Raw genomic sequence first — 55,302 nt, 5'->3', positions numbered from 1 at the left:
TGGCTGCGCGCAGCCAAAGTGCCTGCGGCCCGTTCGCCTCCGGCGGCACGCGCCGAGGCGACACGCGTGTCGCATGACGGCAAAAAGAAAACGGCCCGCGAGCGCTTTACCAATGCCCGCCGATCTTCGCTCGGCTTGCCGGCGGGACGGGGACACCCGATCAACTGACAGAATCTGTCAGTTGGCCAAAGGTGGGGTTACCTGTGAGCGGTGGCCGTCACGCGACCGACGCCGAACTGGTCGCCCGTGGCCACCGGTTTGCCGTCGCGGAAGTCGATTTCCATCATCTTCTCGCTGTGGACCTGGCGGCCTTGCTCATCGGCCAGGGCCGTCAGAATTCGCTTGCTCGCCGTATCGATCACCTCGCCCGTCGAGGGATAGGCAAACTTGCCGTCGAGACTGAACGTGACCCAGCCCGGTTGTTCGCGCAGGGCCACGCTGACGGTTTGCTTGGGCGGCTCGACCGTGTTGTCGAAAACGTGGACCCGTTGGTTGAAGGCATCGACCACCCAGACCTCTTTCTCATCGGGCGTGAGGCCGATGCCGTGGCTGGGGCAGCCGTGCCGCTTGACCGGCCCCGTCGCAAAGCCGGCCACCTCGACGCGGTGCAGCTTGTTGCCCGAAGTCAGGTCTCCGATTTCGAAACCGAGCAGGCCGTTGACGCAGATGTACGCCCTGCTGCGGTTGCCGTTGACGGTGAACGGCCGAATGGCGCCGGCGAACGGACCGACCTGCTGGACGATGCTGTGCGTCGCCGTGTCGGCCACGAACAAAATCGGCGACTTCAGGCCGCCAAGATACATCCGCTGGCCGTCGCGGCTGACCACCGTGTTGTGGGCACCGCTGCGGGTTTCCACCGCTGCGATCGGCTTGCCGGCGGCGGCATCGATCACGTTCCAGGTGTCTTTCTCGAACGACGGCACGTAAAGCGTTTTTCCGTCGGGTGTGATCGACATGCGGTCGGTGCCATTGGGCGGCGCGGTTTCCCAGAGCGTCGCTTCACTGGTCAGATCGAGGCAGTAGAGCTTCGAGCGCGTGGTGAAGTAGAGCTTGCCGGTGGCCGCGCTGGCGCAAACGCCCTTGATGTTGTCGGGCTTGGGTTCGCGGCTGGCGGGCGTTTCGGTCCGCTTGACGAACTTGTGGCCGTGGTCGATATCGAAAACGAGAATGCCCGCCCCGCCGAACTGCGGGTCGTCGCGGATGCCGGGGCAGACCACATACAGGTAGCGATGCAGGCCCGAAGGCGGCTCATCGGCCCAAGCCCTGCCGGAGAAGAGAAAAAGGCAGGTCAGAGCGAGCAGTAGCCGGCGGCGATGGATGGGATGCATTGTGTGTTTGCGCGAAGTCGGACGTTAGGCGATAGGCGTTGGGCAATTTGCAATTTGCAATTTCCTGAACCCTGAACCCTGAACCCTGAACCCTGAACCCTGAACCCTGAACCCTGAACCCTGAACCCTGAACCCCGAACCCCGAACCCTCCGCACATTGTAATCTCCTCCACCCGGCCCGCCATCCTGCCGCTCGCCAAGCGCCGCCACAAACGATACATTTCTAGCGGAGGTGACCACATGAATCGTGAAGCTGCCTGGGCGTTGGTTTGTGAATATACGGCGAGCGACAGCCTGCGAAAGCACATGCTGGCGGTGGAAGCGGCGGTGCGGGCCTACGCGCGGCGCTTCGGCGAAGACGAGGAAAAATGGGGCCTGGTCGGCCTGTTGCACGATTTCGACTACGAGCGCTGGCCCAATCCGCCCGATCATCCGCTGAAAGGGGCCGCGATTCTGGCGGAACGGGGCTATCCGGCCGACGTGATTTACGCCATCAAGTCGCACGCCGATTATTTGACCGATTGCCCGCGAGTGTCGCGGCTCGACAAGACGCTCTACGCCTGCGACGAGTTGGCGGGCTTCGTCACCGCGGTGGCGCGGTTGCGGCCCGAAAAGCTGGCCGGCATGCAGGCCTCGAGCGTGAAGAAAAAACTGAAGCAGAAGAGTTTTGCCGCCGCCGTCAGTCGCGACGACATCGTCCGCGGCGCCGAAGACCTCGGCGTGCCACTCGACGAGCACATCCAATTCGTGATCGACGCCATGCAGACCGTCGCCGGCGAGTTGGGACTGAACAATTCACCGGGCTATTGACAACCTACCCGATCGAAGGGCGGCGCATCTCAAACAGATCGCTGGTGCGCGCGTACCAGTCGCCTCCCAGCCGAGCGATCGTCCGCAGCTTCGCGGGATCGACGCGACCGTCGGGCGCGAACAGGCCGTCGTCGACGTGCAGCAACAGCACCTCGCCGATCACCAGATTGCCCGACATCGGCCCTTGTCCAACCGGCACGATCTGCAAGACGCGACACTCAAGTTGTACCGGCGATTCGGCGACGCGCGGAGGTTTGACTTTAACCGCGGGAACGAGTGTCAGCTTGGCCAGCTCGGCCTCGCTTTCGCCGTGGGGCAGTTCCGCCGACGTCTGATTGACCTTCTCCGCCAGTGCCTCCACGGCGGCGTTGATCACGAACTCTCCTGTGGCCTCGACGTTGAGCAGCGTGTCCTTCTTCGAGCCGTCGCGCCGCAAGGTCGGCGAAAAGACGACCACCGGCGGGTTGGCCCCGAAGGCGTTAAAGAAGCTGAACGGCGCCAAGTTGACGCGGCCGTCCGCATCGACCGTCGTTGCCCAGGCGATCGGCCGAGGAGTGACGACATCGGTCAGCAGGCGATAGACCTCGATCTGCGGAGTTGTGGCGACGTCAATCAGCATGGTAAGCCTGCTGTCAGCCATTCTGTGCGGGCGCTGCCATTATGCGCATTACGGCGCGGCCATTTCAATGGCACCCGTCAGCCGCCGCCAATCGCCGGTAGGAAGTGGATTTCGCTGTCGGGCCCCACCTTGGCCAACAGGCCGCGGTTGGTAAAGGCGCCGTCGATCGACACCGCCAGTCCCGGCGAAATGCCGTCGTCGCCGCACAGACGAGCTCCTAAACCGGGATGCGCCGCGTCGAGCGCGGCGATGACCTGCCGAAGGTTCGTGCCCGGAACTACCACGCATTCGATGCCGCCGGTGAGCGGGCGCAGTTGCGTCGGGATGTACACGATGGCCATGGCACGTCACAGTCGTTTACGGTGGGCCGGCGCTCGCGAGCTCGCTGGTCCCACCCTACACGTTTTTCTTGACCAGCGCCGCCCAGACCTTTGGCGGCGACATCGGCAGCTCGAACATCCGCACGCCGGTGGCGTGATAGATGGCGTTGGCGACGGCGGCGGGCGGAGCCACGATCGGCGTCTCACCCACGCCCCGCACGCCATAAGGATGCGCCGGATTGGGCACCTCCACGATCACCGTGTCGATCATCGGCAGATCAAGTGCCGTCGGCATGCGATAGTCGAGATAGCTGGCGTTGCGCATCCGCCCCCGGTCGTCGAAGAAATACTCCTCGTTCAAGGCCCAGCCGATGCCCTGCACCGTGCCGCCTTGCATCTGACCCTCCACGTAGCTGGGGTGAATCGCCTTGCCGGCGTCTTGCAACACCGTGTACCGCAGCACCGTCGTTTTGCCGGTGTCGGGATCGACCTCGACGTCCACGATGCTCACGCCGAAGCCGTTGGTCGGACCTTCCGGATCGACGGCGGCGCGGCCCTGCACCGGGCCGCCGGTCTCGTTCAACCGGCCGGCCAACTGCTTGAAGGTGATCGACTCGCCGTTGTGGCGGAACGTGCCGTCCTCGAAGTTCACTTCCTGGGCTTCGCATTCCCAAAGAGTCGCCGCACGCTCACGCATTTGCCGGCGGATGTCGAGACCACACTGATAGGCCGCCATCCCGGTGGCGAAGGTCACGCGGCTGCCGCCGGTGACGTCGGTATAGCCCACGCTGTCGGTGTCGGCCACTTGCGGCTTGACGTCCTCGGCCGCAATGCCCAGCGTCTCGGCCAACTGCATGGCCACGCTGGTGCGCGTGCCGCCGATGTCGGTCGAGCCTTCGACCAGCGTCACCGTGCCGTCGGGATTGACGCTGGCCGAGGCGCTGCTCTTCAGCCCGATGTTGAACCAAAAGCCGGCCGCGATGCCGCGGCCGCGGTTCTTGCCCGAAATCGGCGTCTTGTAGTGCGGCTGGTTCTTGGCCGTCTGCAAGGTCTCGATGAAGCCGATCTTGGGATACGCCGGCCAACCCACCCGCTTGGTTCCTTCGCAGGCGGCATTTTTCAGACGCAAGTCGATGGGATCCATCCCCAGTTTTTCGGCCAGCTCATCGACGACCTGCTCTGCGGCGAAGGCGGCCTGTGTGGCGCCCGGTGCCCGATACGCCGCGGTCTTGGGCTTGTTGAGCACGACATCGAAACCTTCCACGCGGTAATTCGGAACGCTGTAACAGGCGAACACGCACATGCAGCCGGGGCCGATCATGCCGCCGGGGAACGCGCCGGCGTCATACGCCAGCCAGGCCTGAGCGGCCACGATGCGGCCGTCTTTCTGGGCGCCCAGCTTCACGCGCACGAACGAGCCGGGCGTGGGACCGGTGCCCTCGAACACTTCCGCCCGTGTCATCACCATCTTCACCGGCCGGCCCGACTTGCGGCTCAACAGCGCGGCCACCGGCTCGAGATAAACGGGAATCTTCCCTCCGAAGCCGCCGCCGATTTCGCACGGCACCACCTTGACCCGCGAGATCGGCACCTGCAGCAACTCGGCCGTCTGCTGGCGGGCCGTGAAGGCGCCCTGCGTCGAAGTCCAGATCGTAAGTTGGCCATCGACGTTCCACAGGGCCGTCGAAACGTGCGGCTCGATATACCCTTGGTGAACACTGGCGGTCTTGAACTCGCGTTCGACCACCACGTCGGCCGAGGCAAAGCCTTGCTCGATGTTGCCCTCTTCGAACAATAGGTGCTTCGACGTGTTGCTCGGCTGGTCGCTGGTGCGGTGGCCGGTCATGTCTTCGGTGTAGACGTCGGCGTGCAAGAGCGGCGCGTCGGGTTTCATGGCGTCGAGCACCCAGGTGACCGCGGGCAGCGGTTCGTATTCGATCTGGATCAGCCTGGCCGCTTCTTCGGCCACGTGCGGACTGACGGCCGCCACCGCCGCCACCGCGTGCCCTCGATAGAGCACCTTTTGATGGGCCAGCACATTGGCGCCCAGGTGCGCCAGGTTCACGCGGCCTTCGCCCAGGTCGGCCATCTTGTCGCGCAGGTCGGGCAAGTCGGCCGCCGTCACCACGGCATGCACGCCCGGCAGCTTTTCGGCCGCCGAGGTGTCGATCCGCTTGATGCGGGCATGGGCGTGCGGGCTGCGCACCACTTTGCCGTGCAGCATGCCGGCAAGCTGCAAATCGTTGCCGTAGACCGCGCGGCCCGTCACCTTGTCGGCGCCGTCGTGCCGGATGGGCCGCGTGCCGATGACTTTGTAGGCGGGCGCGGCGGCGCCGCGTCCGCGCGGCAGCCGTCCTTCATCCACAATGGTTTCGCGAGTGTCGATGGGCATGAGCGTTGTAACCTCCTGAAGTTTTCGTGGGACGGCTTCTGGCCCGTCGCTGCGATGGTTCGTCCCGTGACCACGGCCTAGGAAGGCTGCCCCACGAGCCGCCGGGCGGCGTGCTGCACGGCCCGCACGATTTTGTCGTAGCCCGTGCAGCGGCAAAGATTGTTCGCCAGCTCGAAGCGGATTTCATGTTCCGTCGGATTGGGGTTCTTGTCGAGCAGGGCCTTGGCGGCCATGATAAAACCGGGCGTGCAGATGCCGCATTGCAAGGCGGCGTCTTCCAAAAAGCACTGTTGAATCGGGTGCAGGTGGTTCTCTTCGGCGATGCCTTCGATGGTGGTGATGCTGGCGCCTTCGCACTCCACGCCCAGCACCAGGCAGCTATTCACCGGCACGCCATCCATGATCACGGTGCAGGCGCCGCAGTTGCCGTTGTTGCAACCTTCTTTGGTGCCGGTGAGGTGCAACTCGTCGCGCAGCGCTTCCAACAGGCTCTGCCGGTTTTCGCAGAGGAATTCGGTCGGTTCGCCGTTGATCGTGGCTTGGATATGGGCTTTTTTGGGCACGCTTGGTATCTCTCGGTTGCTCGTCGGCTGGAAACAGCAATTTGACGCCGGACGATGCGGACTGTCAAGCAAGAGGTTGGACTTAGGCCGTCATGGAGCATGCTGGAACTCATTGGACGAGGCGTTCGCCTGGGGCGATAATAGTTCGCGTCAATCACGGCACGTTGGGAGCAACGTCCTCGCGCCGCAGACCGCGCTGTTTTCTTAGCCGGCGCAGCGACGCACCGAAGGACCGCTCTGTTTGCCCTCGCCGGCTTTTGTCAATCTAGGACATTATGGGTTGGCACACAACCGAGTCATTCGCCATCTTTACGCAAACCCTGAAGAGTCGTGAGACGACCAACTGCGGCGCCCGCGAACCGATTGACGTTGGCGCGTCTCAACGTAGGCAGAGGATCTCATGGCCGACTATGAACAGCAACTGCTCGCGATCGCCCAACAGATCGACGACCGCTGGTGGCTCTCGGAAATCGCCCTGTTTGCCGAGCACTCACTGCTGGCCGCCGATCGAGAGAAGGCCCGCGCGCTGCTGGAGCGGCGGGCGAAGGAGACGCTCGGATCGCTGCCCGCCGCCGAGTTGCACCGCCGGCGCTGGGGATGGCCCTATCAGCTCCGGCAGGCCGAAATCGCCGTTCCCGCGCCGCCGCGCGACGCCTTCTGGCAGAGTGAAGTGATCTTAAAGTTCGATTACCTCAACTGGAGCCCGTCGCCCGACGCCCATCTGGCCTATGTGCCGGCGCTCGACATCGAAGTGCTGCAACCGCGGGCCGGCAGGCTCGAAGCGGCGGTGGCCACGGAAATCCGCTCGGCACTCGAACGGTTCGGGGCCACCGCCTCGCTCGAAAAGCTGGTGCGGCTAGCGCGGCGCTCCAAACTCGAGCTGGCGGAAACGAGCGTGACGGTGCGATTGCCGACGCCCAAAGAGCGCGCACTTCGCGAACTGGAACAGGACGACGAAGAGTCGTCGGTGCTCAAGCAGGCGGCGGTCGAACTATCGAGCGAGCCGCTGGCGGAAGCGTTCGAAGCAGACGCCGCGGTGTCGCAACTTGCCGAGTTGCTCGCCGGACCGTCGCCGCGGAGCGTGCTGCTGGTTGGGCCGGCCGGCGTGGGAAAGACGGCCGCGGTCTATCAGTTGGTGCGCGAGCGCCGCCGCCGCGGGTTGGCCGGCGCGGCGTTCTGGGCGACCAGCGGGGCACGGCTTGTGGCCGGCATGTCGGGATTCGGTATGTGGCAGGAGCGGTGTCGCGATCTCTGCCGCGAGGCCGCCAAGAAGAAGGCCGTCGTATACCTGGGCAATCTCATTGAGCTCGCACAGGTGGGCCAGTGCATTTCGCAAAGCGAGAGCATCGCCTCGTTCCTACGGCCATACCTGGTGCGCGGCGATCTGACGGCCGTCACGGAATGCACGCCCGAACAACTCGCCTTGCTGGAGCGCGATGCACCGCAGTTGCTCCAGGCCTTCGTCACGATACGGGTTGAAGAGCCGACGCGCGAACGAGGGCGGTTGATCCTCGAACGGCAAGCGGCCGCCAGCGCGGCGCGGCTCGATGCGGCGGCCATCGATGTGCTCGACCGCCTGCACCGCCGCTATGCCGGCTACTCCGCCTATCCCGGCCGTCCGTTGCGGCTGCTGAAAAACCTTTGCCACGATGCGCCGCCGGGTTCGGTCGTCTCGGTCGCCGACGTCACACGGGCGTTCTCGCGCGTTACCGGCCTGCCGCGGCGGAATATGCGGGGCTCCGGCCTGCCGCTGCTGTCGGCCGCCAGCACGTGCCACCGCTGAATTGAGCTGCGCCCGCCCTCCCGCTGGATCCAGCTATACATGCCTTTTTACGTGCCTGCCTCTATATGACCGAGGTACTTGACAAGTGTTTTGACGGATCCTAAGACTAAGGCGTTGGGTTCGGCCAAACGAACTGCAGTCGCCCGATCACGGTGAACGACCCTCGCCCCGTGATCGTGCAAGCGGCAACTGTCCCGTGACGGCCAATCCCGGAAAGGAGCTGCAAGATGTGCCGTGGCTGTCGGCGAATGGCTGTAGCGCCCTCGCGCGCTCGGGTGGTCTTCTGCGCCCTGACGGCGTGCTCGGCATGTGATGAGAGGGCGATCTTCGTTGCACTCGATCGCCCGAGCCCGCACAGCACCTTCGGACTGCGCGTGGTCCGTGAGTCCGGAGACCTGGCTCGCGAAATTGCTAGCAATGCGGCCACTCTGGCTGCGGTTCGTCCGGCAAGCCCGAGGGGTATAAGTACCGCGTGGCGGGGCGTACCGCTGTGCGCGGCGGTGGTGAACCGAGTCGTCCTTTGCATGTTGGCCCTTCTCGCTGGAACGCCCGGATGTTCTGCTCGCAAACCGCCGGTGCCCGCAGCCGCGACCGCAACACCGGAGGATGCCACAGTCGCCCCGCGCTCGCCGGCTGCCTACTTAGCATCGCTACAACTCGGGGCCATCGTCCCCCGGCACGCGCCAGATTGGAGAGGCAGACCACCAACTAAGTGTCCCGGCGATCAATGGGACTCCCAATGTCCGCGGCTGATGGGAGTCGACTTCATGGCGTACCTAGAAACTGCAGGGCTTCGCGCGGCCGTTCTTGAGTTAGCGCCTGAGGATTTCCAGGTAGTGTTTGGCTTGGTCACCCTCGGCAACCATCGGTACATCCAGGCACTCTCGCGCGAAGCCTTGCCCGAACTAGTCCCGCTTCGGCGCTTCGAGACGCTGAAGCCGCGACGAGTTTGGGTCCAACGATCCTCAGAAAATGGGGTCATGATCGCGGTCGGTGAGGCACGCATCAAGATCGATCGGCTCTGGCACAGCTTTGGCGTCACTGAGCCGTTCTCGGAGGCCGAGACGGAGTTCACTCTCACAAATCAAAGTGCCCCACGGATCCGTGTGGCCTATCTTTCAAGCAGCTGCACATGTACGACCGCTGAGCTGGCCAATGGCAAACCGCTAAGCAAAAATGAGTCTGACTCGCTCGTCGTGCGAACAAAGACCGCAGATAACACTAATTACCGACAGACGGTCACGTTGCGGCTGATGGAGATGGCTGGGGGCAACCATCGTGAGGTCGTGTTCACTATCTTTGGAAACCAAGTTCGTACCGTGTACGCGATCCCAGCGGAGATCGACTTCGGGCGAGTGCCGCGCGGTGAACTTCCCAGTCGGTCTCTGCGACTTAAAAGCGGCCCCGAGGATCCATTTCAGCTAACGTCCGTTTCGTGCGCGGATCTCCCGGTCATCGCAACTGTCCAAATGGGAAGTGCGGCGCCGCAGGACAGCGAGACCCGCCTGGAATTTGCGGTTGACGCTGGCGAACTTGAGCCCGGCGAATACAAGTCTGTAGTGGGCATCTCGACCACCAGCCGTTACCGTCCGCTTATCGAGGTGCCGGTGTCGTTCGTGATCCCGCATCGCGTGGAAGTCGTCCCTAGCGTTGTCGCATTTGGCCGGTGCCGCCCAGACGATGCACAACGTCGGATCGTTGACCTGGTGGCTGCCGATGGCACCTCGTTTGCTGCCGAGGTAATAAAGGTGCCCGACGGATGTGCTGTTGAAAAGATAACCTCCGCCAAGCGCGGACTGTCAATGTGCGTTCATGCATGCTTCCAGAAAAACGGTCCTGTCGACGCCCCAATCGTGTTACGGGCCTACGCGGAGGGCTGGGAGGAACGAGTCGAGTTGCCCGTAGTCGCCATTGTTGGCGATGATCACTAAATTTTCAGTTCGCAAATGCAAAGGAGTCCCTCATGTTCGTAGAAATGGTAGGCTCGCGGGCGCTTCGGTGTTTGCTCCTATTGGCGTGGCTATTAACGAACCTCTTCGGTCTCCGTGACGGAATTGTTCCGCCGGCGGTCGCTGCCGACTGCAACTACGCCCTTCTGCCAAATACAACGGACTGCGCTACGAGCAACAGTCAACCGTGCCCAGGCGGCTGTGTAACGTGCGGGACCACCAACTTCGGGAGAACCTACACAGGCAATTCGCACGAGGTGCTCGCGACTCCAGGCAGCGCGCAGCAAGGACTGACGACGTTCGTCGCATGCTTTAACTCCTATTCTTGCCTAACTTCTCTGTATCTTGGTTACGGATGCTACCAGCCGCCGAGCGTCTACGGCTATTGCCAAAACGGTAACCCGCAATCAAAATGCACTCAATGTGAGCCTGGCACGCCGAGCACGACCTACATCGCGAATGATAGTGTGCTCGATTGCACCGAAGAGTAATAAATGAAGGCAACTTTCAGCTTTCTTTGTATGGCATCCCAAGTTGCGCAATGTCGCTTCGTCTCCCGATATCGCAAAAATGGCAAGCGGCGGCAATTCATGTGTTTGATTCCACCGAGCCGATCGTGGTCCATCATCTCTCTGGTAATTTTTGCATGCATGGCTCTTTTTCGTACCGCATGCGCATATCCCGACCAAACGGTAGCAGAAAACGCCGAGATGGACCGGCGCCTTGGCATTATCCGCATGATCGAAGGGGAAATAAGGGCTAACTACGAACGGCTCGCCAGCTGGTCAGGTTCATACGCCTTAGAGGACGGGGCATACCGAACCGAAATGCGCCAGATCCAACCGCGCGTAGGCGATGACGCCGCGCGCGGAGAGTTGCTCGGAACTACGAGGAAAGGGCGCTGGTGGGAGGTCCGCCATGTTGTTGTGCAGTTTGACCTCGATATGCGTAAGAACAATCTGGCGACCACGTATGAGGTTGTCGGAGACGCGGCGGTGACCGACCTTGCGAGTGGTGTGACCGAAATTTGGGGACAGGTCCCGCTTCGGCAGCGTCACCTGATTACGGTGGATGAGTGGATCGAGTGCATCCCGGCCGAACCGCCGGGCGCGGCACCGCGATTCCAGATTGCGAGGGGCAAAGGGATTAACTCTGCCGTGCGTCGCGGCGCAGCGGAGAGCAAGCGCTTCGCCAGGTATTCAAGTGTTATCGACCCGCGGGCGTTTTTCGCTTACAGTGGCAGCATGAGCTTTGCCGATGCATTAAAGAGCAGCGCCGACTGGCTCAAAGCTGGCAAATCGCTCGCGCTTCGAATTGAGGAGGTCAGATCGACGTCTCACGCGGGCTACAGGCTTGTGCAGGAATATCGGGTCCGTCCCGACGATCTGTCGGAGCAGCCGACGGTGGTCGAGACGACGTTCAACGTCGACGCAGGCTACAACCCCTCAAGGCTCGTCGAACGAAGCCCCAGTGGAATTGCGACTCTCGACCGAACGTGGCGATACACGCACGTTTCCGGTGTGTACATACCGAGCCACTACCGGTTAGATAAATACTTTGACGATGATACGCAGCAACGTGAGCTGTCTCGCGACTTTACGCTTAACAACTGTGAAGTGAATGGGCAGATCGGCGCTGCAAGCTTTTCGTTGGATCGCCTCGGGCTGGTCCAGGGGGACCAGCTTCGCGACGACCTAGCTGGATCGGTTATGCGCTATGACAATGGTGAGGTAGTGCCAGTCAGCCAATACGCCGGCGACGATAACACGGCCGTGACGACCCCATCGGCGCGACGGCCGAGAGGTGTCGCGCTTCTAATAATAAACATAGGTTTTCTCGCGTTGGCCGCTGTGCTCTGGGCCGTGGGCCGCAAGCGAAGATCGAAACGCGTATAGACGGAGAGGTTCCCGAGTCCGTGTGCGCGTGTAGGGATGCAATCGGACGGTTTGCCGGCGCCTCGGGATCCCATCGGCATGTCTCGGCCGCACGTGCCGTGCTGCTTGCGGCCAACGACAAGCGTGCAAATCGCGAAAACCGTAGTAGTACAGCGAGCTTGCTCGCAGCCGCGGCAATCCTGGTCCATTGTGTTCTGGTCGCCTGGATCTCCTCAAGAAACGCGCCGGTCTCCGATGAGGCCGCGCATCTTGCGGCCGGCCTGCATACGCTGGCGTCCGGGGATTTTGACCTATACGCGGTTAACCCGCCACTTGTGCGGCTCGTCGCGTCGGCACCTGCCTATTTTTTGGGAGCGAAGGCGGGCGTGAACCCACCGCCCCGTGGCCACGGCGACCGGCGGCGACGAGAGTGGAGCGCCGGCGTTGGTCTGGTGCGTGACAATGCTTCCGACGCGCAGCTTTTTTTCGCCCTGGGGCGGCTCGTCTGTCTGCCGTTCAGCGTGCTCGGTGCCGTTTGCTGCTACCACTGGGCAAGCGAAATGTACGCGAGCCGTGCGGGCTTGGTTTCCGTTATCCTTTGGTGTTTTTCGCCGAACATAATGGCCTGGTCCGCAACAATCTGCCCCGATGCCGCTGCTGCTAGCGCAGGTGTCGCTGCGGCTTACGCCTTTTGGCGATGGCTTGCGCGTCCCGATTGCTGTCGTGCGCTGCTCGCAGGGGTTGCGCTGGGCCTCGCGCTGCTGACAAAGATGACCTGGGTTGTCCTCCTGGCCATCTTGCCTGCGATGTGGGCGGGCTTGGCCATTCGCGAAGGACGGTCGGGCCTGAGCGGAGCTCGCCGCGCGGCGCTGCAACTTATTCTGGTGCTTGGCGCCGGTCTCGCCGCCTTAAACGCCGGTTACGCTTTCGACGGGTCCTTTACTCGCCTGGGTCAGTTTACATTCGTCTCGCGCGTATTGGCCGGGGCCGATTCTCCGGCTGACGGCGGCGCCGGCGGCAACCGCTTTTGCGGCAGTTGGCTCGGCCTGCTGCCAGTTCCGGTTCCGCGCGACTACTTACTCGGCATGGACATCCAGAAGCTCGACTTCGAGGCGGGCTTGGAGTCCTATCTCTGCGGCAAATGGTCTCAGCGCGGCTGGTGGTATTATTACCTCGTTTGCGCATCTCTGAAGATCCCCCTCGGAACATGCATTTTGTTGCTCCTAGCGCTTTGCTCGCGCCTCCGCAGTTGCTTCCGGCGGTCAGGATGGCGCTGTCGGCGGAATATGGCCAAGAAGGAAGACTATGCGCCTCGGCGCTACCGGCGTGTGGGTGAAGCACTCATCTTGGTCACAGTCGTGGCGATTTTGGCATTGGTGAGCTCGCAAACGGGCGTAAATCGCCACTTTCGCTACATGTTGCCCGCGATGCCTTTCCTCTTCATCGCGATTGGCGGCTCAGCGCCACCTCGTCGCGCCCCGCACGAGATGAGGCACCGAATCTTTATTTCCCTGCTGCTTTTGTCATTGGTGAGCGGCCTGGGCGTCTGGCCGCACTCGATGTCATATTTCAACGAGCTTGCGGGCGGACCTCTGCGTGGGCACCGTTATCTAGTCGACTCGAACATTGACTGGGGGCAGGATATCCTTTATCTTGAGCGGTGGTGCTCCCGAAACCCGAGTATCGACGTGCTTTATACGCTGTTTCGCAACTCCTACGCTTCGGAGCTTTTCCACGATGCGCATATTAAGAGGCTCGGGGGCTCGGGCGCCGACATCCGGCTCGTCAGCCTCGATCTGGGTCATGACCTCCTCACGCGCGAGGGGCCGCTCGTCGGTTGGTATGCGGCTAGCATACATCGGCTCTGCGAGCCCGCCTGCCGCCACGCTTACCTTTTGGACCTTGAACCGTATGCGAGGGTTGGATACTCCGTTTGGATTTGGCACGTAACGAGCGCGGATGCAGATAAAATAAAGAGTCTCCTTGCGCGGCGTGCCGCCTCCTTTTGACGCCAATGCGACCCAATAGTAAATTTACAAACGACGCTTCGGGCCGAATTTCGCTCTGCATGCGCAACGGGTGGGAGGCAGCGGCCCTCGTCTCCGTTGCCCTCGCTCTAGTCGGCGTCTCACTCTCCCAATTTGTTTGGTCGGGCGGCGCTCGGCAATCCGTGCCGCAGGGGTTCGCCGCGTGCCTAAACGCACGCGGCGCGGCTTTTTCCAAATCGGCTGCCGCGAGCGCAGGTGTTCTAGTCGCAGACTCTAGTCAACCGGAACCCGCGAAGCGTATCTGCGGCATCCTTAACGCGGACTGCGGAATTACATGCCGTTTGGTAACCCCAGCGCAAATCGATGCGGGGATCCTCTCTTCACTCGCCGTTCTCGTTGTTCCAGGCGGAAGTGGCAAACAACAGGCCGCTGCTCTTGGTTCCAGGGGCCGGACGGCCATACGCCAGTTTGTAGGAGGCGGCGGCGGCTACGTCGGAATCTGCGGCGGCGCGTTTCTCGCAACGTCCGGCTACGACTGGAGCCTCGCGCTGGTTAATGCGCGGACACTTACGGGCACCAGAAATGTGCATGGGTCAGAGATCCCGTTGGCAGCGCGAGGAACAGGAATGGTTGGCATAGAACTCACCGACATAGGCGCGGAGCTCTTTCCAGAAGTGCGGAAAACCGTGAACGTCCGCTACAGCAGCGGACCCATATTTCTGAGTGGCCACAGAGCAGACTTGCCAGATTTTGCGTCGATTGCCTTATTCAGGACGGAAATCTCCGCGCACGAATGCCAGCGAGGGACAATGATCAACACGCCAGCAATAATCGCGAGCATGTATGGGCGTGGACGCGTCCTGCTCTTCAGTCCGCACCCGGAGGCGACGAGCGCGCTACAGCCGTTTCTGGTGGCCGCGATTTGGTCGGTCGGACGGAGGCAGGCCGACGAACCGGATGGTAAACGAAGCGAATGTACCGCGCCCTCAGCTTTCCACTGCCGAGCCGCCCGTGGTCCGCCGCCGGTCATTCCACGTTGTCCGGTCGTCAGCACGTTCCCGTAACCAAGCGCGCGGGAAAACTACGGCGCCTTTCGGCTGGCCGTCAAGGCCCGAAGCAAAGCGCCCGCTGCTACCGCCCCAAGAACGATCGCCCAGCGCCCGCAAGCCTGATCCAGGGATACAGATGGTCCTTGCAAAGAGAATTCGACAGCCGCCAGCGTCGCGGTGAACCAGCACCACCGCTCTGCGCGGTAGAAAGCACCTTTGGTCGCTCTGGCGGCTGCGGCGCGCTCAGAGGCGCGCGCGAAGCCGATCCGCTCGACGCGGCAGGCTCCGCCATCGAGGTGGTTGGCGCCTTCAATTCCTCCGCTCGCCGTGGGTAACGCCTCACTCGTCATCGATTGGCCTCAAGCACACAAGCACAAAGACACTGCCTAGAACGACTTACCGTTGCCATTGGCGTCGTGACCCGCCCACGCAGCGCGACCGAACCGAACCCCGCGTAGGCAGAGTCTGGGCCGTCTGCGCGGAGGCGCGCTGTGAAACAGTATAGTAGGCTCGACCGCTCGTCGCGAGGGTAGCCACCCAATCTGTGCGCGGGCTGCGACCGGCGATGCGAAAAAAGCAGGGTCGCCTTGGCGACCGCCGGTTCTGCCGAGCAGTTCCGCTATTTCCTGGTCAAGGAGCAGTGCGACAAGCTGCGGCGTGATGCGGACCAGCTCGCCGAGCGGCTTGAGCGGTCGCCGCGACCGGGTTGGTTGCCGCCGTCGGTCGGTTCGCCGCGCCGTCGCGGGCTGGCCAAGTGGGGCTTGGGCGGACGGCGACTGTTACGCGAGTTGGCCATTGTCGACGACATCCATAGCTATTTGAAGGACTTGGCCGGCGGATCGTCACGGTTCGGGCAGCAACTCGATCATCAGGTCCAGCAACTCTCGCACGAGGCCGCGCTGGTCGAGGCGATGGCCCAGTTCGGCGAATCGACTTGCGACGAGGCGGTTGTGATTGTTTCGCCTCGCGGCGCGGGCGCAGACCAGGCCACGGCGTTGGCGAGTTGGTACGCCCACATGTTCATCAGCGAGCTGTCGCTCGACTGTCAACCATTGTCGGCCCAGGGCACTTTGCGTGCGCTGACCGTCGGCGGGCCGCACGCCCTGGCCGTCGCAAGGGCGGAAGAAGGAACGCACCTGTTTTGCCCGAAAGCGCAGAACCTTGTTCCTCTGCAGGTGTCCGTAGTGCCGGTAATCGATAACGACGCTGAAGCAGCGCGTGCTTCGTTCGTCGAGCGGCGGCGCCGGTGGTTGGCGGCCTTGGCCGAAGGCAGCGCGACAGTCGATGACGATCCTCAGCCGCTGTTGCCAGTAGTGCGGGTTTACAGCGAGGGCGGGGCGACGTTCGATTTGCGCAGCGGTCTTTCGGTGGCCGGTTCCCCGACCCCGCACGACCTGCGGAGCTTTGTCTTAGCCGCGCTCGAACCACCGCCGGAGTTCGTCAGTCATTTGCCAATTTGAAATTTGCAATTCGCAACTTGCAATTCCCATCCCCCATGCCGCTCCATCGTTTCCCCATCGTCGTCTGGCAAGACGCTCAGAACTTTTTTACCGCCCTGACGGTCGACAGCGTGTTCGACGACGCGCCGGCGGCGACGGCGCCGACCGCCAACCGCGCCTGCGACGAGTTGAAAGACTATTTGGCCTGGCTCTATCAACGTGAGCCCTGGCGCGGATCGTCCAACCTGGTCGACGTTGAACTGCGGGAGTTCATCGCCGCCGTGCGGCCCGAATACCAATCGGACGGGCGCGTTTATGCCGGCAACGAGCCATTTCCGTTGCGCGTTCCGTGCGTGACCGCACATCACGCCGGCGGTCCCCATTTCGCGGCGTTGCCGACGCTTGGCTTCCACTTTTACTATCACGACGCCTCGGCCCTGGCAGAACTTGTGGGTGAATACGCTCAGCAGCAGCTTAAAGGATCGTCGCCGCGCGAGCTGGCGCGCGTCTTGCCGCCGGGCCGGATCACGCTCGACGAGATCGTGATCCGCGTGAAGGACCGGTCGCGGCGGCTGAAGCCCGATGCCGATTTGCCGGGGCTGGGCGCGGTCGCCGAGCCGCTTGACGACCGCGCTGCGCGGCGGCGGTTCGCGCGCGCCTGGCTCCGTGAAAGTGAAGCCGCCGCGCTTGCCCGGCAGCTTACCGCTTCGCGGGTCAATCTACTCCTGGTCGGTCCCACCGGCGTCGGCAAGACAATGCTGTTGGCCGAGGCCGCCCGCCAGCTCGATCGCAACGCTTCGCAGCCCGCCGCTGCTACAGGCGATGCGGGCGACGAACGCGACAACGAGCGGCTGACGTTTTGGCTAAGCAGCGCAGGCCGATTAATCGCGGGCATGCAATATCTGGGACAATGGGAAGCACGCTGCCAGCAGATCGTCGAAGAGCTGAGCGGGGCCAGCGGCGTGCTATGTGTCGAAAACCTGCTTGATCTGGCGCTGGCCGGTGGTGATGGGCCGGGCGACGGCATCGCCATGTTTTTCCTGCCGTACCTCGAACGCGGCGAGCTGCGGCTGGTCGGCGAGGCCACCGCCGGCGAACTGACGGCGCTACGGCGGTTGTTGCCCGGCTTGATCGACCTGTTCCAGATCGTGTCGGTCGAACCGCTCGACCGGCCCCGCGCGCTGGCCGTGCTCGACCGGCAGGCCGTCGCCCGTCGGCAGCAGTCGGGCGTGACGGTGGCCGACGGCGCTGCGGCCGTGGTCTATGATCTTTTCCGGCGGTTCGCGCCCTACGAGACCTTTCCCGGACAGACGGTCCGGTTCTTCGACGACTTGCTCGACCAAACCCAGCGAAAGCATCGCCCGCAAGCGAGCGCCGCCGACGCGATTGCCGCCTTCGTCCGCCGCACTGGCTTGCCGGAGCCGTTGCTGCGCGACGACCTGCCGCTGGCCTTCGACGACGTGCTGAGCGGTTTTCGGCGCGAGATCGTTGGCCAAGACGCGGCCTGCCGGGCAGCAGCCCAATTGGTCGTGGCTTTCAAGGCCGGACTGAACGATCCGCACCGGCCGCTGGGCGTGCTCTTGTTCTCCGGACCCACCGGCGTGGGCAAGACGCAGCTTGCCAAAACGCTTTGCCGTTATCTCTTCGAGCATGGCGAAAAGCAGGACCGGCTGGTGCGGCTCGACATGAGCGAGTACGGCGGTTTCGATGCGGCCCAACGGCTGCTCGGCCGGCCGAACGGCCCGCCCAGCGAACTGGTGAAGCGCGTGCGTCAGCAGCCGTTCGTGGTGGTGCTGCTCGACGAGATCGAAAAGGCGTCGCCGGAAGTGTTCGACGTATTGCTCGGCCTGTTCGACGAAGGCCGCCTGACCGACGCCTACGGCCGCACGACGAACTTCCGCAGCACGATCATCATCATGACGTCGAACTTGGGCGGCGAGTCGTAGCGGCCGCCCGGCTTCGACGTGTCGGCCGAACCGAATTACGAGGGCGCGGTGACGTCGTTCTTTCGGCCGGAGTTTTTTAATCGCATCGACGCCGTGGTGCGGTTCGAGCCTCTCACGCGCGAGCAGGTATTGGCGATCACGCGCAAAGAGCTGAACGAGATTGCCCGGCGTGAAGGGTTGGTCAAAGCGGCGATTGAACTTGCGCCCAGCGAGCGGCTGATCGAACATCTTGCCGCGCCGGGCTACGACCCGCGTTACGGCGTCCGTCCGTTGCAACGGATTTTGGAGCGGCATGTGGTGACGCCTTTGGCCCGCTGGCTGATCGAGCATCCCGGGCTTTCGCATTGCCGGCTGGGGCTGGATGTTGACGTGACCGGCGACCTGCGCGTGATTGTGTTGCCGTGAACCAAAGCCCTTCGCCGATGGTCGGACGACGCGGGCTAATCGCGGCCTAGACATCGATGATCTGGTTCAGGCCATCGATGATCCGGGCAAGCTCTTCCGGCGAAACGGAGCCGGCTTTGCCACGGAGTCTCTCGACCGATGTGTCGGACCGCCGGTTAAAGACATGGCGAGCAAGACACCCAGCCATTTGCGTCGGCGGGCGAGCAGCGGCCCTTTGATCGGCTTGCACGTAACGCGGAACAGGTCATGCACTTAGGTCGATCATGCTGGGCCACGTGGCGCCCCAGTGCGCCGCGGCGCTCAAGCAGATGCGCCGCGCGGCGCTTTTGATGAGCGTGCCAGCCGATCTGTACGGCGAGCGCTGGCGGAACGGTATCCCGGCGCGCCGGGATTCCCCACAGAGATGTCAACGCCTACTTCGGCGGAACGGCACCCCGGCGTGCCGGGATTCGGCATCATCGCTTGCGAGCAACTCTCGCGGCGTTTTATCATCGAATCGTTCGAATCTGGCCTCTGCCGCTGCAACGTCAGGCCGTCCGGACAGAAGCGTCAGTAAGTCCCGATCTCGTCCGGTTCCACCCGAAGCCTTGCGGCGATGGCCTGGACCGTTTTTGTCTGAACGCGCCGCACCTTGCCCTGTTCGATGCGGGCGATCGTCTTAGCGGCAACGTTGGGGGCAAAGTCCTCGCGCCGCAGACCTCGCTGTTTTCTTAGCCGGCGCAGCGACGCACCGAAGGATCGCTCTGTTTCCCATCGCCGCTTCGAAAGCCGTCGGCGATATTCGGAATCGTATTCATACAAGATCGCCTCGGTCGCCGCCTCGTAGTCGCCGAGCCGAACGGTTTGTCCGCAGTCCACAACGGAAAAACGGTCGAAATCCGGCTCGATTCCGTCTCCCGATATTTCAAACGCCGCGCAGGGCACCGTCAACGGCTCCAGGTTTCCACGCCAGAGGGTGAGAGTTTGGCTCGTCATGTCGACAGTGCCTCCAAGGAAGAGATCGGGAGAATTCTCCGCTTGCAACGCCGCCGCAAGCTCGTCGGGAGGCAAGAACGTGCCGTCCGCGCCGTAAGCCAGCCGCTTAAAGCAATTGGCCAGAGCCGGCAGTGTCGCGGGGCTGACGGCGTGGTTGAGCAGGGCCGCGCCAAGGCTGCGCGCCGGCCACTGCACATTTTGCAGCAAGGCCGCCGTCAAGTCGTGTTCATAGCTGATCCAAAGTGAATCTTTTGTTGCATGTGCCAGCGAATTACGCAGTCCTGCTTTGGATGAAATCACCGTGGGGCGGAGTGTGGCGAACTCTTTCGAGCGGCGTCGGGCTTTGTCGAGCAAAAACGTGGCGCCGACAGTGTGTGCCCCCTCAGATTTGACCATTCTGTTACTCCTTTTCCGGCGAATTCTCGCCGACCGGATTCGATGGATACTTGCGGTCCCATTGCTCGCAAAGCAGTTGCCAGTTCGCCGGCTGCTTGATGTGGTCAACGAGTTCCTGAGGAACTTCCGTGGGATCAGGTAACCGATCCATGAATTGGCCGGTCCGCAAGTCAAGTCGCCAAGCCTGGGTATCATGCAAGACGGTCACGTGGGGCGGCTCGCGGCTCTCCTTCTCACGGATTTTGACCTTCCATCGGGCCTTGCGGAAAACGGCGGGTAAAGGAAGATTGAACGGCACGAATTGACCGCTACGTTCGACTGTCGAATTCCACGAGCCAATGATATGTCCCATTGCGAGCTTTGTCAATTCGGGGCGTTTCTAGGTGGCACGTCGGCGATCCTGTCCCGCGCGCTGGCCGTGCTCGACCGGCAGGCCGTCGCCCGTCGGCAGCAGTCGGGCGTGACGGTGGCCGACGGCGCTGCGGCCGTGGTCTACGATCTTTTCCGGCGGTTCGCGCCCTACGAGACCTTTCCCGGACAGACCGTCCGCTTCTTTGACGACTTGCTCGACCGCACCAAGCGAGAGCATCGCCAGGAAGCGAGCGCCGCGGACGCGATTGCCGCCTTCGTCCGCCGCACCGGCTTGCCCGAATCGCTGCTGCGCGACGATCTGCCACTGGCCTTCGATGAGGTACTGGCCGGTTTTCGGCGCGAGATCGTGGGCCAGGACGCAGCTTGCCGGGCAGCGGCCCAATTGGTCGTGGCCTTCAAGGCCGGACTGAACGATCCGCACCGGCCGCTGGGCGTGCTGTTGTTCTCCGGCCTCACAGGCGTGGAGGGTGCGGTGACGTCGTTCTTTCGGCCGGAGTTTTACAATCGCATTGACGCCGTGGTCCGGTTCGAACCTCTCACGCGCGAGCAGGTGACGGCGATCACGCGCAAGGAACTGAACGAGATTGCCCGGCGTGAAGGGTTGGCCAAAGCCGCGATTGAACTTGCGCCCAGCGAGCGGCTGATCGAACATCTTGCCGCGCCGGGCTACGACCCGCGTTACGGCGTCCGTCCGTTGCAACGGATTTTGGAGCGGCATGTGGTTACGCCTTTGGCCCGCTGGCTGCTCCAGCATCCCGGACTTTCGCATTGCCGGCTGGGGCTGGACGCCGACGTCACCGGCGACCTGCAAGTGATTGTGTTGCCGTGACACCACAGCCCTTCGCCGATGGTCGGACGACGCGACTGATCGCGGCCTAGACATCGATGATCTGGTTCAGGCCATCGATGATCCTGGCAAGCTCTTCCGGCGAAACGGAGCCGGCTTTGCCACGGAGTCTCTCGACCGATAAGGTACGAATCTGGCTGATTTTTACCCACGACCGCTTGGGGAGCCCCGACTGCGTCAGTTCGAGCGTCAAAGGGAAGCCTGCCGCAGGCGATTGGCTTGTGATGGCAACCGCGATCACCGTGTCGGACCGCCGGTTAAAGACATCGTGACTGAGCACAAGAACGGGACGAAGGCCCGCTTGTTCTCGTCCGCGAACGGGGTCCAGATCGGCCCACCAAATCTCGCCTCTCAGTACGCGGGCCACCGCTCAAGCTCCGCTTCCAACCCTAATTCCGCCAAGCGCTTTTCTTCCGCCGGGTCCAACTTTGCACACTCGATCGCGAGTTGGGTGCGATTGAGTCGCTGGAGCTTTTCTTCGACTGCCGCTTGAATCGCCTTGCTGCGGTTAGGGAAGACGCGCCGAGCGATCAACTCGTCGAGACGACTGAGGAGTGACGAGTCGATACTGATTGCGACCTTGCTGCTCGCCATTATCGGGAAACTCCCTCTTGGTATGACAATTTATCATACCGTTCGATCGTCGTTTCTCCAAGGTCGGTGTGTCGGAGTTTCGGAGGCAGGGTAGGCAGGGGCCTTTCCAGGAAAAACCGTAACGAATGAAGTTTATCGTCGAGTCTTGCAACCCAATGCCTCCCAGAGAATGATAGACAGTCCTATGCCATCGCGACGAAGCAGGGGGAATCGGCCCAGAATGCAACCCACACGACGCACATTCCTGAAATCGGTCGCCGGAGCTGTCGGCGCCGCGAATCTGGCATCCACGACAGCGCCCGCGGCGGCGGACGAATTTTCGGGCGAGTGGGCCGGCGATGGGGAGCGGGTTTGGATCGGCCCTCAGTTCTGGGCCAATCGCTTGCAAGATTGGCGGCTGGGCGCCGGACGGCTGGAGTGCGTCCGCGGCGATGCCGGCTCGCCCATGCGCACCCTGCACCTGCTCACGAGGCGGCTCGGCCCGACGCCCGACGAATTCGAAATGACAGCGCATGCCGGCGCCATCTGCGATGGTCCGCCCGCTCACGATGCCGCAGTCGGCTTTTTGGTCGGCGCCGGCGGTGACACGATGGATTATCGTGCCGCGGCCCTCATTCATCACAATCCCGGCCCAGGCGGCGGCTGGTTCGCGGGCATCGACGGCGCCGGCCGGGCCTTCATTCGCAGCTTCGAAAAGCCCGTCGAAGCGGCAAACGAGGCCGGCACTCAGCACGATCTGCCCAACGAAATAGTCATCCGGCTGGCGGGACGCCGGCACGAGGGCCAATATCGCCTCGCGCTCACCATCAGCGACGCCGACGGACGCACGGTGGCGGAAACCTCGCTGGAAGTTCCACCAGATCGGCTGACCGGCAACGTCGCGCTCGTCGCGCATCCGGGCAGCGGCAAACCGGCCACGCGATGGTGGTTCCGCGACTGGCGACTGGCCGGCGCAAAAGTCGAAGCCCACGACGACCGCGCGTGCGGGCCGATCCTCTCCACGCAGTACACCGTCCACCGCGGTGTGCTCAAACTCACGGCCCAGCTCATGCCCATCGGACAGAGCGATCCGCAAACGGTCGAATTGCAGTTTCAGCAGGACGAAAATTGGCGGACGGCGGCCACGGCCGACGTGACCGTGCCCGGTTACACGGCCACTTTTCGCCTGACCGACTGGGACGCCGGCCGCGATGTGCCCTATCGCACGGTCTATCGCCTGCGCGACGCGACGGGCGAACGGGCCTGGCACTGGCCGGGCACCATCCGCCGCGACCCGGCCGACAAAGAAACACTCGTGCTGGCGACGCTGAGCTGCGTGCAGCAGGTCGACGGCCGCGTCGATGCGGGCAAGCAGTATGGCTGGTCGAAGACCGTCTGGTTCCCGCACGCCGACATGTTGCCGAACGTTGCCCGGCACGATCCCGACCTGCTCTTCTTCGCGGGCGACCAGATTTATGAAGGCAATCCCACCCGCGTGGTGCGGCAGCCGGCAGAAGAGTCGCTGCTCGACTATCTCTACAAGTGGTATCTTTGGTGCTGGACCTATCGCGACCTGACGCGCGACCGGCCGACGATCACCATCCCCGACGACCACGACGTGTATCAGGGCAACGTGTGGGGCGCGTGGGGCAAGCCGGCCCGCGAGGGCGACCCCGGCGGCCTGCTGGGCGGCTACGGCATGCCGCCCGAATGGCTCAACGCCATGCAGCGGACGCAGACCAGCCATTTGCCCGACCCCTATGACTCGACGCCGGTCGAACAAGGGATCGGCGTTTACTACACATCGCTGGTGTGGGGCGGCATCGGCTTCGCGATCCTGGAAGACCGCAAGTTCAAATCGCCGCCCAGCGTCATCAAGGCCAAGATGACGCCCGACAGCCATATCACCGAAAAGGGCTACGACACGCGGCAGGCCGACCTGCCGGGCGCCACGCTGTTGGGCGACCGCCAGCTTGCGTTTTTGAGGGCCTTCGCCGAAGACTGGGTCGGACAAGAGATGAAGGCGGCTCTGAGCCAGACGATCTTTTGCAACTTGCAGATCAGTTCGCGCGGCGAGACGGCCGGCCAGCTTGACAAGGACCTCGATTCCAACGGCTGGCCGCAGACCGGCCGGCGGAAGGCGCTGGAGGAACTGCGGCGCGCTTTTATGCTGCACATTGCCGGCGACCAGCACCTGGCGAGCGTGGTGCGTCAAGGCGTCGACGAGTTCGACGATGCGGTTTGGTCGCTCTGTGCGCCCGCCGTGGCCAATCTTTACGAACGGTTCTGGAACCCCGACTGTCCGCCCTCGAACGCCGACGCGGACCTGCCCGCCTACATGGGCCGCTACGAAGACGGCTTTCACAACAAGATTACCGTGCATGCGGTTGCCAACCCGGTGCCCAATCCGCAGCCGGGCCAGTTCCCCGACCCTGTGGCCCTATATCGCAAGGCGAGCGGCTACGCCATCGTGCGGTTCAACAAACCCGCTCGCACGGCAACGCTGGAAGTCTGGCCGCGCTACGTCGATCCCACCGACCCATCGACCGGCGGGCAGTACGCCGGCTGGCCCATTATCGTCAAGCAGACCGACAACTATGCCCGCCGCCCCGCCGCCTTCCTGCCGACGCTGGACGTGAAAGGGGTGTCGCAACCGGTGGTGATCGTTCGCGACGCATCGGGCGAGCTGGTTTACGCCTTGCGGACCGCCGGCAGCGAGTTTCGTCCCGGCGTATTCGCGTTGGGCGAGTACCAAGTCAGCATCGGCGAGCCGGGCACGAAGCGATGGAAGACACTAGCGCTTGCAACGCTCGACGACGATCAACCCAAGAGGCTCATGGTGGATCTTACCGCAGGGTCTTGAGAACGTTTTGCGTTTGGCAACGAGCGTAGGGTGGGACCAGCGAGCTTGCGAGCGCCGGCCCACCATCGTTAGGCGTCAGGTTTCAGGCATCAGGCGTCAGCTTGTTCTGCCTGACGCCTGAAACCTGACGCCTCAGATTCTCAACGCTAATCTACAAACTTCTCGCCCGACCGCGTATGATGGAGTATCGCTGATCGCCCTTCGAGCAGGCAGCTCGTTGCGATCGGGACACTTCGTGCCGCGAGCGGCGTGAGAAATGGACGACCAACTTGAATCCGATCGTTGTGCCCGTGTGCTGCGGGCCATGGCCGACCGCGAACGGCTCAAAATCGTGCAGTGCTTGCGCGACGGCCCGAAGAACGTGAGCGATATCGCCGAGACGCTGGGGGCGGAGGTCGTCAACGTCTCGCACCATCTCGGCGTGCTGCGGCAGGCCGGAGTCGTGCTCGACCGGCGGCAGGGGCGATTTATCGTCTATCAACTGCACCCCGACGTGTTCCATCCTGCCCGCAAGCCCGGCCAGCCGGAGCATCTCGACTTCGGATGCTGCCGGCTGGAAATCCCGTAGCGTGTTGGGAAAGGGACTTGGCTGGCTCGTTTCGAGCATAGCATGCAGGTGCGCCTGATACCGCGGTCGATCATGGGCGGGACCTGATGTTTGCCTTTCGCGTCGTCTTTCCCAACACGCCCTCCTTGGCCTGGCCGGGGCTCGTCGGCCAGCCCGTGCGGGGCCGCGCGTCACCGGGCGCCGCGGCCGCACGCTTCGGGGCCCTCCACCGACCCGGGCGGTGAAAAGGGCTCCAACTCCTCACGCAACACCACCACATCGGCCGGGGCTTCGATTCCCAGGCGCACCTTGTCGCCCGACAACCGCACGACCGTCACCACGATCGACTCGCCCAGCCGAATGCGCTGGTTTTCTCTTCGGGATAAAACCAACATGAACTCAACCCTCCGTGCTTGGGATAATGGTGCATCTATGAACACTGTGTATGAACCGATGTCAAGCCGAGGTGCGTTGCTTCGCCGTCCGGGCAGGCCCGGCCGGCCGTGCCCGCCGTCAGGCCGCGGCCAGTTCGTGCTCGGCCGCCGAAACGAGCTGGGTCTTTTGGAACCGTTCGCCGCTGGAATCGTAGAACAGCACCGTGTTGTTCTGGGTCTCCCAGATGGCGGAACAGGTGACGGCCCGCGGTCCGTGCAGGCAGAAGTAAAGCCCACAAGGCTTTCCCCCCCGCAACAGGACACGCTCGGTCATCAAAAAGGCGCCACATTCGAGTTGCTCAAGCTCGCACAAGGTTTCGTTGACATAATCTCGTAAGTCGTCCAGCGATTGAATCGTTCGTTCACTGGTCAGCATGTTACGGGGAATCTCCTGGGCCAAAGATTGCGTTGCGGCGCGACCGACGAAGGTCCCGGCAGTTTCGCCGACCGTCTTTGGGCGCTCGCAATCGAGAGCCACCTGTCGGGCGAAGCTGTCTTCCGCGGGTCCCTAGGTCGCGCGGGGTCGGCACGGCAGTGCCGGATGCGGGCACTGGTAACTATCGGCAAGATAGCGAAGCGGATTGCGTTTTTCTGCCGGCGGCGCCCCAAGCATTGGCGAGCAAGGGGGGAGGAGCTAAAAACACTTGTGAAAAATACAAGTGTCGCGGCTTGTGAAAAACAAAAATCACGCGCGCCGCCTGGGCCGTCTAAGCTGGTTTGGGCCTGCGCTTTGCGGCGATGCGAGGAAGCATCGAGGCCGAGTTGTACAAGCGCGGAACCCTCTGGCGGCCCGGTACGCAACGCCCTCTCCCGGCGCGCCGCGATTTCCGTGATCGTGCGAGCTTGGCGCCGACCCCCCCTACGCGGAACGCCACGGAGGGCGTTTGCTACCGAGCGCCGCTCGTTCGTGCAAATTTGCACAAACGAGAAAAACCCGAGGGATTTCATCATCTCGTAGTTCCGAAGAGGGATAAGCGATGAGGGAGAGGGCGTCGCGAATCGTCGATTCGACTCCTGCGTCTACCGTTTGCTGTCTACCGTCTGCTGTCTACCGTCTGCCGTCTACCGTCTGCTGTCTACCGTCTGCTGTCTACCGTCTGCTGTCTACCGTCTGCCGTCTACCGTCTACCTCTTTGTTCTACCGGCCAACTGGCTTGCATCGCTCTCGCGACTAACCACTAACCACTGGCCACTGACCACTGGCCACGACTGCTCAACATTTAGGCACTATTTTAGCTTCATGCGTACAGATTAGGCAGCCAGCCCGACAACGTACCTTTTGGGTGGTTGCTGGCAAAAAACGCCGTGTTTCGACGGCTATTGCAAATTTGCAAAAGCCGTGCGCCGCCGCACGGGTCGCGACGGCCGCCCGACGCCGCTGCTCAATTTTTAGGCACGCCCGGCTGCCGCGGACCGGCCTCGTTCCCTGTCTACCGTCGATGGTCTGCGCGACCTTGTACCGCGCGGCGATCTTGGTGCTTTCCGGCGGCCGCGCGGCAGGAACAACGAGGGAGCCACGGATGACATGGATGGGCACGGATCAACACTCGGCCGGCATCCTACCACGCCGCTGGCTTGGCCGACCCCCGGCCCGCTCTTTTCCCGTATACCAGCAAAACGCTTGGCGACCGGCAAAACTCCACCCCGCCGAAAAAGGGATGAGGCAAGTGGAAAATGAACCGTGAGGCACGGAGAGTTGTGGTTTTCGGCGTGATTCGCCACGATCGGGGCTTGCCCCCGTCGAGCGCTGACTGTCGGCCTAGCCCGGATTATTCGTGGCCCCACGAATTCCACCACAGACTGCGCGCACACCAACCCGAAGCGCAAGCGAGGTAAGTTCGTTGCTCGGCCTCGCTTGCGCTTCGGGTTAGTGTGGGGCCATGAATAATCCGGGCTAGCGTCCGATCGCGCCCCACAACCGTTTTCCGTTTCGCGATGCGTCCGCCGCCTGCGGCGGCGGACGCAACGCGAAAACCTCAGTGGCGACTGCTTGCAATTATCGCGCGATCGGTTATATACACGGCAAGCGCCGCCGAGCGGGCGGTGCGGCCACATCAAGAAATGGGGGCAGCGATGCTCCGAGTCAAATTCGTTCTCGTTCGTCGACGATTTCCGCGGCTTTGTTCCGCCACGATCGGGGCTTGCCCCCGTCGAGCGCTGACTGACCGGCTAGAGGCGAACTCACCGCAGCCCTTGCGCGCCTCCGCCGCGCTTGCCGTCTTGCGAAAAAGGAGGATGGCCTTCCCAGGCCGTCTCGTCGTGCCGCGCCAGTTCCGTGGGGCGGCCTTCCCAGGCCGTCTCGTCTCGAACACTCGGCAACCGACCGCGTTAGAACAGCAGGTCATCGCGCGTCACCTCGAACTCGTCGTCATCGTCGGCCCGCTCCGCCGACCCGACTTCAAGCCCGGTGGCGAAGAATTCATCCCAGGTCCTGGTCGCAGCCGCACGGACAAGAATGCCGTCGCTGGTTTGTTCCAGGCTCACCGACCCGCACAGGCCGAGCGACTGGACCCATTCCGCGGGAAGTTGAACGCGGTTGCGCGGCTCCAAAGCGGCGATTTCAGTAGTGGCCATGGTGTCTCGTCGGTCCTAAACAGCGATCCCTTCCACAAACCCGCCTTCGGGCAACGGCTCGTCGCCCGGCTCAAGATACAACTCGATGGCCTCGCGAACGTTTTTCCGCGTCTCCTCGAGCGTATCGCCCGCGGAGATGCAGCCCGGCGGTGCCGGCACGAAGGCCGTGAAACCACCTTCGTCGGAGACTTTGAACACGACTTTCAGGACCATCGCCTAGCTCGGTTGCAGTTCCCGCGTATCAACCACAACGTCGTCGTATTGGCGGAACGCGGCTTCGAACCGCTCCAGACCGGGCTGGCCGTCGTCCGGCGGCGCGACGAGGGCGAATTCCAAGAAAATCGTGAGGCGGATTCCTTGGTGGCGTTCGTCGATCACGAATTTGTCCATGCCCAAACGCTCCATCCGCGCCAGGATGCGCTGCACGCCTTCGATCTTGAAGCCGACGAGGCTTTCGTCGTCGTTCGCCAGGAAGACGCTCAGCAGCGGGTTCACCCGCCGCGCAAACGACGGCACGTCGCGCCCATAGAAATAGAGCGTGTCGCCCTCATGGTCGTAAAAGGGCTTCGGTACAAATGGGCCGGTTTGGGCCAAACCCTCTTTGAGAAAGTCGAAAAACTCAGTCAGTCCCGACTCCATAGTTGGTTCTCATGCTTACGGCAGAAAGACGCACTTCACCCCATGATACTGTGCAAACGCCTGATCGAAAGTGACCATCTGGAGACTTGCCGACAGGGCGAAGGCCGCCAGATAGGCGTCGTTCCAGACGTGTGGGGAGAACGACTGCTGCCGAGTCCAATTGCGCCAATGCGTTTCGAGATTCGCCGGCTCGTCGGCGTACGAGACCCGCGGGTCGCTTTGAAAGGCGTCGTATTCATGCCACGCTTGGCGGAGCGTCAGGGCGTGCTGCCCGAAGGCTCTTGGGTTGGTGGACAATCGCAGGAATCCTTGCTGCGTCATCCGGCAGAACACGCAAATGTCGTCGGACAAGCCGTCGAACCAGTTTTTCGCGTCGGGATGGTGGACGTGAGAATCGAACGTCAGCGCCAGCCAAAGATTAACGTCGGGGAGAAACATCGTCTTCGTCGAGAATCTCCGCGATCCGCTGCGCGGTCAGCTTCACGGTGCCGGGTTGACCGGTTCGAACGAGCGGCACTTCGATCCGCTGCTTCTTCGTTTCCGGCCGTGACGCGATCGATTCGTGAAAACAAACGGTTACGTGCGCCCCCTCCGGCAGCGTGGGGGCACCTTCCAAAACCACGACGCCGTTCTGCACTCGACCGGGAATCTCCATGCCTTCATTTTCGCCCGCGTCGGCGAGCAAAGCAAGTTCAGCTTAGAGATGCCGGGAAAGCCCGCAGTAACGAGTCGGTTTCTTCTAGCGCCGTGCGGCATCGACGAACAGACCACGCTCAACGGTTGTCAGTCACCAACCAAAAGAACAAGTGCTCAACGCCTTTCCGGCATCCGAGGAGATCATGCGAACCAGTTGCGAACGATCGTGTCAAACAGTACGATGCGGGAGTCGTACCAAGCAAAATAACAACATCACACAATCTACCCTTTCGCGCCCCGGTTAGCAAGAGGTTCCATCGATGATCGACCTTTCCTTTATTCTCACCGGCACTTGCGACATTCCCGCCGATCACGGCTATCACCTCTACGCCGCGGTTTCGCGGTTGCTGTCGTCAATGCATGAACCAAACGGCATCGGTGTTCATCCGATTCGCGGGCGGTTGATCGGCGATCGGCGAATGCAGATCTGCGACTTCAGTCGGCTGACGATACGGGTCGCGCCCGAGCGAATCGCCGATCTTCTGCCGCTGGCCGGCAAACAGCTCAACATCGGTCGGCAGCCGGTGCGCGTCGGCGTGCCGCAGGTTTATGCGCTTAGCGCTGCCACGGCGCTTCGCAGTCGCCTTGTTACGATCAAGGTTTCCGGTGATCGAGCGGCGCCTCACCCGCCCGATGAGACCGAATTCCTCGCTGCGGCTCGGCGTCAACTCGATGCTCTGAATGTCTCGCCCGAGGCCCAGCTCACCGTGGGTAAACGTCGCACGTTGCGCGTTAAGGACAAGGAGGTCGTAGGCTACGAAGTGCTCGCCTCTGAGTTGACCGCACACGAGTCGATCTCGCTTCAGGAGAGCGGCCTCGGCGGTCGCCGTCACATGGGCTGTGGCATTTTCGTGCGGTTCAACCCTCGCGCTCAGGAAGCGAACGATGGCTGACAAACTTTTGGCGAAATCGCCGCGCAACGGTGTTGAGAAGTCCTTGGTGCGACACACGCGCGACGTAATCGACGCGGCGGTGGCGCTGTTCGGCAGTGCAGATGGACCAACGAGGCTGGGCCACTGTTGGCTTCGGTTCTTCAAACTGCCCGACGAAGCGTGGCCGACATTCTACATCAATCTTCTCGCTTCGTGCGCGTTGCACGACTGGGGGAAAGCCAACGACGGTTTTCAAGACGACGTGCGAGGCAAGCGCGGCTCCCAAGGAATTCGGCACGAGCACCTGAGCGCCCTCCTCATGTCACGACCCGTCGTCTGGGAATGGCTGGCGGGCAATGTGGCGCTCGACCGGCCACTCGTTCTCTCGGCCGTGATGACGCACCATCTTAAAGCGGCGTACGATCCGCACAGGGAGTTTGGGTTTGCGCGGCGCATGAACGATAGGGCGAGGATTGGCTTGCTACACCGCACGGACCAGTTTGAGGAGTTGGCCGGCGCGACGGGTGACTTACTCGGATTGGGGCAGGTCAATTTACGCGAGATTCCAGAGGCTTGGTCGTTCGAGAAGCCGCCGGCAAACATCCGGGAGATGCGGAAGCACGTGATAAAGGAGGTTTTCAACCCCTTCCGCAATGAGCTTGATGCGAACCTGACACGCAAGCGAATGCTCTTGGCGGTCCGCGGCGGGCTGATCGCCGCGGATGCCGCCGGTTCAGGGCTAGCGCGGGTCGACAAGACAATACCGGGGTGGATTCGCCAACAGTTCGATGCAGGCATACTATGGGACGGAGAGCGCGTTCGGACCGAGATCATCAATCGGCGCGTTGACGACCTGAACGCTCAATTCAGGAAGCACGGCAAGGGCAAGTTTGAGTGGAACGATTTCCAAGTCGCGTGCGACGATTTGCCGGACCGCGCGCTGCTCTTGGCTCCCTGCGGTAGCGGCAAGACGCTAGCCGCGTGGCGCTGGATTGCCGCACAGGCCGCAAAGAATCCTGCGGGCCACGTCCTGTTTCTCTACCCGACGCGAGCGACGGCCAAGGAAGGGTTCAAGGATTACGTTTCCTGGGCGCCCGAAGCCGATGCTGCGTTGATGCACGGCACGGCGGAATTCGACCTCAGGGACATGTTCGACAACGAGCAGGATTCGCGCCACGGGCTGAGCTATGAGGCCGACCGCCGGTTGTATGCTCTTGGCTTTTGGGAAAAGCGGGCGTTCTCGGCGACCGTCGACCAATTTCTGGCCTTCCTCCAATACGGCTACGGGCCGGTGTGCATGCTCCCGGTGCTTGCGGATTCGATCATCGTCATCGACGAAGTGCATAGCTTTGACCAGAAGATGTTTTCCGCGCTCAAGGCGTTCTTGAACAACTTCAACGTCCCAGTCTTGTGCATGACCGCGACGCTGCCGCCCGATCGCCGCGACCAATTGGAAAAGAGCCAAGAGGCAGGAGGTTGCGGGCTGACGGTGTTCGCCGAAAAGCGTGGCGAGCTGGAAACGATCGCGGGGATGCCGCGCTACCGGTTGACGCGCGCCGCGTCACGCAACGCAGCCGAAGAACGCGCCCGCGAAGCGCTCCGCAGCGGCCGTCGCGTTCTTTGGGTCGTGAACACTGTGGCTCGCTGTCACGAGATTGTCGAGCGTTTTGCCGCCAACTTCGACCCGGCGTCGAAGAATACGCACCTGACGATGGCAGACGGGACACCGGTCTACTGCTACCACAGCCGCTTTAAGCTTTCGGACCGCGTGAAGCGGCACAACAACGTCGTGGACAACTTGAAGGCGACGGGAGGGGCCGGCATCGGCATTACGACGCAGGTTTGCGAAATGAGCCTCGATTTGGACGTCGACCTGCTCATCACGGAGGAGTGTCCAGTCACATCGTTGATCCAGAGAATGGGCCGCGCGAACCGGGAACGGGACGCACGACCGCTGTCCAAATCCGGTGAAGTGATCGTCTACAAGCCGGCGGACCAAAACCCGTACTCCCGCGAAGACCTGACCGGCTTGGAAGAATTCCTTGCCCTGGTCGCCGACACGGAGTTGTCGCAAGCGGCACTCGAGGAGGCCCTTAGTAAGGTGCCAAGTCCACCTTGGGGTGGCGACAAACTGAGCATGTTTCTCGAAAGCGGCCCGTTCGCCGTTGCTGGCGACGAAGATTTCCGCGATTCTGAGGAGCACAACCGCCAGTGTGTGCTGCCGGACGACGTGCATGATTACCTTTCCGCAAGGGCGAAGGACAAACCGGGCTTCATCTTGCCAGTTCCGATACGGCTGGCCCGTTGCCGCGATAACGAAATGCATCCTGAACACAAGCAGTTGCCGCCGTACTTAGGGATCGCCGAGGCTGGGCACTACCATCCGGCCATCGGCTTCTACGGTTCGACGCTCGATCAATGGGGGCAGTGCTGATGGCAAAGTCGACCAAGACCGCAGCAAAACCAACTGCCGTAACCGTCACCTACGATTTGATGAGCTTGCCGACGGCGCAGCACAAGGCCGGTCTCGCTGGGTTACTCTTGGAGATTGAGTCTCTTCGGAATCGAGGGAAGCCATCGCCCAGCTATCGTTGGGACGACCAATGCCCTCGAACCATCGTGCATGTCGAGTTCACGCGTGAAACGACTGCTGCATTGTTTGATGACATTTACGACGCCGAACTCATCGAAGGACCGCCGCGTGAAAAGCCGTTTACGAAAGGGAAAGGCGCTCAAAAGCGGCTGGTTCCTCCGCTACGACGCGCGGCGTTCATCAAGACGGATAAAAAAGGGAATCAGACGACCGTAGAGGGGTACGTCTATCTTGAGCTCACGCCATCGCTCGCTACTCTTCGCCATTACCTTCCCAGCGCGGATTGGGTAAGGCTCTGGCGCGACTTGATCTGGCAGGTTATTCGTGACAGCAAGAAGAAGGCGCCGTTTATCAAGCGCGCTGCCGCAAAACATGCACTGGCCGACGTCATTGCAGTCGCCGATGGCGACACCGACGATGAAGCTGAAGCGGCCGAGTCCGGAAGGGGTGACGGGAGCTCGTGGGACGACTTGCTGAAGTATGCAGCCGCCAATGCACGAGGAACCCACGCGGTCGGCAAGCTTTCAGGGGCACTGCTGCTCGGCGCAATGGAGCGAAACGCGGAGGCGATCCCCCTCATTGGCCAGATCGAGCAGAATCTCCTCCTTCACTTTTGGCCTCTAAGTATCCTTATATTCGTTCCGCGATTTGTCGATCGCGATGGCGGCACCTACCTTGGCAGGCGTGGAAAAAAAGACCGATCGCCCCATTTTGCGGTTGCGTTGCCAGAAGTCGCCGACTTGCGAGAGTTTCTTCGCGACTACCCGCGATTACTCGCGGGCCTGAGCACAAAGCTCGCGGGAATGAGGCCGACAGAGAGCATCGTTGACCTTCCCGCTGAGGGCGGATTGTCATTCATCGAGCATCTTGCACGCCTAATTCCGCCGCACATCGTGGAAAGCGAAGTTGGACCGGCTATAAGCGCTGTTGATTACTTCCACGTCGCGAAGGAAGGCAACAACGTTAAGTTCCTTGCGACGGGTAGAGTCGAGCCACGCCCACACCTCGCCGAAGACTACTGCGAGATTGCCGGGCGGCCGGATGGAAAGCCTCGTTTTGCGAATCCGTTCTTTCGTCGCGCCTTGCTGGCCGCTTTGCTCGATGATCGGCCATGGTTTGACCCTTTCGCTGATGTTTTCGACGAATGGCCGCACCCTTTTTTCATCCCGACCAAAAGTTCCCCAACATTTTCGTGGTTCTGGGTAGACGCCCGGAAAAAGATCCTGGAGGTGATCCAAGCTATGCCGACTGAAAACGACGTGACTGATCCGCCAAGCGATGATGATGTACTCGCTTCGGCAATAAACCGGTTTACCCGCCGCTATCTTGATGAGCGTTTGAAGAGAGACATCGGCTTTGACTTCCACAAATTTCGCAAGGAGCGACGGTCTCCTGCAAACCCTGTGGAAGCGAAGAACCTCGCCGATGCGGTAGACGCGCGTCAGAAACTCGCCGAGCGGCTGTTTTTGGAGTTTCGTTCCAGGCACGACCAAGCGTTCGTCGAGCACTTCAGCGGCACATTCTTCCGCGTTGGGCACTACATGGGCGGTAAGCTGTTCGAGCGAATCGCGGCGGCGCTGTTCAACGGTACCGACAAAGTCAAAACTCTAACTCTCATGGCGCTCTCCGCCAATTCTTGGACTCCCCTGCAACCTCGTGAGGCTAAGCAATGAATTTATTCGCCACCGTACTAACATACCCGGCCCCTTCGGCCAATTACCGCGGGGAATCGGAACTTAACCGGACTGTCATCCAAAAGGTGACCGATGGCCGCTTTGACTACCCTATCTTTTCGCCGGAGAGCATGCGGAATGCGCTTCGCGAAACGCTTGCCAAGTATGGGCTACCGTGCAATCGCCAACGCTTGCACGACGAGGAGCAACTCGCGGTCAAATTCGCTGACCTACCCGACCCCGGCAAGTACGCCGACGATTTTTTCTTTGGCTACCTTGTTGCGGCAGGCAGTGCCGACCGCAAGAAATACCTAAAGGAGATCGAAGAAAGCCGAGGCAAGAAAGCCGCTGAGGATTTCACGTTCAAACGGGATTCGGTCCTCCGCATGAATCTCGCCAAGGCGCTCGAGCCCTACCGGCATAACGCCGTGTTCACGCAATCACCGCTCGCAGCAGAAGGAAGCGCTTACAAAAACGCGGCGACGTCTGCATTGCTCCACCGTGAGACCGTGGTCTCGGCGTTCCAGTATCCTTTCGCGCTCAATCTCCTGGACTGCAAATCGAAGTCGGACTGGACTCGCAACCTCCTTCAAGCAATCGGCGAACTGAACGGCGTTGCCGGGAATCACGCGCGAAGCTACTTCGAGATGGCCCCCGCCAGCATCGTCGTGCGGCTCACGAAACAACTCGTCGCCGGCTATCAGACTTACGGATTCAATTCGAAGGGAGAGTTTCCCGAGGTGATTGATGGCATCCTCCGCGATCCGCCCGATTATCCTGGCAACGAATTCTTCATCGGCGGAAAGGTCATTAAGGACATGGAGACCGTTGACGAACAGATGAAAAAAGAGCAAGCGAAAAAGCAGCGGCCAGAAAATCAAGCAGAAGAAGACGGCGCTGCAGTAAAGGGGCACATCGAGCGCTTAACTGAACGGGGAGTAACCGTCGACCGCGATCCGCGCCGCTTGCTGGCAACGGTAGCCGACCGATTCTTGGGAGGAGCGTGATGCTTGTCCTGTACGTCGAGGCGCCATTCGCGGTCTTCCGCACGTTCACCGCGGGCTGGTACCGGCCGACAGCGACCTTTATTACGCCATCGGCCGCCTATGGCCTCGTTTTGAACTTGGCGGGAATCGACTCGCGTTTGCGCGAGGACGAGCCGGGCCACGGCGGCAAAGTGCCAGCAAGTCTCACGCGACCAGGGTTGCCGGCGATGGAAATCGCGGTTGGCGTGCCTGAATACATGTTGCGAGGTCGCACGAAAGTGCCTATCGCCGTGGACGTCCTCTTTCCGCGCGTGCAGACCGTCTTTCAGCAGTTGCACAACTATCCGGTCGGCACGTCTGGCGCTGCGAGGGCTGAATCTACAAAGGGGAATAAATACAACATCGCGCCCGTCCGTCGCGAGTATCTTTCTGGGTTTCGCGCGGTGATCGCCTTACGCGCCGACGACGATCTGACGCACCGCGTGGTTCGCGGGATCGCCGGTGATTTTTCTGAACGACGCTATGGCGTTCCATTCATCGGTGATAATGCCTTCCTCATTGACCGCATTGAAACGCTGCCCGAACCTGGCCCAGTGCGATGGTACGAGCGTGTCATCGCGGATCCGGGTTCTGGCCCGCGCGGCCGCACGACTCGGCTTACCACGCTGATCGATCGCGCCGACTTGTCACGCACGGCTTCGGCATTGTATGCCCCGCAGTCAGAAGCTTGCATTGGTGAGCCGCCGCAATTAGCATGGACGACTATTACGCCGCCAGCGATGGAAACTCCGGCCACACCCGCACGGAAGCCCAGCCGTCGTGGAAAGAACTAATGTCGGTCGATCTTGAGGCGCCGCTACGCGTCATTTCGCTGCACGATCTGCTCTATTGCGAGCGACTTTTCTATTTCACCGAGGTCGAGGGTATCCAAAATCCAACCGCCCTGGTCTACGCCGGCCGGCGGCTGCACGATGACGTCGTGCCGCTCGACGACGAAGCGCCGGAACACCGCAGCTTGGAGGTCGCGAGCGAAACGTGGGGCCTGGTGGGCAAGGTCGATGCCGTCCGCCGACGTGATGGCCGCTGGGTGGCCTACGAACATAAACGCGGCCGCTGCCATCGCGGACCGGCCAAGGAAGTGCTGGCCTGGCCCAGCGATCGCATTCAGGCCGTCGCCTACGCCGTGCTCTTGGAAGAAGCGCTCGGCGAAACGGTGACGCAGGCGCGGGTCCGCTACCATGCCGACAATGTGACCGCCTTCATCGAAATCGACGACGCGGCCAAGGACGATCTGCGCCGCGCGATTGAGCGTGCCCGCGAGCTGCGTCAGACGGTTGCCCGGCCGCCGGTCGCCGAAAATGAAAACCTCTGCGTCCGCTGCTCGTTGGCGCCGGTCTGTCTGCCCGAAGAGGAAAGGCTGGCGGCTCACGAGCACCTCGGCGATGAGGAGGCCGAACCAGACGCGAACCGCCCTCACCCCGGCCCTCTCCCGGAGGGAGAGGGAGCGAGGCATGTTCCGACGCTGTTCCCGTCGAACCGCGAGCGGCAGACGCTGCACGTGGTGTCACCCAAGGCCCGCGTCGGCCGTAGCGGCGAAACGCTCGTCGTGACCAGCGAGAACGAAGCCCGTGAAAAGGTGACGCAGCGCGTGCCGATCGAGGAGATCGACGCCTTGGTGATTCACGGTTTCGGGCAGGTGACCACGCAGGCGATCCATCTCTGCGCCAGCCGCGGCGTGGCCGTGCAGTGGATGACGATGGGCGGGAAGTTCGCCGCCGGCACCACCGGGCAGCCCGGCCGAGTGCAGCAGCGCATTCGCCAATATGCCGGCCTGACCGACGGCGCCACGCGGCTGCGTCTTGCCCGGCGGCTGGTCCACGCCAAGGTCGAAACGCAGCTTCGCTACCTGCTGCGAGCATCGCGGGGCGACGGGCCGGTGCGCGGCGCCTGCCTGCCGCATTTGGAGCGCATTCGCGAGTCGCTGCGCAAGGTCAACACGGCCGGCTCTGAAGAATCGCTGCTGGGGATGGCGGCCAAAGCCTACTTTGCGGCCCTTCCCTCGCTGCTGTCGCCGCAGGTTCCGGCGGAAATGCGGCCGGCGGGCAGATCGAAGCATCCGCCGCGCGACCGCTTCAACGCGCTGCTGAGTTTTGGCTATGCCATGCTGCAAACGGCGGTGCATCGCTCGGCCGTGGCGGTGGGGCTGGAGCCGGCGCTGAGCTTCTATCATCGGCCGCGGACCGCGGCGCCGCCGCTGGTGCTCGACGTGATGGAACTGTTCCGCACGATCCTCTGGGAGATACCGCTGATCGGCAGCGTCAACCGGCTGCAATGGAGCGTGGACCGCGACTTCGCGATTTCGCCCGGCCAGGTCTGGCTCTCGGACGAGGGGCGAAAGACCGCGATCAAGCTCTTCGAGGAGCGACTTGAAGAATCTCACAAGCATCCCCACACCGGGCAAGCGCTGACATACGCGCGGATGATCGAGTTGGAGCTGCGGCTGTTGGAAAAAGAGTGGAGCGGATGTCCGGGGCTGTTTGCTCGGATGCGGGTCCGCTAAGTAGCAGCGACACTCCGTGGCGGAGACGAAGACAAACGGTCGACCAAAAGAGTCACGTGCATGGCCCAAAAACACTGGCACCTGGTGAGTTACGACGTTCGCGACCCGAAGCGGCTGCGCCGCGTGGCGAAAAAGCTGGAGGGCTATGGGGGCCGCGTTCAATACAGCGTTTTCCGCTGCCGGCTCGACCGCGAGACGCTGGAGAAGCTGCACTGGGAGTTGAACAAAATCATGGGCGAGGAAGATGACCTGCTGATCATTCCTTTGTGCGATGGCTGTGCGGCGAAGGTGCCGGAGCATTCGACGGGCGATCAGGCGAGTTGGGCGGAGCCGCCGCCCAGTTTTCGGCTCGCGTAGACGGAAAAGGAGAATCACGCATGTGCCGGTGGTTGAACGAAGAACTGGTGTTTTCGTCGCAAAGTGAATGTACGGCAGCTCGTTTCGGAGATGCGCGGGTCCGACTGGTGCATGAGCCTATGTCAAAACAATTGGCAAGTTGTGTTATGGTAAGGAGAAACGCGGTAGCGAGGCCTCGCCAATACGATGCAATGGTGCGCATTGGGTACACAGCGAAGTCGGCTGTGGGCCGGGTGCATGAAAACGCATTGGTTAACATGTTGGGCACCATCGCTTTGCGATGGCTGCCGTCGTTCGTTCGTTGATGCCGAAAGGCGTTGAGCACAACATCTTTCGGCCGACGCGCCGGAGGGCTGGGGCGAAGTCGTTCGTTCGTTGATGCCGAAAGGCGTTGAGCACGCGATCTTGTACCAAAATGCGATCAATACCGACTCGTCGTTCGTTCGTTGATGCCGAAAGGCGTTGAGCACTACACGCCCCACGCCTACGCTTGCGCGCGAAAAATTTTCGACGGCGACTGCCAATTTGGCAGGCGACTTTACGGAAACGCACCGCGCCGACCTTGGCCCTTACTCATTTCATTTGCTACGATCAGCCTGACCCAAGCGGCGCCATAACCACGGTTATCCGACCGTGGACCCATTGAAGCGACAAGGCGCCAAGCTGGGCGATCGCGCTGGAAAACCGGACGGTTCAAGTCGAGCGAACGCCGGCAAGCGAAGATCGCGAGTTTCCGCAATCACTCAAGGACTATTGGGGCAAGGCACCGAGCGGAACCCTGCGCCAAGTTCAAGAAAACGGCGCGGTGAAACCACTCGTGACAGCGAAAGCCATCGTGTGGGAGATCCCAAAAAAAGGTGATGCACAGTCTGCCGACGGCGTCGCGGCGACGCAACCAACATAGGTGCGGCCGTGGACCAAGACGACTATCAGCCGATCCTGGCCCTGAACGACCTGCTGTTCTGCGAGCGGCGGTGCGCGATGCACCGCGTGGAACAGGTTTGGGTCGAAAACCGCTTCACGCTGGAAGGAACGACCGCCCACAAGAAAGTGCATGCCGGCCCGTCGGAGGAAGAACTCGGCGGCCGCGGGCGCGTCATCCGCGGACTGTGGGTCCGCAGCGAACGACTGCGGCTGGTCGGCATCGCCGATCTCGTCGAGTTTCGCGCGGCGGCCGATTCACGCCCCCCTCACCCCAGCCCTCTCCCGGAGGGAGAGGGAGTACCGTACCCGGTCGAATACAAGCGCGGCAAGCGGCGGCGCTGGGATAACGACGACGTGCAGCTCTGCGCCCAGGCGCTGTGCCTGGAAGAGATGCTGGGCGTGAGCGTGCCGGCCGGCGCGGTTTTTCACGTCAAGTCGCGACGGCGACGCGAGATCCTGTTCGACGAGCGCCTGCGTGCCCGCACCGAAGCCGCCGCGCGGCGGCTGCACGAGCTGTTTGCTTCCGGCGAAACGCCCCCGCCCGTACACAAGCCCCGCTGCCGCGGCTGCTCGCTCCACGAGTTGTGCATGCCCGAAATGCTCGGCGAGCGAGTGCGCGCGGCCCGATACCAGCGCGGGCTGTTTGCGATCGGAACGAAAGATGAGGGATGAGCGTTGAATGGTCAGTGGCGAATGGATAGTGCGTAGCGGGTAGTGCGTGGTGGGAATCGAATATGCCCCCGGGACGGAGTACAATACGAGAAATGCATTCCAGAAAGGACCAGTATTCGTGAAAACAGAGCTAACGGCTACCATTGAAGGCGGAGTCTTGAAACCGGACGTCGTCCTTCCATTCCCCGATCAAACACGGGTGAAGCTGACGATCGAGCCCGTCGAGTCGCCTAATCGGAGTCTGGCGGCGTGGGAGCGGCTGCAGCGGCTAATCGATGAAAAACCACTCGTCGGTCTCGCCGGCAAGTTCTCGCGAGACGAATTGTATGAACGCGATTGACACCAATATTTTCGCCTATGCCTTCGATCCAGCGGACCCAGGTAAACAGGCCAAGGCGCGACAGCTATTGTTCGACTTAGTCGCAAAGCCACCTGAATCTGTCCTGTTGTGGCAGGTGGCCGTCGAGTTTCTTGCCTTCTTGCGTAAGGCGGAAGGACGAGGAAGACTAACCGCCGAAGAAGTCAAAACCAGGTTTCAAGAAGTGCTGCAATTGTTCTCAGTGCAGTTGCCCACCGTTCGCATTTTTGAGCGCGGTTTCAATCTGTACGAACGCTACTCCCTATCTCACTGGGACAGCCTGCTGATCGCCGCCTGTCACGAGGCCGGCGTCACGCGCCTCTACAGCGAAGACATGCAGCACGGCGCCGATTACGACGGTGTGACCATCGTCAATCCCTTCACCTGAGAATGTCACCTCATCCGCGATCCCTCATCCAGAACCCCCGAACCCTGAACCCTGAACCCTCTCACCATGCGAGCCCACGCCAACACCCTCTTCATCACCACGCAAGGGGCTTACCTGACCCGCGACCATCAGACGCTGCGGGTCAAGATCGACGGCAAGGTGCGGCTCACGGTGCCGCTGCACCACCTGGAAGGCGTCGTCTGCTTTGGTCGCGTCATGGTCAGTCCGGCCGTGCTGGCGACGTGCGGCGAGCATCGGCTGGGGTTCTCGTTCTTGTCGGAACAGGGCCGGTTTCTGGCGCGGGTCGAGCCGCCGATTCACGGCAACGTGCTGTTGCGTCGGCGGCAGTATCGGTTGGCCGACGATCCACTTGCCCGGCTGCGACTGGCGCGGCCGATGATCGCCGCCAAGATCCAGAACGCGCGGAATACGCTCCTCCGGGCAGCGCGTGACGACGCCGGCGAAGACGACGCGGCGGCATTGCGGACCGCGGCGGCGCACCTGGCCGCCGTGCTGGCGGGTCTGCCGGCCGTGGCCGATCTTGACGCGGCGCGCGGTATCGAGGGGGAGACGGCGCGGACCTACTTCGGGGCCTTCTCGCGAATGGTGCGGCACGAGCGCGAGACGTTTGCGCTCACCAGTCGCAGCCGCCGGCCGCCGCGCGATCCGATCAACGCTCTGCTGTCGTTTGTGTACGCCTTGGTGCGGCACGACTGTCATTCGGCGTTGGAGTGCGTCGGCCTCGACCCGGCGGTCGGCTATCTGCACGTCGACCGGCCGGGCCGCCCGTCGTTGGCCTTGGACCTGATGGAAGAGTTTCGCACGCTGGTGGCCGACCGGTTGGTGCTGACGCTCGTCAATCGGCGGCAGGTGCAAGCGGGCGGCTTTTCGACCGACGCGGCCGGCGGCGTCCAGATGGACGACAAGACCCGCCGGGCCCTGTTGGTGGCCTATCAGGAACGGAAGCGCGAAGAGGTGATGCATCCGTTGTTGGGTGAGGTGGTGCCCGTGGGTCTGCTGCCGCACTTGCAGGCCCGGCTGTTGGCCCGCACGCTGCGTGGCGACCTGGACGATTATCCCGCGTTGGTACTGAAATAGTGGAAAGGACATTTCCGTCGCCTCATGACGCAGTGGCGGGTTGAAACGAAATGAACGTGTTGGTGACTTACGACGTGCAAACGACCACCCCGGAGGGCCGCCGTCGGCTGCGGCGAGTGGCCCGCGTCTGTCTCGACTTCGGGCAGCGGGTACAATACTCGGTCTTCGAGTGCAGCGTCGGCGACACCGAGTTCGTGCGGTTGCGCAGCCGGTTGCTGGACGAGATCGACCCGGCGGAAGACAGTTTGCGATTGTATCGCCTGGTCGGCAACTTTCACGAGGTGGTGGAGAGTCATGGCAAGGACCGGCGCATCGACTACGACGGCCCGCTGGTGGTTTAGGGGCTTCCGCGAACCGGCAGCGCGTGCGGGAACGCCGGGATGTTCGCGGGCAGCACAACCTGTTGGCGACAAAGCGTTTATCATGTATGGATGGTATTTGGATGGCGTCGTAATGGCGGTCGGGTGGGTGGTTCGCGGAAACGCGCGCGTCCGCCGTTGCGACGTCGAGAGTTAGTGGGGCAGAGTTTCCGCCGCGTCACGGCGCGGCGGCGGATTGAAACTCCGGGCATGCGGACAGCGGGAATTTGAACCGGGCGTTTCCGCCGCGTCACGGCGCGGCGGCGGATTGAAACGTAAGAATAGTACGCTGGTCGTCCAGATAGCTCTGTTTCCGCCGCGTCATGGCGCGGCGGCGGATTGAAACATCGAGAGATTCGACCACGATGCGGCGGCGGCATCGTTTCCGCCGCGTCACGACGGACTCGTCGGCTGGTGGGCGAGTCGTTCGTTCGTTGATGCCGAAAGGCGTTGGGCACACGACGCCGTACGCCTTGGCTATGGCGTGTGGCTGGCACGAGCGAACGACCACGCCAACGCTTGCGCGCGAGAAATTTTCGACGGTGACTGCCAATTTGGCAGGCGATTTTACGGAGACGCGCCGCGCTGACCTTCCCCCTGACTCATTTCCTTGCTAGATCGTGCTACTGTTTCTTGTTCTTTTCCGCGTCCGTTTCCAGATGCTCGAAGTTCGGATAGTTGGCCACTTGTGAACACAAGCGCTTTAGATCGCGATTGCCCGCAACAGGCTCAGGCAGGCGTCGATCTGGTCGTCGCTGCCCACGCTGATCCGCAAGCCGTCTCCCCAGCCGGCGTAATCCATGTAACGCACCAGCACGCGGTTGGCTTTGAGCTGCTCGTACAGCGGTTTCACGGCGACCGCCGGATGCGGACACCAGACAAAGTTGGCCTGCGAGGCCACCGGCTCAAAGCCCAGCTCGCGCATGTCGGCGGTCAAGCGCTCGCGCGTGGCCAGCACCTTGGCCCGGTTGCCGGCCAGCCAGGACTGATCGTCGATGGCCGCCGTCGCCGCGGCAATGCTCAAGGCGTCGCAGTTGTACGAATCTTTCACCTTGATCAGCCCCTCGATGATCCGCGGCTGCGCCACCAGAAAGCCGAACCGCAGCCCGGCCAAAGCGTACGATTTGCTCAACGATCGCGACACCAGGATCTTGTCGCTCTGTTTCACCAGCGACAGGCAATTCGTGTCGGCGAAATCGACGTAGGCCTCGTCGACCAAGAGCGGGCAAGGGAGCCGTTCTGCGATTTCCAGCACGCGTTGCGGCGGCACCAGCGTGCCCGACGGGCTGTTCGGGTTGGGCAAGAAGGCCAGCCGCAAGTCGTCGGCCGGGGCCGCGAAGTCGTCGGTCAGCGACCAATCGGCGGCAAACACGATTTCCTCGCTACGGGCACCCTGAATCTGCGCCAGCGACTTATAAAGTACATAACTGGGATACGGCAGGCGCAGAAGCTGTCCCTCGCCGACGAAGGCCCGCGTGACGATGGTCAGAATCTCGTCGCTGCCGTTGCCGCACAAGATCCAATCGGGGCCGACATCGAACAGTTCGGCTGCCCGACGCCGAAAGGCGGTGGCCAGGGGGTCGGGATAGCGATGGAGTCCGCGCTCCAGCACGGCCTCGACGGCGCGTTTCACGGCCGGCGAGGCGGGATAGGGATTCTCGTTGGTGTTGAGCTTGATGAACTTGCCGGCTTGCGGCTGTTCGCCCGGCACATAGCCGGTCATGGCGTCGATGGCGGGACGGAAGTAAGACATGAGAGAGGGTTCGGGGTTCGGGGTTCGGGAGACGGGATTCAGATCCGGGCGGAGCCTTGTTCGGGTTTGGGCCACGTTTATGGACAACCAGCCATTGCCATCGAGGACTCCTTATCCTGAACCCTGAACCCTGAACCCTGAACCCTCTGCCTGAACCCTGAACCCTGAACCCTCCGTCTGTACTCTGATTTCGACGCTGGCCGCATGCGCTGTCAGACCTTCGGCGTTGGCCAAGGTCCGCACGTCGGGAGCCAAGGCGGCCAGCCCGGCGGCCGTCGAGTGAATCACGCTCGTCCGGCGGAGGAAGTCGTTGGCCGACAGTCCGCTGGCCCAGCGCGCGGTGCCGCCCGTGGGCAACACGTGCGACGGCCCCGCCACGTAGTCGCCCACGGCCACCGGGCTGTAGTTGCCCAGGAAGGCCGCCCCGGCATGAGCGATTCTCGGCAGCAAATCTTCGGCCCGATCCGTGGCCAGATGAAGGTGTTCGGGAGCAATCTCGTCGGCCAAGGCGCAGGCTTCATCGGCATCGCGGCAGAGAATCAGGGCGCCGAAGTCGTCGAGACACTGCCGCGCCAAGCCGCCTCGTTCCAGGCCGGCAAGCTGCCGCGTCAATTCGGCGGCCGTCGCTTCCAGCACCTCGCTGCTCCAAGTGATGAGAATGCTGGCACCAGGCGCGTGCTCGGCCTGGGCGATCAAATCGGCGGCGGTATAGTCGGCGCGGGTCGTCTCGTCGGCAATCACCACGACCTCGCTCGGCCCCGCGATGGAGTCGATGTCGACCTCGCCGTAGACGAGCTTCTTCGCCAGGGCGACGAACAGGTTGCCCGGCCCCACGATCTTGTCGACCCGCGGCAGGCCCGCGACGCCGTACGCCAGGGCCGCGATCGCCTGCGCGCCGCCCAGCCGGTAGACCTCGTGGATGCCAAGCTCATGGCAGGTAGCCAGCAGTTCGCGGTTATAAGAGCCAAACCGCGTGGGCGGCGCCACGATGGCGATCTCCGGCACGCCCGCCGCTTGAGCCGGCACCGCCGTCATCAGCACGGTCGAAGGATAGGCCGCGGCGCCGCCGGGCACGCAAATACCCACACGCCGAAGCGGCATGTACCGCTGGCACAGATAGCCACCGTGCGGGCGTTCGAGCCGAACGTCGCGGTGCAGGATGGCGCACTGAAAATCGAGAACGTTCCGCCGAATTCGCCGCACCGCCGCGAGGAATTCGGCATCGGCAGCCGCGTGGGCCGCCCGAAGCTCGGCCTCCGGCACGCGGACTGTTTCGACGGTCAGCTCGGCGTTGTCGATGAGGGCGGAATAGTGGAGCACGGCCGCCAGCCCGTCGCGACGCACGTCGGCGCAAATCCGCTCCACCACCTGCGACGGCGAGAGCGGCTGGCCAAACACCTCGACGGTTTTCCGCCGGCTGGCCTCGCTGACCACGTCGCCGCGCGGGCTGAGCCGCTCGCGCAGGCCGGCCAGTGCCGCGCGAAAGTCGTCGCGCGCGGTGTCGATGCGGAGCATTTTAAGAGTGTCGGCGGGCATGAAACGAAAACGTCGGTTCTGACGGCGAGCGTTTATTTTAACGGCTGACACGGCGCATGACAGCGGGAGAACGGGGCGAACGCGGTTTGCTGGACGGTTTTCGAACCGCTGCTTAGCTAGCTCACCATCTTATTCACTCCCGGCGCGCCGAGACGCAAGGCGGATGGGGTCAATAAGCGCCACATCAAAACTTGCGCTCCCGAGCACGAAGAGCACAAAGGCATTGCCGCCCGTTCTTCGTGCTCTTTGTTCCCTTCGTGGTTCCAATGATGGCGCCGCCGCTTTGAAAAAAATCGCGCCGGATGCTTCCAGGGGTGATGGACATCTTCGCGAAACTGTACCTGTAAATCATGCGGCACGTCCTGCAGATTGGCGACGGCGAGCCGCAAGTGCTGGTGACGGAACTGACGCCCGTGCAGCGGCAGATCATCGAGCTACTCGGCCTCTCGCCCGATTCCTACGGCCAATGATGCCCGCCCCTGGAAACTCCCGGAAATTGCCGGAGTGACCTGCGGAAGATACGACAGAGAGCACCTCGCCGCCGACGTCCCAGACCCCATTTCGAAAGGTCAGCACCATGTCACTCCACCGTTCGGATCGTAAGCGTAAGGCGCGTCAGCACCGCCGTTCGTCACTGTTCGCCAAAAGCGCGCTCGCGCGCGATTCTTGGGTGGATGTCCGTCGAGGGTTGCGCATCGAGCCGCTGGAAGAACGCCGCTTGCTGGCCGTCGATATGGTGACCAGCAATCTGGACGACGGCGGCGCCGGCACGCTCCGCTCCGTCATCGCCGCCGCCGCCTCGGGCGACACCATCCAGTTCGATTCCGGCATCACGCAGATCGACCTCACGCAAGGCCAAATTGAGATCAATAAGGACCTGACTATTCAAGGCCTCGGCGCCAGTTCGCTAACCATCGACCAAACCACCAGCGGCGGCGCTCGCGTGTTTCAGATCGAGGCCACGGACGCCAACAACAATCCGGTCGACATTTCCGTGTCGGATCTGACCGTCACTGGAGGCGACGCCCAAGGCGGCTACCCGGCCGACCTCGGCGGCGGAATCGACAATTATGGCAGCCTGGCCGTGACCACCACGACGATTTCGGGGAACTCGGCGGCCGCGGGCGGCGGCATATTCAATGAGTCCGGCGCTACGCTGACACTGACCGATAGCACCGTCTCCAACAATTCCGCCACCGAGCACGGCGGCGGCATTGATAACGATTCCGGCGCCGCGGCCGCCGTCACCGCCAGTACCATTGTGGGCAATTCGGCCACGGGCGACGCGGGCGGCATCTTTGACAATACCGGCGGCTCGCTATCGGTGATCGACAGCACGTTTACTGGAAACTCCGGCAGCTTGGGGGGCGCTATCTACAACGCCGGCACAACGACGGTCACCTATAGCACGTTGTCGGGCAACCCGGCTACGCAGGGCGGCGGCATCGACAATTTGTCGGGCGCCACCGCGAACGTCGCCAATACCATCCTCGCCGGCAACGCGGCCACCGGCAGCGACCCAGACGTGGCCGGCGCCTATGCCGCGACCGACGCCGACTTGATCGGCGTCGTGGGCGACGCAAGCGGATTCACGACTAGCGGCCCCGTCCCTACCATTGTTTTGGGCACCGACAGCAGCAGCGCCATCGGTCTTGGACCATTGGCCGATAACGGCGGACCGACCCAGACGATGGCGCTTCTCGCCGGAAGCCCCGCCATCGGTGCTGGCGACGTTTCACCGCCAGCGCCGTTCTCGCTGCCCAAAACGGACCAACGCGGAAATCCGCGGCTCGACGGCGTTACCGACATCGGCGCCTATCAGGGCACCGATCCGCAGAAGAACGCCATGTATGCCATGACGTTGCACACCAGCGCTCAAACCGGCCTGCCGGCCGTCACCGACGGCGCCATGGCCTTCGGCGACGTCAACAACGACGGCAAGCTCGACGTAATCGTCACTGGCAAGGACGCCAACGGCACGCCCATTACCGAGCTTTGGATCAACCAAGGGAACGACATCTTCCAGCAAGCTCCCATAGCAACAACCGGCACAACTCAACAACGTCCGTCGCTGCCGGCGTCGGTGGTCGGCCTCTATGACGGCTCCGTCGCCTTCGGCGACTACGACAACGACGGTTATCTCGACCTGGTGATCACCGGATTCGACGCCTCGGGCGCGCCGCACACCTACCTGCTGCACAACGAAGGCGCGAGCAATCCCGGCGCCTTCGACGACGTCACGCAGATCGCCATGCCCGACGTCCCCGGCGTCGGTTACTCCTCCGTAACCTGGGGCATGATCAACAGCGACGGGCGGCGAGATATTCTGCTCTCCGGCCAGACCGCCGATTTAGGCCAGACCGACGGCGCGCCCGTCACCCAGCTCTGGTTGAACGACGGGCGGGGCGGCTTTTACAACGATACCCAGGCCGCCTTCCCCGCGGGCATCGCGCAGGTCGATCACGGCTCGGCGTCGTGGGCCGATCTCGACGACAACGGCTACTTCGGTTTCGTGCTCACCGGCAACGAGGCCGACGGCACGCCCGTCACCCAGGTCTGGCGGAACAACGCCGACGGCACCTTCCACCTCGACACCACCGCCGCGGCCACCCTGCCGCAGCTTGGCTATTCGTCGGCGGCCTTCACTTACTATGCGTTCTCCGACAGCCAGCCCACGCTGCTGATCTCGGGACAAAACGCCGCGGGCCAATGGGAGACGCGTCTCTTCAAAGGGGAGTTGTCTGCCGGCAGCTACGGCGCCGTGGACAGTTGGCAAGACATCACCGACACGGCGGCGCCTGGGCTGAGCGATCTCGAAATCGCCGATCCAACGGTGGCCTGGGGCGACTTCGACGCCACGCGGTTCGACAGCTTCGTGATCGGCGGAGAAGACGCCACGAACAATAACGCCCCCATTACGCAGTTGTGGTTCAACAACCCGTTCACCGGCACTTTCAGTAACGCCACCGCCGTGGCCTTCGGCCGTGCCAGCGCCGACGTTTCGTCCGCCGCCTTCGCCGTGGGCGACGCCGAAGGCGATCGCGGCCTGAACGCTCGCGCCGATTTGCTGCTGACCGGAGAGGGCCCCGGCGGGCCGACTGTTCAGTTATGGGCGAACAACGGCGTCGGGATCGAATCCTCCTACGATAACGGATTCATAATTCCCTACCAAGCGCTCCCTATATATAGCTTGGATACGACTGAAGCCGGAGTGCTTGCCGCCCTTCGACTTCCACTTTATTATGATCCCGCCACCGGTTACAGCGACAATGCCACAGCGCATGTGGCGTCGTTGACTTTCAACTTCCTTGTCAGCGGGGGCATCACCTGGCTGCCCGAGGAGCTCAGCGACGGCACTCCGACCGTGCCCGACAACAACCTGGTGTTGCGCCCGCAGCAAGACCTAAGCTACGGCGGCAGCTACAGCTATGGCGCCCCCGATGAGTTCTCAATCGAGGAGTGGATACATTTGGCCGGCGGGCAGTTTCTAACGGCCTCTTTGACCCCGGTCAACGGGGTCAGCGCGGCCGGACTTGTTCAAGTTCAATATCACTGGGACCTGCCATTCCTTCAGCGCACGAGCACCGGCATCGGCGGCGGTGCTCTAGCCGGCCCCACTTTGCAATGGTTGGATGTCAACGGCGACGGCAAGCTCGACCTGTTTGTCGGCAACGACGGGACCGCGGTTTGGCAGAACAACGGCGATGGAACGTTCACCAACGTCACGGCGCAACTATTCCCGGGCGGCCTGCCGGGGGGACAGGGAGTCGGCGGGGGGTTGTCGTCCTCGGCCTTCGCCTGGGGAGACTACAACAACGACGGTCTGCCCGACCTGCTCATCAGCGGCGCCGACGCGTCCGGCAACCCGGTCACCGAGCTGTGGCGAAACAACGGCCCGCGCAAGCCGTTTACGAACGTGACCGCGCAGCTTTTCCCCGACAATGGCCAGGCCCTGGCCCAGCTCGTGAGCGGTTCGGCGGCCTGGGGCGACTTCAACAATGACGGCCGGCTCGATCTGCTCATTACCGGGGTCGGTTATGCGGGGGCCATGGCCGGCTCCGATTCCTCAGCACAGGACGGAGCGACGGAGATCACGCAGTTGTGGGAACAGAATGCCAACGGCACCTTCACCGACGTCACCGCCAGCGCTTTCCTGCCCCCCACGGCCAACAATCCTTGGTCAGGAGGCTTCAACGCCGATCTGCTGCCGAGCGGCTTTTTTGCTCCCAACGGCAACCTGGCCCAATACGAGGCGGCGGTTGGTGCTTTATTGCCCGGAACGTCGGCAACGCGCACTGTCGAATACGACGAGGCCCAGCATCTCCTCGCGAGCGATTTCGCCGGCGCGGTCGGCGTTCCGGGCCTCATGTCGGGCAGCGTCTCGTTTGTCGACTACAACAACGATGGCTTGCTCGATCTGCTCATCAGCGGCAGCGGCGAGGTCTGGGACAACAACCCTTATAGCGGCACCGACCTGGACGGGCAGAGCTTCGTCCCGGAAAACTTCACCGAGCTGTGGCAGAACAACGGCGATGGCACGTTCACCAATGTGACCAGCAAGGCCCTGCCCGGCGCGTCGGGCGAAGGCGCGTTCTCCGTGGCCTGGGGCGACTACGACAACGACGGCCACGTCGACCTCTATCTCAACACCCGCAGCAGCGGCCAACTTTGGCACAATAACGGTAATGGAACGTTCACGATCAGCCAGCAACTGGCCGGCGGCGACAGCGGATCGTGGGCCGACGTGTACGGCAACGGCAACCTCGACCTGCTCGTCTCGATCGATTCAGATTTCTCGACAATGTACAGCAATAACGGCGACGGAACGTTCAGCCAGGCGGGCGCCGATTTTTTCCAGCCAGAAATCGGCGGAAGCACACTCAATTATTACTATGTGCCACCGAGCCTGTCGTCGGCTGCGTTCGGCGACTATCTCGGCAACGGCAGGCTGGGTGTCGCGCTTGCCAACGTGCAGTCTGACGTGGGCGTGTTCGGCGTCCCCAACATTGTGCCGGCCGATGTGCCGCCCACGGTGCCGACCAGCCTACAGTCGCAGGTCAACGGAACGTCGGTCACGTTCTCCTGGCAACCACCGGCCCAAAGCGGCACCACGCCGGCCAAGGCGCTCGTCTATAAGCTCCGCGTCGGCACGACGCCCGGCGACGACGACGTCGTCTCGCCCGTCTACGTCAACGCCGACAGCACGGTGCTGCGCACGCTCAGTTATACGCTGCAGGGGCTGACGCCGGGCCTGACCTATTACTGGAGCGTCGAGGCCATCGACAATTCATATCACACGTCGCCCTTTGCCGCCGAGCAGAGCTTCACGGTCAATCAGCAGGCGGTGGCCATCACGGCGCAGCCGAGTGACGAAACCGTGAGCGGAGGGGGGCAGGCGACCTTTACCGCCAGCGCTTACGGCGCGCCCGATCCGAGCGTGCAGTGGAAGTACAGCACCGACGGCGGCACGACCTTCACCGCTATCAGCGACAACAGCGAATTCAGCGGCGCCACGAGCACGACGCCGGCGGTCATCGCGTCCGGCGGCGCCTCCCTGGGAGTGATGAGCGCCACGCTGACGATCGACGACGTGCCCTTCAGCCTCAACGGCGACCTATTCGAAGCGGTGTTCAGCAACGGTTCCAGCCAGGCGACCACGAGCGCCGCCACGCTTACGCTCACCACCATGACGCCCACGGTGACCATCACCGGGGCGGGCGGCATTTACGACGGCGCCGCACACGGCGTGAACGGCATGACGGTGTCCGGGGCCGGCGGCGTTACGCTGACCGATGCGGTCGGCGACCGAAGCCTGACGTATACGTATTACAGCGGCAGCTTCACCACCGCCGCGCAGCTCGGCGACCAGACGCCGCTGGCCGGCGCCCCGAGCGCCGCCGGAACCTACACCGCCGTCGCGCACTGGACGGCTGCCAACTGGAACGGCAGCGACGCGCAAGATTACACCAACGCCGACAGCACCCCCGCCGTCTTCGCCATCCGCGCGGCAAGCTTGATCGTCACAACCACCGCCGACTCCGATCCGTTCTTCCTGCAGAACACGCTGCGCGAAGCGATCGCCTACGCCGGCACGCTCTCGGGCACGCCGGCGATTAACGTTCCCTTCCAGGGCGGCTGGTTCGACCTCAATAGCCCGCTCGTCGTCAATCACAGTATGACGATCGGGGGCGAGACGGACCCCAATGGCGCCGAAACGCTCGACGCCCAAGGCCAGGGGAGCGTGTTCGATATCACGAGCGGAACGGTCACCATCAAGAACTTGATCTTGACCGGCGGTTCGGCCGCCAACGGGGGCGCCATCGACAACGAGGGTGGCACGCTCACACTCGACAACGACGTACTCGTTGGCAATATGGCCACCAAGGGTGGCGGCGTCTACACGGCCGCCGGCGCCACGACAACGCTCGTCAACGTAACGCTCGCCGACAACTCCGCCACGGCGGGCGGCGGTTTGTTCAACGACGGCACCGCGTCGCTCACCAACGTCACCGTCACCGGCAACACCGCCGCGCAAACCGGCGGCGGTCTCGACAGCGACGCCGGCACGCTTTCGCTCACCAACACGATCGTGGCCCTCAACACCGCGGCCAGCAACCCTTCCGACATCGCCGGAGACGTGACGGGCACGTACAACCTGATCGGCTTCGGCGGAGCGGGCGGTTTGCAAAACGGCGTCGCCGGCAACCAGGTGGACGTCGCCAATCCGCTGCTCGGCCCCCTCGGCTACTACGGCGGTAACATCGAATCCGTGCCTCTCCTGCCCGGCAGTCCAGCAATCGACGGCGGCACGTCCGGCACCGGCATTCCCTCGACGGATATGCGCGGCAAGCCGCGCGTCGGAACGCCGGACATCGGCGCGTTCGAGTCGCAGGGCTTTACGCTGACCTACGTGTCGGGCGACCAGCAAACCGTCGGACTGAACCAGCCGCTTGCGCCGCTCGTGGCCGTGGTCACCGCCAAGGCAGACACCCTCTTTTACTCTGAGCCCGTCGCGGGCGGCGTGGTCACTTTCACCGTCAACGCCAATGGCAACGGCGCGGGGGCCGACTTGAGCGCGTCATCGGTCGTGCTCGATTCCACGGGCCAGATCAGCATGCCCGGCGCCTCGAACGGCGTCGCCGGCAGCTACACCGTGACCGCATCGGCCAGCGGCGTTTCGACACCCCTGACCTACAACCTCACCAACACCAGCGCGCCCTTGCTCTACGTCAGCCAGACCTCTTTGAACCTGGGCACGAGCACCTACGGCACGCCGGGCACCGCCTCGACCTACACCGTCAACGGCATACAACTTACCGATAATGTTGTGGTCACCGCGCCGGCGGGCGTCGAGCTGTCGACCGACGGCGTTAACTGGTCGGGCTCGCTGACCCTGGTTCCCACCAGCGGAACGCTGCCGGCCACGGTCATCGACGTTCGCGTCACGGCGCTAGTCAACGCCGGCAGCGTGCAAGGCACGATCACCGACACCAGCAGCGGGGCAGCCGAACAAGACGTGAGCGTGAGTGGCACCGTCGCTCCCGCCGCGCTGAGCGTGAGTATCATCAACGATCCGACGAAAACCTACGACGGCACCACGGCCGCCACGTTGACCTCGGCCGATTATCAGATCTCCGGCCTGGCGGGAAACGACAGCTTCACGGTGACCGCCGCGTCCGGCAGCTATAACAGCGCCGACGTGCCCGTCGCCAATACCATCACGGTCAATCTGGTCTCCGGCGACTTTACGGCGGCGTCGGGAACGTTGGCGAGCAACTACTCGCTTCCAACCACGGCCACCGGTCCAGGCCAGATCACGCCGGCGGCGCCCACTCTAACCGTCGCGGCCGTAAACATCACCTACGGCACGACCCTCGATAACTCCCAGCTCAATGGCACGGCCAGCTTTGTGATCGGCGGACAGCCGACCAACGTTCCGGGCGCGTTTGCCTACACCATCGCGGCGGGCACGGTGCTCGGCGCCGGCAACGGTCAGACCGAGAGCGTCACCTTCGCACCGACCGGCACTGCCGACTACACCACCGCCACAGGATCGGTGACCGTCAACGTCAACCAGGCCACGCCAACCATCAACTGGGCCACGCCGGCCGCCATCACCTACGGGACGGCCCTGAGCGGCACGCAGCTCGACGCCACTGCCAACGTCCCCGGCAGTTTTAGCTACTCACCGGCCGCCGGCACGGTACTCGGCGCGGGCCAACAGGCGCTGAGCGTCACCTTCACGCCGACCGACACCACCGACTACACCACCGCCACCGGCAGCGTAATGCTGGCCGTCAACCAGGCCACGCCCACCATCAACTGGCCGACGCCGGCCGCCATCACTTACGGCACGGCCCTGAGCGGCACGCAGCTCGACGCCACTGCCAGCGTCGCGGGCAGTTTTACCTACTCACCGGCCGCCGGCACGGTACTCAGCGCGGGCCAGCAACCGCTGGACGTCACCTTCACGCCGACCGACAGCACCGATTACACCACGGCGACCGGCAGCGTGATGCTCGCCGTCAACCAGGCTACGCCCACCATCAACTGGCCGACGCCGGCCGCCATCACCTACGGTACGGCCCTGAGCGGCACGCAACTCGGCGCCACTGCCAGCGTCGCCGGCAGTTTTACCTACTCACCTACCGTCGGCACGGTACTCGGCACGGGGCAGCAACCGTTGAGCGTCACCTTCACACCGACCGACACCTCCGACTACACCACGGCCAGCGGCAGCGTGATGCTCGTCGTCAACCAGGCCACGCCCACCATCAACTGGGCCACGCCGGCCGCCATCACTTACGGCACGGCCCTGAGCGGCGCGCAACTCGACGCGACCGCCAGCGTCCCCGGCACTCTTACCTACTCGCCTACCTCCGGCACGGTACTCGGCGCGGGGCAGCAACCGCTGAGCGTCACCTTCACGCCGACCGATACCACCGACTACACCACGGCCACCGGCAGCGTGATGCTCGCCGTCAATCAGGCCACACCGACCCTGAACTGGCCGACGCCGGCCGCCATCACCTACGGCACGGCCCTGACCGGTACGCAACTCGATGCCACTGCCAACGTCGCCGGGAGTTTTAGCTACTCACCGGCCACCGGCACGGTACTCGGCGCGGGCCAGCAACCCCTGGACGTCACCTTCACGCCGACCGACAGCACCGATTACACCACGGCCACCGGCAGCGTGATGCTCGCCGTCAACCAGGCCACACCGACCCTGAACTGGCCGACGCCGGCCGCCATCACCTACGGAACGGCCCTGAGCGGCACGCAGCTCGACGCCACTGCCAGCGTCGTCGGCAGTTTTACCTACTCACCTGCCGTCGGCACGGTACTCAGCGCGGGGCAGCAACCGCTGAGCGTCACGTTCACGCCGACCGACACCAGCGATTACACCACGGCGACCGGCAGCGTGATGCTCGCCGTCAATCAGGCCACGCCAACCATCAACTGGCCGACGCCGGCCGCCATCACTTACGGCACGGCCCTGAGCGGCACGCAGTTCGACGCCACTGCCAGCGTCGCCGGCAGTTTTACCTACTCACCTACCGCCGGCACGGTACTCTGCGCGGGGCAGCAACCGCTGACCGTCACGTTCACGCCGACCGACACCAGCGATTACGCCACCGCCACCGGCAGCGTGATGCTCGCCGTCAACCAGGCCACGCCCACCATCAACTGGCCGACGCCGGCCGCCATCACATACGGAACGGCCCTGAGCGGCACGCAGCTCGACGCCACTGCCAGCGTCGTCGGCAGTTTTACCTACTCACCTGCCGT

General features: G+C 62.9%; 43 protein-coding genes and 2 CRISPR repeat arrays. Of the genes, 24 read left to right on the top strand and 19 right to left on the bottom strand.

The window, feature by feature from the left end:
* Positions 1-197: 197 nt before the first annotated feature.
* A complete protein-coding gene (locus VNH11_33435; GenBank protein ID HVA51293.1) occupies positions 198-1,328 on the bottom strand; it encodes a hypothetical protein in 1,131 nt (376 codons plus the stop codon).
* A gap of 240 nt (positions 1,329-1,568) precedes the next feature.
* Between VNH11_33435 and VNH11_33430 the strand changes: the two genes are divergently transcribed.
* Positions 1,569-2,138 (top strand): HD domain-containing protein, encoded by a 570-nt coding sequence (locus tag VNH11_33430; GenBank protein ID HVA51292.1) that lies wholly within the window; start codon positions 1,569-1,571, stop codon positions 2,136-2,138.
* A 4-nt stretch (positions 2,139-2,142) separates the two neighbouring features.
* Here VNH11_33430 and VNH11_33425 read toward each other — a convergent pair whose 3' ends face one another.
* From VNH11_33425 to VNH11_33410, 4 genes are all read right to left on the bottom strand, one after another.
* Positions 2,143-2,757: a flavin reductase family protein gene (locus VNH11_33425; protein ID HVA51291.1), complete on the bottom strand. Its 615-nt coding sequence runs from the start codon at positions 2,755-2,757 to the stop codon at positions 2,143-2,145.
* A gap of 77 nt (positions 2,758-2,834) precedes the next feature.
* Complete coding sequence (locus tag VNH11_33420; protein HVA51290.1) at positions 2,835-3,098, bottom strand: MoaD/ThiS family protein; 264 nt, start codon at positions 3,096-3,098, stop codon at positions 2,835-2,837.
* Between the two features lie 55 nt (positions 3,099-3,153).
* Positions 3,154-5,469, bottom strand: a complete 2,316-nt coding sequence (locus VNH11_33415) for a xanthine dehydrogenase family protein molybdopterin-binding subunit (protein ID HVA51289.1) — start codon at positions 5,467-5,469, stop codon at positions 3,154-3,156.
* A 77-nt stretch (positions 5,470-5,546) separates the two neighbouring features.
* The gene (locus VNH11_33410) at positions 5,547-6,032 is read right to left on the bottom strand and encodes a (2Fe-2S)-binding protein (GenBank protein ID HVA51288.1); all 486 of its coding nucleotides are present in this window, start codon (positions 6,030-6,032) and stop codon (positions 5,547-5,549) included.
* 400 nt (positions 6,033-6,432) lie between these two features.
* On the opposite strand from VNH11_33410, the gene VNH11_33405 reads away from it, so the two are divergent.
* From VNH11_33405 to VNH11_33390, 4 genes are all read left to right on the top strand, one after another.
* Positions 6,433-7,815, top strand: a complete 1,383-nt coding sequence (locus VNH11_33405) for an AAA family ATPase (protein HVA51287.1) — start codon at positions 6,433-6,435, stop codon at positions 7,813-7,815.
* A 767-nt stretch (positions 7,816-8,582) separates the two neighbouring features.
* The gene (locus VNH11_33400; protein ID HVA51286.1) at positions 8,583-9,746 is read left to right on the top strand and encodes a DUF1573 domain-containing protein; all 1,164 of its coding nucleotides are present in this window, start codon (positions 8,583-8,585) and stop codon (positions 9,744-9,746) included.
* Positions 9,747-10,258: 512 nt separating this feature from the next.
* Positions 10,259-11,659, top strand: coding sequence for a hypothetical protein (locus VNH11_33395; GenBank protein ID HVA51285.1), 1,401 nt, complete (start codon positions 10,259-10,261; stop codon positions 11,657-11,659).
* 98 nt (positions 11,660-11,757) lie between these two features.
* A complete protein-coding gene (locus VNH11_33390) occupies positions 11,758-13,647 on the top strand; it encodes a glycosyltransferase family 39 protein (GenBank protein ID HVA51284.1) in 1,890 nt (629 codons plus the stop codon).
* 359 nt (positions 13,648-14,006) lie between these two features.
* Here the strand turns inward: VNH11_33390 and VNH11_33385 are convergent, their stop codons facing one another.
* A complete protein-coding gene (locus tag VNH11_33385; GenBank protein HVA51283.1) occupies positions 14,007-14,216 on the bottom strand; it encodes a hypothetical protein in 210 nt (69 codons plus the stop codon).
* A 1,046-nt stretch (positions 14,217-15,262) separates the two neighbouring features.
* On the opposite strand from VNH11_33385, the gene VNH11_33380 reads away from it, so the two are divergent.
* Genes VNH11_33380 through VNH11_33370 form a run of 3 tightly spaced genes read left to right on the top strand, consistent with a single transcriptional unit; the run spans position 15,263 to position 18,465 of the window.
* Positions 15,263-16,135, top strand: a complete 873-nt coding sequence (locus VNH11_33380; protein ID HVA51282.1) for a hypothetical protein — start codon at positions 15,263-15,265, stop codon at positions 16,133-16,135.
* 35 nt (positions 16,136-16,170) lie between these two features.
* Positions 16,171-18,060, top strand: coding sequence for an AAA family ATPase (locus tag VNH11_33375; protein HVA51281.1), 1,890 nt, complete (start codon positions 16,171-16,173; stop codon positions 18,058-18,060).
* Between the two features lie 48 nt (positions 18,061-18,108).
* Positions 18,109-18,465 carry a hypothetical protein gene (locus VNH11_33370; GenBank protein HVA51280.1) on the top strand — a complete coding sequence of 119 codons (357 nt, stop codon included), beginning with the start codon at positions 18,109-18,111 and terminating at the stop codon, positions 18,463-18,465.
* 549 nt (positions 18,466-19,014) lie between these two features.
* Here the strand turns inward: VNH11_33370 and VNH11_33365 are convergent.
* Positions 19,015-20,010 carry a helix-turn-helix transcriptional regulator gene (locus tag VNH11_33365; GenBank protein HVA51279.1) on the bottom strand — a complete coding sequence of 332 codons (996 nt, stop codon included), beginning with the start codon at positions 20,008-20,010 and terminating at the stop codon, positions 19,015-19,017.
* A 169-nt stretch (positions 20,011-20,179) separates the two neighbouring features.
* Between VNH11_33365 and VNH11_33360 the strand changes: the two genes are divergently transcribed.
* Positions 20,180-21,037: a hypothetical protein gene (locus VNH11_33360; GenBank protein HVA51278.1), complete on the top strand. Its 858-nt coding sequence runs from the start codon at positions 20,180-20,182 to the stop codon at positions 21,035-21,037.
* 46 nt (positions 21,038-21,083) lie between these two features.
* Here VNH11_33360 and VNH11_33355 read toward each other — a convergent pair whose 3' ends face one another.
* Both VNH11_33355 and VNH11_33350 read right to left on the bottom strand, forming a co-directional pair.
* Positions 21,084-21,422 (bottom strand): type II toxin-antitoxin system PemK/MazF family toxin, encoded by a 339-nt coding sequence (locus tag VNH11_33355; protein HVA51277.1) that lies wholly within the window; start codon positions 21,420-21,422, stop codon positions 21,084-21,086.
* On the bottom strand, positions 21,407-21,649 hold the full coding sequence (locus tag VNH11_33350; protein HVA51276.1) for a ribbon-helix-helix domain-containing protein: 243 nt from the start codon (positions 21,647-21,649) through the stop codon (positions 21,407-21,409). Before VNH11_33350 ends, VNH11_33355 begins: the two co-directional genes overlap by 16 nt.
* 220 nt (positions 21,650-21,869) lie before the next feature.
* Between VNH11_33350 and VNH11_33345 the strand changes: the two genes are divergently transcribed.
* Positions 21,870-24,491, top strand: a complete 2,622-nt coding sequence (locus VNH11_33345; protein HVA51275.1) for an alkaline phosphatase D family protein — start codon at positions 21,870-21,872, stop codon at positions 24,489-24,491.
* Positions 24,492-24,747: 256 nt separating this feature from the next.
* Positions 24,748-25,059: a metalloregulator ArsR/SmtB family transcription factor gene (locus VNH11_33340; GenBank protein HVA51274.1), complete on the top strand. Its 312-nt coding sequence runs from the start codon at positions 24,748-24,750 to the stop codon at positions 25,057-25,059.
* Positions 25,060-25,229: 170 nt separating this feature from the next.
* On the opposite strand, the gene VNH11_33335 is transcribed toward VNH11_33340, so the two are convergent.
* The 8 genes from VNH11_33335 to VNH11_33300 all read right to left on the bottom strand — a co-directional run bounded on the left by VNH11_33335 (position 25,230) and on the right by VNH11_33300 (position 29,370).
* Positions 25,230-25,433, bottom strand: a complete 204-nt coding sequence (locus tag VNH11_33335; protein ID HVA51273.1) for a carbon storage regulator — start codon at positions 25,431-25,433, stop codon at positions 25,230-25,232.
* 118 nt (positions 25,434-25,551) lie between these two features.
* Positions 25,552-25,848, bottom strand: a complete 297-nt coding sequence (locus tag VNH11_33330; GenBank protein ID HVA51272.1) for a hypothetical protein — start codon at positions 25,846-25,848, stop codon at positions 25,552-25,554.
* 1,805 nt (positions 25,849-27,653) lie between these two features.
* The gene (locus VNH11_33325; GenBank protein HVA51271.1) at positions 27,654-27,791 is read right to left on the bottom strand and encodes a hypothetical protein; all 138 of its coding nucleotides are present in this window, start codon (positions 27,789-27,791) and stop codon (positions 27,654-27,656) included.
* A 9-nt stretch (positions 27,792-27,800) separates the two neighbouring features.
* Positions 27,801-28,046 (bottom strand): hypothetical protein, encoded by a 246-nt coding sequence (locus VNH11_33320; GenBank protein ID HVA51270.1) that lies wholly within the window; start codon positions 28,044-28,046, stop codon positions 27,801-27,803.
* 15 nt (positions 28,047-28,061) lie between these two features.
* Positions 28,062-28,259: a type II toxin-antitoxin system HicB family antitoxin gene (locus VNH11_33315; GenBank protein HVA51269.1), complete on the bottom strand. Its 198-nt coding sequence runs from the start codon at positions 28,257-28,259 to the stop codon at positions 28,062-28,064.
* Positions 28,260-28,262: 3 nt separating this feature from the next.
* Positions 28,263-28,685 (bottom strand): hypothetical protein, encoded by a 423-nt coding sequence (locus VNH11_33310; GenBank protein ID HVA51268.1) that lies wholly within the window; start codon positions 28,683-28,685, stop codon positions 28,263-28,265.
* Between the two features lie 15 nt (positions 28,686-28,700).
* Positions 28,701-29,123, bottom strand: coding sequence for a TA system VapC family ribonuclease toxin (locus VNH11_33305; GenBank protein ID HVA51267.1), 423 nt, complete (start codon positions 29,121-29,123; stop codon positions 28,701-28,703).
* Positions 29,104-29,370 (bottom strand): hypothetical protein, encoded by a 267-nt coding sequence (locus tag VNH11_33300; protein HVA51266.1) that lies wholly within the window; start codon positions 29,368-29,370, stop codon positions 29,104-29,106. The genes VNH11_33305 and VNH11_33300 overlap by 20 nt, the downstream gene beginning before the upstream one ends.
* A gap of 271 nt (positions 29,371-29,641) precedes the next feature.
* Between VNH11_33300 and cas6 the strand changes: the two genes are divergently transcribed.
* The 12 genes from cas6 to cas2 (VNH11_33240) all read left to right on the top strand — a co-directional run bounded on the left by cas6 (position 29,642) and on the right by cas2 (VNH11_33240) (position 42,203).
* On the top strand, positions 29,642-30,274 hold the full coding sequence (gene cas6, locus VNH11_33295) for a type I-MYXAN CRISPR-associated protein Cas6/Cmx6 (protein ID HVA51265.1): 633 nt from the start codon (positions 29,642-29,644) through the stop codon (positions 30,272-30,274).
* Entirely contained in the window at positions 30,267-32,687 is a 2,421-nt protein-coding gene (gene cas3 / locus VNH11_33290) for a CRISPR-associated helicase Cas3' (protein ID HVA51264.1), read from the top strand. The genes cas6 and cas3 overlap by 8 nt, the downstream gene beginning before the upstream one ends.
* The gene (cmx8, locus tag VNH11_33285) at positions 32,687-34,519 is read left to right on the top strand and encodes a type I-MYXAN CRISPR-associated protein Cmx8 (protein HVA51263.1); all 1,833 of its coding nucleotides are present in this window, start codon (positions 32,687-32,689) and stop codon (positions 34,517-34,519) included. Before cas3 ends, cmx8 begins: the two co-directional genes overlap by 1 nt.
* Positions 34,516-35,526 (top strand): hypothetical protein, encoded by a 1,011-nt coding sequence (locus VNH11_33280; GenBank protein HVA51262.1) that lies wholly within the window; start codon positions 34,516-34,518, stop codon positions 35,524-35,526. The genes cmx8 and VNH11_33280 overlap by 4 nt, the downstream gene beginning before the upstream one ends.
* A complete protein-coding gene (gene cas5 / locus VNH11_33275) occupies positions 35,526-36,338 on the top strand; it encodes a type I-MYXAN CRISPR-associated protein Cas5/Cmx5/DevS (protein HVA51261.1) in 813 nt (270 codons plus the stop codon). The genes VNH11_33280 and cas5 overlap by 1 nt, the downstream gene beginning before the upstream one ends.
* A complete protein-coding gene (gene cas1, locus VNH11_33270) occupies positions 36,260-38,065 on the top strand; it encodes a type I-MYXAN CRISPR-associated endonuclease Cas1 (protein HVA51260.1) in 1,806 nt (601 codons plus the stop codon). The genes cas5 and cas1 overlap by 79 nt, the downstream gene beginning before the upstream one ends.
* A 60-nt stretch (positions 38,066-38,125) precedes the next feature.
* Positions 38,126-38,422, top strand: coding sequence for a CRISPR-associated endonuclease Cas2 (gene cas2, locus VNH11_33265; protein ID HVA51259.1), 297 nt, complete (start codon positions 38,126-38,128; stop codon positions 38,420-38,422).
* A gap of 289 nt (positions 38,423-38,711) precedes the next feature.
* Positions 38,712-38,896: direct repeats of the CRISPR family, unit length 36 nt; unit sequence GTCGTTCGTTCGTTGATGCCGAAAGGCGTTGAGCAC.
* Positions 38,897-39,334: 438 nt separating this feature from the next.
* A complete protein-coding gene (gene cas4, locus VNH11_33260; GenBank protein ID HVA51258.1) occupies positions 39,335-40,018 on the top strand; it encodes a CRISPR-associated protein Cas4 in 684 nt (227 codons plus the stop codon).
* A 118-nt stretch (positions 40,019-40,136) separates the two neighbouring features.
* Positions 40,137-40,358, top strand: coding sequence for a hypothetical protein (locus VNH11_33255; protein HVA51257.1), 222 nt, complete (start codon positions 40,137-40,139; stop codon positions 40,356-40,358).
* The gene (locus VNH11_33250) at positions 40,345-40,764 is read left to right on the top strand and encodes a PIN domain-containing protein (GenBank protein HVA51256.1); all 420 of its coding nucleotides are present in this window, start codon (positions 40,345-40,347) and stop codon (positions 40,762-40,764) included. The genes VNH11_33255 and VNH11_33250 overlap by 14 nt, the downstream gene beginning before the upstream one ends.
* A 66-nt stretch (positions 40,765-40,830) precedes the next feature.
* On the top strand, positions 40,831-41,862 hold the full coding sequence (cas1c, locus tag VNH11_33245; GenBank protein HVA51255.1) for a type I-C CRISPR-associated endonuclease Cas1c: 1,032 nt from the start codon (positions 40,831-40,833) through the stop codon (positions 41,860-41,862).
* 50 nt (positions 41,863-41,912) lie between these two features.
* Entirely contained in the window at positions 41,913-42,203 is a 291-nt protein-coding gene (gene cas2, locus VNH11_33240) for a CRISPR-associated endonuclease Cas2 (protein ID HVA51254.1), read from the top strand.
* 184 nt (positions 42,204-42,387) lie between these two features.
* A CRISPR array of direct repeats spans positions 42,388-42,639; the repeat unit is 37 nt; unit sequence GTTTCCGCCGCGTCACGGCGCGGCGGCGGATTGAAAC.
* Positions 42,640-42,924: 285 nt separating this feature from the next.
* On the opposite strand, the gene hisC is transcribed toward cas2 (VNH11_33240), so the two are convergent.
* Together hisC and hisD are read right to left on the bottom strand one after the other, a co-directional pair.
* Positions 42,925-43,974 carry a histidinol-phosphate transaminase gene (hisC, locus tag VNH11_33235; protein ID HVA51253.1) on the bottom strand — a complete coding sequence of 350 codons (1,050 nt, stop codon included), beginning with the start codon at positions 43,972-43,974 and terminating at the stop codon, positions 42,925-42,927.
* 111 nt (positions 43,975-44,085) lie between these two features.
* The gene (hisD, locus tag VNH11_33230) at positions 44,086-45,489 is read right to left on the bottom strand and encodes a histidinol dehydrogenase (protein HVA51252.1); all 1,404 of its coding nucleotides are present in this window, start codon (positions 45,487-45,489) and stop codon (positions 44,086-44,088) included.
* 691 nt (positions 45,490-46,180) lie between these two features.
* Here hisD and VNH11_33225 point away from each other — a divergent pair.
* Positions 46,181-55,302: FG-GAP-like repeat-containing protein (locus VNH11_33225; protein HVA51251.1), on the top strand; the 9,122-nt coding region annotated here is incomplete at its 3' end.

Source organism: Pirellulales bacterium, assembly GCA_035533075.1.
Classification (GTDB): domain Bacteria; phylum Planctomycetota; class Planctomycetia; order Pirellulales; family JAICIG01; genus DASSFG01.
Note: the sequence above shows the minus strand (reverse complement) of the source record. Positions and strands in the feature narration are given on the sequence as shown.

Bases quoted from the DNA above. Each gene is read 5' to 3' on its own strand.
- VNH11_33435 (HVA51293.1), bottom strand. From the start codon at position 1,328: ATGCATCCCATCCATCGCCGCCGGCTACTGCTCGCTCTGACCTGCCTT.
- VNH11_33430 (HVA51292.1), top strand. From the start codon at position 1,569: ATGAATCGTGAAGCTGCCTGGGCGTTGGTTTGTGAATATACGGCGAGC.
- VNH11_33425 (HVA51291.1), bottom strand. From the start codon at position 2,757: ATGCTGATTGACGTCGCCACAACTCCGCAGATCGAGGTCTATCGCCTG.
- VNH11_33420 (HVA51290.1), bottom strand. From the start codon at position 3,098: ATGGCCATCGTGTACATCCCGACGCAACTGCGCCCGCTCACCGGCGGC.
- VNH11_33415 (HVA51289.1), bottom strand. From the start codon at position 5,469: ATGCCCATCGACACTCGCGAAACCATTGTGGATGAAGGACGGCTGCCG.
- VNH11_33405 (HVA51287.1), top strand. From the start codon at position 6,433: ATGGCCGACTATGAACAGCAACTGCTCGCGATCGCCCAACAGATCGAC.
- VNH11_33400 (HVA51286.1), top strand. From the start codon at position 8,583: ATGGCGTACCTAGAAACTGCAGGGCTTCGCGCGGCCGTTCTTGAGTTA.
- VNH11_33395 (HVA51285.1), top strand. From the start codon at position 10,259: ATGAAGGCAACTTTCAGCTTTCTTTGTATGGCATCCCAAGTTGCGCAA.
- VNH11_33385 (HVA51283.1), bottom strand. From the start codon at position 14,216: ATGCACATTTCTGGTGCCCGTAAGTGTCCGCGCATTAACCAGCGCGAG.
- VNH11_33375 (HVA51281.1), top strand. From the start codon at position 16,171: ATGCCGCTCCATCGTTTCCCCATCGTCGTCTGGCAAGACGCTCAGAAC.
- VNH11_33360 (HVA51278.1), top strand. From the start codon at position 20,180: ATGTCCCATTGCGAGCTTTGTCAATTCGGGGCGTTTCTAGGTGGCACG.
- VNH11_33350 (HVA51276.1), bottom strand. From the start codon at position 21,649: ATGGCGAGCAGCAAGGTCGCAATCAGTATCGACTCGTCACTCCTCAGT.
- VNH11_33345 (HVA51275.1), top strand. From the start codon at position 21,870: ATGCAACCCACACGACGCACATTCCTGAAATCGGTCGCCGGAGCTGTC.
- VNH11_33340 (HVA51274.1), top strand. From the start codon at position 24,748: ATGGACGACCAACTTGAATCCGATCGTTGTGCCCGTGTGCTGCGGGCC.
- VNH11_33335 (HVA51273.1), bottom strand. From the start codon at position 25,433: ATGTTGGTTTTATCCCGAAGAGAAAACCAGCGCATTCGGCTGGGCGAG.
- VNH11_33330 (HVA51272.1), bottom strand. From the start codon at position 25,848: ATGCTGACCAGTGAACGAACGATTCAATCGCTGGACGACTTACGAGAT.
- VNH11_33320 (HVA51270.1), bottom strand. From the start codon at position 28,046: ATGGCCACTACTGAAATCGCCGCTTTGGAGCCGCGCAACCGCGTTCAA.
- VNH11_33315 (HVA51269.1), bottom strand. From the start codon at position 28,259: ATGGTCCTGAAAGTCGTGTTCAAAGTCTCCGACGAAGGTGGTTTCACG.
- VNH11_33310 (HVA51268.1), bottom strand. From the start codon at position 28,685: ATGGAGTCGGGACTGACTGAGTTTTTCGACTTTCTCAAAGAGGGTTTG.
- VNH11_33305 (HVA51267.1), bottom strand. From the start codon at position 29,123: ATGTTTCTCCCCGACGTTAATCTTTGGCTGGCGCTGACGTTCGATTCT.
- cas6 (HVA51265.1), top strand. From the start codon at position 29,642: ATGATCGACCTTTCCTTTATTCTCACCGGCACTTGCGACATTCCCGCC.
- cas3 (HVA51264.1), top strand. From the start codon at position 30,267: ATGGCTGACAAACTTTTGGCGAAATCGCCGCGCAACGGTGTTGAGAAG.
- cmx8 (HVA51263.1), top strand. From the start codon at position 32,687: ATGGCAAAGTCGACCAAGACCGCAGCAAAACCAACTGCCGTAACCGTC.
- VNH11_33280 (HVA51262.1), top strand. From the start codon at position 34,516: ATGAATTTATTCGCCACCGTACTAACATACCCGGCCCCTTCGGCCAAT.
- cas5 (HVA51261.1), top strand. From the start codon at position 35,526: ATGCTTGTCCTGTACGTCGAGGCGCCATTCGCGGTCTTCCGCACGTTC.
- cas1 (HVA51260.1), top strand. From the start codon at position 36,260: ATGGACGACTATTACGCCGCCAGCGATGGAAACTCCGGCCACACCCGC.
- cas2 (HVA51259.1), top strand. From the start codon at position 38,126: ATGGCCCAAAAACACTGGCACCTGGTGAGTTACGACGTTCGCGACCCG.
- VNH11_33250 (HVA51256.1), top strand. From the start codon at position 40,345: ATGAACGCGATTGACACCAATATTTTCGCCTATGCCTTCGATCCAGCG.
- cas1c (HVA51255.1), top strand. From the start codon at position 40,831: ATGCGAGCCCACGCCAACACCCTCTTCATCACCACGCAAGGGGCTTAC.
- cas2 (HVA51254.1), top strand. From the start codon at position 41,913: ATGAACGTGTTGGTGACTTACGACGTGCAAACGACCACCCCGGAGGGC.
- hisC (HVA51253.1), bottom strand. From the start codon at position 43,974: ATGTCTTACTTCCGTCCCGCCATCGACGCCATGACCGGCTATGTGCCG.
- hisD (HVA51252.1), bottom strand. From the start codon at position 45,489: ATGCTCCGCATCGACACCGCGCGCGACGACTTTCGCGCGGCACTGGCC.